The following is a 57,671-nucleotide window of genomic DNA, read 5'->3' as shown; positions in this document are numbered from 1 at the left end:
CGGAAGAGTATTCTCCTCCGCAGGTGCTGGTGGATACGGATAACTACCTGGTGATGAATCGCAATCGCTCGCTGGATGACGGCTTTATGCACGCGGTGTTTAACCCGTCATTTAACGCACTGGCTACGGCGATGGCGACCGCGCGTCACCGCGCCAGTAACGTGCTGGAGATTGCCCGTGACCGTCATGTCGAGCAGGCGCTGAACGATACACCTGAGAAACTGAATCGCGATCGCCGCCTTGTGCTGTTGAGCGATCCGGTGACTATGGCGCGTTTACATTATCGCGTCTGGAACTCGCCGGATAAGTATTCGTCGTGGGTTAATTATTATCAGGGGATAACCCTGAACCCGCTGGCACTCAGGAAGAAATAGAACACCTGAAATGTGAAAATACCGGCCTGGTGCCGGTATTTTTTTATGCGGATGACAATGTTGTTAATGAGGGTTCAGGTGCGAATACTTGCGGTTGGAATCATGGTCATCTTGCTGAGCGGGTGCGGCAGTATTATTAGCCGCACGATCCCGGGGCAAGGTCACGGAAATCAATACTATCCCGGCGTGCAGTGGGATGTCCGGGATTCAGCATGGCGCTATGTCACCCTGATCGATCTGCCTTTTTCACTGGTGTTTGATACGCTGCTGTTGCCCCTTGACATCCACCATGGTCCCTACGAGTAATTACCGCTCATCCCATTCGTCGGCTGCCGTCTGACCTTCCTCGGTATCCAGAGGTGGTTCAAGCTGGAATTCGCCTTCATCCCACTCGTGGAGGGTATTTTCCTCCAGCCACTCCTGGCGAATTTCAATCTCATCATAATCGCCATCAAAGACGCTTTGTGCCGCTTCACCGCTCAGCATCGGCAGACATTCGCCTTCCTCATCTTCGTCGGCGAAAAACTCAGCCTGCCACATGATGTCACCATCCTGTAGCACATACTTTTGTACGTTCAACTGCTGAACACTGGCGTCGTCCGCATCTAGGTCGGGGTTATCAGCCAGAAACTCTTCACGGGCAGCATCAATGGCTTCTTCCAGCGTGGCATACATGGTCATCAGCGTCTCCCTTTGATTTAATGAGGTATTCAGGGAAATAATAGTTGATTCTCCGCTAGTGCAAGTATGAATGCACAAAAATCATTGCGTGCGCTGGGTTTCGCGACGTCTGCGCAGGCTGTTCCAGGAGTAGAGCGCGTTAAATAAGACCACTCCCGCGGTCACGCAGAAGACCGCGCGAAAACCATAGTTGGCTGAAATAGCTGCGCCCATCAGTGGCCCCGTCACGTTGCCAATATCACGAAATGACTGGTTGTAGCTGAAAATACGCCCGGCTATTTGGTTGGTTGAGTTATAGACCAGCAGCGTTTGTACGGCAGGGAGCAGTGCGCCGTCGGCGGCTCCCAGCAAAAAGCGCAGGACGCCGAGCTGCCAGGGCGTCTGGACGAATGACATGGGGATGAGCAGCAATACGGAAATGACCAGGGCGACAATCAGGATCTTCTCAGGGCCTATGCGGTCGCCTAATTTGCCCAGCCTTGGCGCGCTGAGTAAAGCGGCCACGCCGGGAACGGAAGCGATCATGCCGCTGATAAAAGCGATATTGCCGACGTTACCCGCCAGTTCCCGCACATACAGCGTCAAGATAGGTGCGATGGATCCGGTTGCGACCTGAATGATCAGTGTGGTGACGAACAGACTCAGTACCAGCTTTGGATTTTTTAAGGATCCGACGACCTCCCGAATGTGCAACATCTCTTTTTTGCTGACCGATTGAAAATGCTCACGAATAAAAAATAACGTCAGCATAAAACAGAGCAGCAGCACGCTGGCGGTAATAAAAAAAACGGGGCGCAATCCGTATTGGTCGGCAAGCAAGCCTCCCGCCAGCGGGCCCAGCAGTGCGCCACTGACGCCGCCGGTTGAAAGTGTTCCCAGCGCCCAGCCGCTTTTATTGCGCGGCACCTGGGTGGCGATCAGCGCATTCGCATTGGGAATGAACCCACCAAGCAGTCCCAGCAGCGCACGCAGGATCAAAAACTGCCAGATATTTTGCGCCAGCCCCATTAGCAGCATCACGACAGCCATCCCCAGCGCTGAGCGCAGGAGCATGATTTTCCTGCCTTTGCGATCTGCAAGGCCGCCCCAGAAAGGTGAAGCGATAGCTGAAAAAAGAAACGTAATGCTGAACACCAGACCCGACCACATGTTCAGGGCACCGTGTCCCGTCACGCCGAGGCTTTCGACATACAGGGGTAAGAAAGGCATCACCAGGCTAAATGCTGCACCGGTTAAAAAGCAACCGAGCCAGGCAACCGTGAGATTACGCTTCCAGTTGATGGAGACATCTGAGGGTGACATAGCGATCCGCAGTGTGGCGCGCTGTTTGCGCTATCGTGTAAAAATAAGTAAGCAGACTAATTATGCGCCTGGTTGATAGTCGCTGCAATGCGCAGAGCAGTAAAACCTAAACGGAGGGGGAGATGTTGCAGCCCGCGGGCTGCAACAAAGGGTCAGTACAAGGAAGGTGCGCCTTCAGGGCGTGTTTTGAACCGGCGATGTAGCCACATATATTGCTCCGGCGCCATCATGATGCATTTCTCAATAATTTTGTTCATCCACGCGGCGGTGGTTTCAGCATCGTCCAGCGGCGGCGAACATTCCGGCGGCAGCATAATCAACTGATACCCTTTGCCGTCAGGTTTACGACGAGGGACAAACGGCACCAGACACGCATTGGACATCCGCGACAGCATCCATGTCCCAGAGGTGGTTGCAGCCTGCTCTACAGCAAACAGCGGCACAAAGACGCTGGAGCGTGGGCCGTAGTCGTGATCCGGGGCATACCAGACCACTTCACCTTTCTTCAGAGCCTTGACCATCCCTTTTAGATCTTTACGATCGAGCATTGATTTATTGGAGCGCATACGCCCCCAGGTTTGCAGCCAGTCGAGCAGCGGATTGTCGTTGGGGCGATACACCCCGATACCGGGTTCCTGTAAACCAAACTGACGCGCGCCTAATTCAAGCGTCAGAAAGTGCAGACCCACTAACAGGATCCCACGCTGCTGTGCCTGAACATCACGAATATGCTCCATGCCGATTACTTCGGTCCAGCGCGTAATACGACGGTCGGACCAAAACCAGGCCATGCCGGTTTCCACTACGCCCATGCCGACGGACTCAAAGTTTTTTACCACCATCCGCTGACGCTCTTGTTCGCTCATCTGCGGGAAGCACAGCTCCAGATTTCGCGAAACAATCTTTGCCCGGCGTCTCATCACATGTAACGCCAGACGACCTAATGTACAGCCCAGCTTATAGAGGAACGGATAGGGTAACTGCACGATCAACCAAAGGATACCAATACCTAGCCAGGTTAACCAATAACGTGGATGCAAAAGTGCAGCCGAGAACTTGGGTAAATTCGTCATGTCTATCCTGTCATTAAACGACCAATGCCCTGTATTGTCGCATTTTTTCGCGCGTATCAAAAATTTGTGACGGGAGAATGGCTGGTTTTTCGTCAATTGTTGTGACGCTTTTATCATGAAGTATGAAATGTAGCGTAAAATGTGTGGATGTAAATTGGCGATGTTTGCTTTATGATGCCGGCCGATTTTCATCTTTTTACTGACTGCAGGAAACGTACACCATGCCAGTGTTACACAACCGCATTTCGAATGACTCGCTCAAAGCTAAAATGTTGGCGGAATCTGAGCCGCGCACCACGATTTCATTTTATAAATATTTCAACCTCGTTAATCCTCAGGATACGCGTGATGCGCTGTACCAACTGTTCACCGAGCTGAACGTTTTCGGGCGCGTATATCTGGCGCACGAAGGCATTAACGCACAAATCAGCGTGCCGCAAAGCAAGGTTGAGGCATTCCGTCAGCAGCTGTACGCGTTTGATCCTGCGTTTGCCGGGCTGCGACTTAACATTGCGCTGGACGATGACGGAAAATCGTTCTGGGTACTGCGCATGAAAGTCCGTGAACGTATTGTGGCAGATGGCATCGATGATCCTGCTTTTGATGCCAGCAACGTTGGTGATTACCTGAAGGCGGCAGAAGTGAACGCCATGCTTGACGATCCTGACGCGGTGTTTATCGATATGCGCAACCACTATGAGTATGAGGTGGGGCACTTCGAGAACGCCATGGAGATCCCGGCAGATACGTTCCGCGATCAGTTGCCGAAAGCCGTTGAAATGATGCAGGAACATAAAGATAAAAAAATCGTAATGTACTGCACGGGCGGTATTCGCTGTGAGAAGGCCAGCGCCTGGATGAAATACAACGGGTTCAGTAAAGTCTGGCACATTGAGGGCGGCATTATTGAATATGCCCGTAAAGCTCGAGAACAGGGACTTCCGGTACGCTTCATCGGTAAAAACTTTGTTTTTGATGAGCGGATGGGGGAGCGGATCTCCGAAGATGTTATCGCACATTGTCACCAGTGTGGTGTGGCGTGCGACAGCCATACCAACTGCAAAAATGACGGCTGCCATCTGCTGTTTATCCAGTGCCCGGCCTGCGCCGAGAAGTACAAAGGGTGCTGCAGCGATCTGTGTTGTGAAGAGAGTACGTTGCCTGAAGAGGAACAACGTCGCCGTCGCGCAGGTCGTGAGAATGGCAATAAAATTTTTAATAAGTCCCGTGGCCGTCTGAATACTAAACTGGGTATTCCGGACCCTGCGCAATAAAATGATGCCGGATGAGGGCTACAGCCTCATCCGGCTTCCATTTTGGCAGCATTGAGATGCTATTTCTGCTGAACACCTTCTACCGAGATGATTAAGTCTACTTCCTGTGAAGCAGGCCCCAGGTCGGTGGTGATGTTAAAGTCCTTCAGCTTAATCTTCCCTTGCGCTTCAAAGCCTGCACGGGTGCCGCCCCACGGATCGCCACCCTGACCAATAAGCTTCGCGTCCAGCGTGACCGGTTTGGTGACGCCGTTCAGCGTCAGATCCCCGGTAATATCCAGGTCGTTACCCGCTTTCTTCACGCTGGTGGAGGTGAAGGTCGCCTGCGGGAATTTGGCGACGTTAAGGAAATCTGCGCTGCGCAGATGCTTGTCACGCTCGGCATGATTAGTGTCAACGCTGTTGGTGTTAATGGTGACGTTCACTTTATCGGCGGCTGGATTTTTTTCATCGAAGGTAAACGATCCGTCGAAGTCTTTAAAGGTGCCGTACAGCCAGCTGTATCCCAGATGCTGAATACGAAAATTAACAAAGGCATGTTGTCCTTCTTTGTCGATTTTGTAATCTGCCGCGATGGCCGAACCGGTGGTAAACAGTAAAGATGCGAGAGTCAGTCCCAGCAGGTTTTTTTTCATTTTAAGCTCCATAGTCAGATGACGATTTTCCCAACATGCGATTAAGGGTATCGTCGTTGTCGATAAAGTGGTGTTTCAGGGCCATCAGCCCATGTAAAAGAGAGAGGACCACAACGCTCCAGGCAAGCCACAGGTGCAGACTCCCGGCGAGATCGGCCTGCGCCCCGGCATTGGCGAGCGTGGCGGGGATCTCAAACCAGCCAAAGACGCTGATGGGTTTGCCGTCTGCGGTCGAAATTAAATACCCACTGATGACAATGGAGAACAGCAGCAGATATAAACTGAGGTGGCCCAGGGCCGCAGCCAGACGAGTTAAGCGAGAATAGCTTTTCAATGCCGCAGGAGGAGGAGAGAACAGCCGCCAGACCACGCGAATCACCAGCCCCATCATCAGCAATACGCCGATGCTTTTATGCAGTTCAGGTGCCTGGTGGTACCAGCCATCGTAATAGCTGAGTGTGACCATCCATAAACCCAACGCAAACATGCCATACACGGCAAGCGCGACCAGCCAGTGTAAAACGGCTGACACCACACCATAGCGCTGTGGACTATTATTGAATTGCATAAATACACCGATAGATATTTCAGAAGTGAATGAAAATGGCCTGTAAAAGACATTAATGCAACTAATAAATAACAATAGTGATGATATTTATTCTTAATTCAATAAATTTGATGTGATGATGAGTTGATCATCAGGTGTTTAGAGAGAGATGGGCGGGTAGAGCCTGATGTGCGGTACTTTGTAGGGTTTCTGATTATTCAATTAATCACAATAAAAATTAAAGAAATCTCAATTGCTGTCAATTATTGTCAGCAGGCTAAGATCAGAAAAACATAATATATATTACATCCATGATTGCCAGCAGAGACCATAAAATAATGTAGAGCATAAAATGCTCGCGTATATTATTCACCAGATAGTCAACGATGCGGCGCATCACTATTATTCCTTCAATAAAATGGCCCCAGTGGCGAGGCCATATCATGGTTATAGTTTAAAACGGCTCAGTTTGAACGGTGTCAGGTCGAAGGCCGACGGCTTGTCCTGGGCAAAATCAGCCGCAATTTCCCCCAGTACCGAGGCAAACTTAAAGCCGTGACCGCTTAGCCCGGTAATAATAAGCGTATTATCATGTCCGGGTAGCGTATCAATAATAAAGTCTTCATCCGGAGAGTTATCGTAGGTGCACGACGCACCGTGCAGACAACATCCCACGCCGGGCAGAACAGAACGCAGGAACGGGAAAGCCTCTGAACCATCGCTGGCGACAGCGGCAAACGCTTTGCGCTCTTCGGCTGAGTGAATAACCTGCCCGCCGTTATGTTTACCAATCTTCAGTTCGTCGTTCTCGGCCGGGAAACCGTAATACTGATCGCCATTAGGCAATTCGCCGGTGAAGGCCGGGAAATTGTTTTTAACGCTGTAGCGCCCGTCAGCCTGATACCACGCGAACACTTTGCGCACTGGCTGTATCGGCAGTTCCGGTACTAATGCCTGCACCCAGGTGCCGGCACTCACCAGCGCTTTTTTCGCGTGATAGTCGCCGTCTGCGGTCTCAACCGTTACGCCATCATCATGATGGTGAATCGCGGTAACCGGGCATTTAAACAGCTGAGCGCAGCCTGCTTCCTCAGCCAGGCGAATCCAGGTCTTAATGGCCAACTCACTGCGCAGAAAACCTGAATCGGCCTCAAACAGGCCGATATAGTTTTCCGGGACACGAATTTCGGGCCAGCGGGCCATGATGGCAGCGGCATCCAACTGTTCAACGTTGAGCTGCCACTGTTTTGCGCTTTGCGCCACGTTAGATAAGAACGTGGAATCTGCCGGGCCGAGGTTGACAGCGCCAGAACGGACAAACACAGGTTCTTCATTATGCTGGGCGAGTTCATCCCACAATGTCTGCGCACGCAGGACCAACGGAACGTATTTTTCACCTTCGCCATAGGCATGACGAATTAAGCGTGTATCGCCGTGATGGCTACCCTGTTGGTGCGGCGGCATATGTGCATCGATCATCAGTACATTCAGACCGGCGCGCGTGGCATAGTATCCGGCGGCGGCGCCTACGGAACCGCTGCCAATAATGATTAAGTCGTATTTCATCCGCTTCTCTCTGCAATCGCGATAGTAGCAGGGTAAATAACTGACCCGCATTATTCAACTATCAAATAAGAAAGGCACCGTTAAGGTGCCTTTTGAAGGTTGGGTGCATCAGATTTAATGACGCTGATACTCATTAGCGGGGAAATCACCTGATTCAATTTTGGCGATTCCGGCTTCTAATATCGAAATAAATTGCCTGGCAACATCAGTGGTTAACCAGAGCGTTTGACCAACTTCAGTCCCATTTGGGTCTGGACGATTCGGGGTCTGGTAGTGCAAACGCAGCATCAGCGCATCATAGCTATCAACGGTGCTGATGTCCCATCCTACAAGCGGATGAGTCTGAATGACTTCATTATTCTTTTCCATCATGCCCCCTAATTCGTGTTACTAGACAACGGTTTTCGAGGTTCAATGCGTTTTTTTCTGAAGCAAGTTCAGTATATCAATAAATAAGGGTATTCACTGAAAATTTAAAGAGGACAAGGCATAATTTTTTTGTTTTAAGTGTTATCTGAACGATAAACCGGCATGTCATTCATATTTTTTTAGCATGTTGTGCAGTTATTTTGTGGTTTTGACTAAAAGATAATCAGCATGTAAATAAACATTAACTGTTTTGTTGAGAGAGATTGCTCGAAATCTTTATGATACGGGAAAATAAAAAAGCCGGGGCGACCCGGCAAAAAAACATCACTGCATATCATTTTTTATTCATTAATGAACCAGTCATCCGCGCTTTCCCATGTCTCTTGCAGGATCTCGCTGATGCGTTCTTTGTCCTCTTTTGTCGCGCCAATGACCGACAGATTGTTTGTGCCGGCATAACGAACGGTGACGTTACCGTCGTTATTCGGAAAATGATGGTGAATACGACGGGAGAGTTCACCTGCCAACGCGTCAATGGCGCCAGCAGGCAAAGGTGAAGTTTTGGCAATAGTGACTTCAATACGCATAATAGCCCCCTGTTGAATATACTGGTTATTTATACAGTTAACTTCGCCAGTTGACAACAGGTTGCGACATTTTTTTAGCGTTTCACTGACCAGCGTACTGTTTCACCGCCGAGGAAGGGCACCAGCGTGTCTCCCTCCAGCGCGATACTTTCCGGTATCTGCTGCTCTTCTTTAACCAGTTCAATAAAGGTGTCGTTAACCGGCAGTCCGTAGAAGCGAGGACCGTTAAGCGAGCAGAAGGCCTCGAAATGGGCCAGGGCGTTCATCTCTTCGAAGACGGTGGCATAACTGGCGAGTGCGGTAGGGGCATTAAAACACCCCGCGCAGCCGCAGCTGGATTCTTTACGATGACGCACATGCGGCGCCGAGTCAGTGCCGAGGAACGCCCGGCTGAAACCACTGGCGACCAGTTCACGCAGCGCCTGCTGGTGGATGTTTCGCTTGAGAATAGGCAGGCAATAAAGATGCGGACGAATGCCCCCGACCAGCATATGGTTACGGTTAAACATCAAATGCTGCGGGGTAATGGTCGCTGCCAGCAGATCATTGCCGTCACGCACGTAGTCGGCGGCGTCTTTAGTGGTGATATGTTCAAACACCACTTTCAGCGCGGTCAGACGCGACCGCAATGGCTCCATCACCGTGTCAATAAAGCGTGCTTCGCGATCGAATATATCGATTTCCGCGTGCGTGACTTCACCGTGCACCAGCAAAGGCATGCCGAGTTTTTCCATCCGTTCCAGAACCGGCATGATGGCATCAATAGAGGTCACGCCGTGAGTAGAGTTGGTGGTGGCGTTAGCCGGGTAGAGTTTGGCGGCGGTGAAAACACCTTCGTTGAACCCGCGCTCCAGTTCGTTGGGATCCAGCGTGTCCGTCAGATAGCAGGTCATTAACGGGGTGAAATCGTGTCCGGCAGGTACGGCGTCCAGTATACGCTGACGGTAAGCGATGGCTGCGTCAACAGTAGTGACGGGCGGTGCCAGGTTCGGCATGACAATTGCGCGTCCATAAATTTCACTGGTATAGGGCACGACAGTTTTCAACATGTCGCCATCGCGAAAGTGAAGATGCCAGTCGTCTGGGCGGCGGATCTTTAATACCTGGGATGGTGCAGTCATCAATATGCTCCGGCTGAGGATAGTCTTTTTTGCCGGAAACAAAGGATAAGCGGAAACGTTTTCGTTTGCACGAAAAAAAAGGGCGCTGATGCGCCCTTTGGTGTGTTAATCGGTGAACGGGATGATGATTTCACCCGGTTTTACTTCAATTCCTTTTGCCAGCTTTTTCGCCAGCGCTTCGCCTTCACTGCTGTCTTCACGCAGGACGTATGCCGGTTGCTGGTTGAAATAATTGCGCAGCGACTGGTTTAAATATGGCATCAGGGTTTGCAAAACCGACTGCATTTTTTCTGGTGTGACGGTCGCATCAACCACTTCCATCTCTTGCAGATAAATCGCGCCTTTTTCTTTATTGAACACCGGTAATGCTTTTAACTTCAGCTTCATTGTCGCTTTCTGGCTGCCAAATAGTGAGTTCATGTCCAGGTTGGCATCACCGGTCAGGGTCACTTTATTGGGTTCTTCACGACCGATCTGGCTGGTCAGATTGCTCAGCACGATGTGGGCTTCAGCAACGCCGGGCAAACCGATATCTTTCGAAAAATTATTATGCTTTGCCAGCGCCTGGTTAATTTCTTGCTCGCTTACCGTGTATTGTGTGAGTTGATTACAACCAACCAACAGGCCGCTGACAATGAGTGCAGCAGCAAAAAAAAACTTTTTCATGGGGTTCCTCAACATGATGCTTATGGCGTAATCGTGACACAAAGCAGCATCCAGTACCAGCGCCCCGGACACCAGCAGAAAAAACTGAAAAGGTGTCCGGGCTGAGGGTTACGCGTCAGGCATCAGGCTCCAGCATTCCACGCGTCGTGCGTTTGTGGCTGAACTGCCAGCCCAGCGGCAGGAAGGTGATAATGCCGATAACACCCAGCATCATCCACGGTAACTCGGGCTGCGACAGTGCCTTACCCATATCAAACAGCCAGCCGCCGCCGATGTAGCCTATGGCGCCGCCGATGGCGAGTCCCAGCCGACTAAAGCCCATATAGCTCCCCCGGGCCCGTGCGCTCGCCAGCGAGGCGCTGAGCGTTTCACGTGCTGGCTCAGCAATAATGGAGCCGATATAGAACGTGCAGATCAGGGTGAAGAGCTGCTGTAGGTTTCCGACCAACCCAATAGGCATCATGCTGAGTGACATGATTAACAGACCGGCCATCAGGCGGTGTTCAAGGCGAAAACGTTTTTCGCTCCAGCGGGCAATCGGGTAGAGCAACGTTAACGAGAGGCACGCCTCGATGGCATACATCCATTTGACGGCCGCTGGGGATCCTGCAATGTCGTTAACCATAATCGGCAGCATCAGCATCACCTGGACTGCCAGCATGTAGTAACCTGCCAGCGTCAGCACGTAAGTGACAAATCGCTTGTCACGCATCACGTGGTTCATCCCTTCACGCACCGGAATTTTCACTGTCGATAGTTTCCACGCAGGAAGCAACCAGGCGTTAAAGGCGGCGCACAGGATGAAGATAATGGCCCCGGTGGCGCAGACCAGCCTGAAGTCATACTGTAACAGCCAGCTTCCCAGTAATGCCCCAATGACCGCCCCGGCGCTGTCCTGCATCATCAGGATGGAGAAGAAGCGTCCGCGCTTTTCCGGGCGGATCAGTTTGACCACCAGCGCCGAACGGGGGGGATCGAACAGCGTGCCGCCCAGCCCGGAGAGAAAACAGGAAAACCACAGAAGCCAGGGTTCATGGGCGATTCCCATCGTCGCAAACCCGGCGGCGCGCATCAGCATGCCGGTGACAATCATCGGTTTTGCGCCAAAACGGTCGGCAATGGCCCCGCCAAAAATTCCCAAACCCTGCTGAATAAATTGACGTAACCCGAGCGCGATGCCGACCATCACGGCGGCCCAACCCATTTGGTCGACGAAACGAATCGAGATCAGCGGGAAGACGACGAAGAAGCCCAGCACGACCAGCATATTATCGATAAGCAGGAAATATTTACCCAGGTTCCTCGCCTGCGAGACTTGCGACATTTCCCCTCCAGGGAAAAACTCGTCACTCTGTTTAGAGTTTTAACGGTAAGCCTGTCTATTCTGCGGGGTTGTCTGACCTTTTCCCACCCTCGGCGGGACAATATTTTTTTATCAAAAGTCGGTCTTGATAGAGAGTTTTCATCAAAATGTGTGAATAATTCAAGAAATGGTGTTTTGCTCTTTTCATCGGGCATATTTGTACAGGTATAGTATCGCGAATAGCGTATTGAAAACGGTGCGGGAAGGAGTAGGTATAGAATGTTTGGCTATCGCAGTAACGTGCCAAAAGTGCGCTTAACCACGGACCGCCTGGTCGTGCGTTTAGTGCATGAGCGTGATGCCTGGCGTCTGGCAGATTATTACGCAGAGAATCGTCATTTCTTAAAGCCATGGGAGCCTATTCGCGATGAAAGCCACTGCTATCCCTCTGGCTGGCAGGCGCGTCTGAGTATGATCACCGAGTTTCATAAACAAGGCTCTGCCTATTACTTTGCGCTGCTCGACCCGGAAGAGAAAGAGATTATCGGTGTTGCAAATTTCTCCAACGTTGTGCGTGGATCGTTTCACGCCTGCTATCTCGGCTATTCCATTGCGCAAAAGTGGCAAGGGCAGGGATTGATGTATGAGGCATTGGTTGCAGCCATTCGCTATATGCAGCGTACGCAGCATATTCATCGCATTATGGCGAACTATATGCCACACAATAAACGTAGCGGCGATTTGCTGGCGCGGCTTGGATTTGAAAAAGAAGGTTATGCCAAAGACTATTTGCTGATAGATGGGCAGTGGCGCGATCATGTGCTGACGGCGTTAACAACATCAGAATGGACCCCCGGTCGCTAAGTTTCAGCTGTATTGGCTGATGAATGGAGAAGACGATGAAATATGAATTAACCGCTACCGAAGCACGCGTGATTGGCTGTTTGCTGGAAAAACAGGTGACTACGCCGGAACAATATCCGCTCTCCGTGAATGGTGTGGTGACCGCCTGCAACCAAAAAACTAATCGTGAACCGGTGATGAACCTGTCGGAATCGGAGGTGCAGGATCAGCTCGATAATCTGGTGAAACGCCATTTCTTGCGTACGGTGAGCGGATTCGGCAATCGTGTGACCAAGTACGAACAGCGCTTCTGCAATTCAGAGTTTGGTAACCTTAAGCTCAGCGCCGGTGAGGTGGCTTTGATCACCACGCTGTTACTGCGCGGTGCGCAGACGCCGGGCGAACTGCGTAGTCGCGCATCCCGCATGTATGAATTCAGCGATGTGGCGGAAGTGGAGTCAACGCTGGAACAGCTGGCCACCCGCGAAGATGGTCCTTACGTGGTCCGTCTGGCGCGTGAACCGGGAAAACGCGAAAGCCGCTATATGCATCTGTTCTGTGGCGACGTCGATCTGACGATGGTGACAACCGCCGATGAGCCTCAGGCGGCATCCAGCGATTTGCAGGCGCGCGTTGAGGTGCTGGAAAGCGAAGTCGCTGAGTTAAAACAGCGGCTCGAATCCTTGCTGGCGCATCTGGGAGAGTAACGTGAAAAAACTTCGTATCGGTGTCGTCGGGTTGGGCGGCATCGCGCAAAAAGCCTGGCTACCCGTGTTGGGCGCCGCTGCGGACTGGACGTTACAGGGGGCCTGGTCACCTTCGCGTGAGAAAGCAGAACGGATTTGTGCAGCCTGGCGCATGCCGTATGTTGATTCATTACAAAACCTGGCGGCAACCTGTGATGCGGTTTTCGTACACTCCAGTACTGCGACGCACCATGCGGTAGTCAGCGAATTGCTTCATGCCGGGGTCCACGTTTGCGTGGATAAACCGCTGGCGGAAAACCTGCGTGATGCGGAACAACTGGTGGAGCTGGCGGCGCGAAAAAAACTGACGTTGATGGTCGGATTTAACCGCCGGTTTGCGCCGCTGTATCGCGAGTTAAAGTCGCAGTTAAGCCAGCCGGCCTCCATCCGCATGGATAAGCATCGCAGCGATAGCGTCGGGCCACACGATCTGCGTTTTACGCTGCTGGATGACTATCTGCATGTGGTGGACACCGCGCTGTGGCTGGCAGGGGGAAAGGCACAGCTAAATAGCGGCACGCTGTTAACCAACGAGTCCGGAGCAATGCTGTATGCAGAACACCATTTCTGCGTCGACCGGCTGCAGATAACGACCAGTATGCATCGCCGTGCGGGCAGTCAGCGCGAGAGCGTGCAGGCGGTTATCGACGGTGGGTTAATTGATGTCACGGATATGCGTGAATGGCGTGAGGAGCGCGGACACGGTGTCGTTCAGCAACCGATACCCGGCTGGCAAACGACGCTGGAGCAGCGAGGCTTTACCGGATGTGCGCGCCATTTTATTGAATGCGTGCAAAATCAGACAGTTCCTGAGACAGCGGGTGAGCAGGCTATTCTGGCGCAGCGCGTGGTGGAAAAGCTGTGGCGGGATGCGATGGACGAATAACCCCCTGTAACATCTGGCGGTAGTAATTCAGCATAATCCAGGTACTATACCCAAAATAATTCGAGTTGCAGGCAGGCGGCAAGGGAGTGAATCCCGTTAGCTTACTCAGGTAAGTGATTCGGGTGAGCGAGCGCAGCCAACGCACATGCAGCTTGAAGTATGACGGGTATATATGCCCACTCAAAATAACACCTCTTTTCAACCATAGGCTGGCTTGTAGGCCTGATAAGACGCTGCGGCGTCGCCATCAGGCACAGTGACATTGCCGGATGGCGATGTTGGTTATACGGGGTTTTGCCTCAGAGTCTGGAATACAACATAGATGAATTTATTAAAGTCACTGGCAGCCGTCAGCTCAATGACGATGTTCTCACGCGTGCTGGGTTTTGCGCGTGATGCGATCGTCGCCAGAATCTTTGGTGCAGGGATGGCGACCGATGCCTTTTTTGTGGCATTCAAACTTCCTAACCTGCTGCGTCGAATTTTTGCTGAAGGCGCATTTTCTCAGGCATTTGTCCCTATTCTGGCTGAATACAAAAGTAAGCAGGGCGAAGACGCCACCCGCGTGTTTGTTTCCTACGTGTCTGGCTTGCTGACGCTGGCGTTGGCCGTTGTGACGGTTGCCGGGATGCTTGCCGCGCCGTGGGTGATCATGGTCACCGCGCCAGGCTTTGCCGATACTGCTGACAAATTTACGCTGACTACCCAGCTGTTGCAGATAACCTTTCCTTATATTCTGTTGATTTCGCTGGCCTCGTTGGCGGGTGCGATTCTGAATACCTGGAACCGTTTCTCTATTCCGGCGTTTGCGCCGACGTTTCTCAACATCAGCATGATCGGTTTTGCGCTGTTTGCCGCTCCGTATTTTAATCCGCCGGTGCTGGCGCTGGCGTGGGCCGTGACCGTCGGTGGTGTGCTGCAACTGGTATATCAACTTCCGCACTTGAAGAAAATTGGCATGCTGGTGCTGCCGCGCGTGAATTTTCGTGATGCGGGCGCGATGCGCGTAGTGAAGCAGATGGGGCCGGCGATCCTCGGCGTTTCCGTCAGCCAGATTTCCCTGATTATCAACACGATTTTCGCGTCATTTCTGGCTTCAGGTTCGGTTTCCTGGATGTACTACGCTGACCGTTTGATGGAGTTCCCGTCAGGTGTTCTGGGCGTCGCGCTGGGCACTATTCTGCTGCCCTCGCTGTCAAAAAGTTTTTCCAGCGGTAACCATGATGAATATTGTCGCCTGATGGACTGGGGTTTACGCCTGTGCTTCCTGCTTGCTTTGCCCAGTGCGGTGGCATTGGGGATCCTGGCAAAGCCGCTGACGGTTTCATTGTTCCAGTACGGTAAGTTTACCGCTTTTGATGCATCCATGACCCAGCGCGCGCTGGTAGCGTATTCGGTCGGTCTGATTGGCCTGATCGTGGTGAAAGTATTGGCCCCCGGATTTTATTCCCGTCAGGACATTAAAACGCCGGTGAAAATTGCCATCGTGACGCTGATTATGACCCAGGTGATGAACCTGGCATTTATCGGTCCGTTGAAACATGCCGGGCTGTCGCTGTCGATCGGTCTGGCGGCCTGTCTGAACGCCTCGCTGCTGTACTGGCAGTTGCGTAAACAGAAAATATTCACCCCACAGCCGGGTTGGGCCTGGTTCCTGGCGCGTCTGGTGATCTCTGTGCTGGTGATGTCTGCGGCGCTGGTGGGGATGCTGTACATTATGCCGGAGTGGTCTCAGGGGACGATGCTGTGGCGTCTGCTGCGCTTAATGGCGGTGGTGTTGGTCGGCATTACTGCTTACTTTGCCGCGCTGGCCGTGCTGGGCTTTAAAGTGAAAGAGTTTGTGCGCCGAACGGCATAATGAACATACTGCCGGATGAGGGGAGCACCTTATCCGGCCTGCAAAACACGCAGGCCTGAAAGCTACGAGCCGTCAGGCATTCGTCAAATTGAGAACTTCTTTCCGCCGCGATGGGCTGAAGATGTTTGGCCGTTAGCGCCATACAGCGTGGGTTCCTGATGCGGTTTAAGCACCTCGAGCGCCTGTTGATTGCGCTCGATTTGTCCTTCCAACAGCCAACCATTATGCTGGTTGAGATCGCGTAAATGCTGCGTTTTAGTGGTAATCGTCTGCCAGCGTTGGGCAATATCATCATTAGCGCTGCGCGTCGCGTCGTGCTCAAGACGTCGCTGCTGCTCCAGGTAATCCAGGGTTGCCAGCAAAGAACTTTTTTCTTCTGTAATACGCTGTAGCTGGCTACCGTGAATGTGGCCTGCGGAAAGTTGCTGCTGCTCAGCATCCATCACCGTTTTCAGGTCATTCAGGACAGTCGTCATCTGATCAAGTATTTCTGACAAACGCGTCATACTTTATTTACTCTGTAAGTAGCTCTGCGCCTCGCGGATCAGCGAGTCGGCAATTTTTCCGGTATCCATTTTCAACTCACCGTTACGGATGGCGGTTTTCAGTGCTTCAACGCGCTCCATATTGATGTCGTTGGTGCCGGGTTGCATCAGCTTTGCCTGCGCGTCGCTCAACATGACGCTAGTGCTGTTGGTCGTGGACGTTTTTTCCTTACGCGTTTTTTGGACCAACGTGTCGCTGGCTTCGCGCGGCTGGACAGTACTAACTGGCTTCAATGGTGAGGTACGATCAATACTCATTTTTTTTATCCTCATCGAGGGGTTACGCTATAGCGGCCCGCTTTAATCATTGGTTGATTATCTATCGGCATCCGCAAAAAAATCTTTAACCTATTATAGGTTAATAAGAATATTCCCATCAGAATCGACGACGCCGCTGACGACCTGGCCTGAAAGCATCCGTACCCTGGCGTTCTGGGCAACCGCCGCATTATTCAGCGCCTTACCTTCCGCATTCACGCGAAAACCGTCTCCATTGGCGATAACCAGCACGCGCTGACCCGCTTTTATCCGCCATGCTTGACGCAGCATGGTGAGCTGGATCGGCTGGCCAGCGACCACATCACGCAGACTCACCGCTTCCTGCACCTGGTTAATGTCCAGCACGGTACGTGGCGGCAGTTGGTCCAGACGACCGCGTTTTAGCGTTACGCTGGCTGAGTTAAGCGCGCTTCCCCGGGCGATGGGGGCAGCGGCAACCACGTAGTCGCCCGTGGCCTGCACGTTCACCTGTAGGTAACGTTTTTCATTGCCGCATCTCGCCAGCACATTCACATTGCCCCATAACTTCGCGCTACCGGCCACGCTGAGTGCCGGTTGCTCACAGGCAGGCAGCAGGTTGGGTGGGGTCCGGAGGGTAACGACCACCTCGTCACTGAACCCTGCCAGTCGCTCGGAAAACCACGCCGTAAGCTGCGAATTCAGGTCTTGCGCCAGCGTCAGGGGGCTGAACAGCAGTGCGACCACCGCTATTCCGCGTTTGAACGTTTGCATCAATACCTCTCGCTTTTTCAGGCTGTGGCTGGATTTTACCTGTGTGACGCCGCCATCAACGCAACAAATAGCGACGCATTTTGCGCTTATTCCAGCGATAACGCGCGCGTAATGGGATTTAAGCTGTCGGCTGAATTTTGTCATTTGCGGAGGAGATATGCTCGATAAGCTCGACGCCGCCTTACGTTTTCAACAGGAAGCGCTGAATCTGCGCGCCCAACGCCAGGAAGTATTAGCGGCCAACATTGCCAACGCCGACACGCCGGGGTATCAGGCGCGCGACCTGGATTTCGCCAGTGAATTAAAAAAAGTCATGGTGCGTGGACGGGAAGAAACCGGCGGTGTCTCGTTGACGCTGACCTCTGCACAACATATTCCGGCCCAGACACTTTCTGCACCTTCGACTGAGTTGCTTTATCGCATTCCGGACCAACCGTCGCTGGATGGCAATACGGTGGATATGGACCGCGAGCGTACGCAGTTTGCCGATAACAGTCTGAAGTATCAGATGGGGCTCACCGCATTGGGTGGACAAATCAAGGGCATGATGACCGTGCTGCAAGGAGGGAACTAATTCGTGGCGTTGTTAAATATTTTTGATATCGCAGGTTCGGCGCTGACCGCGCAATCCCAGCGCCTGAACGTGGCGGCGAGCAATATGGCGAATGCGGACAGCGTGACGGGACCTGACGGTCAACCGTATCGCGCGAAGCAGGTTGTTTTTCAGGTTAACGCCGCGCCGGGTGCGGCTACCGGTGGCGTAAAAGTCGCTGATGTGATTGAGAGCCAGGCGCCGGACAAGCTGGTTTATGAACCGGGTAATCCGCTGGCCGATGCGAACGGTTACGTCAAAATGCCCAATGTGGATGTGGTCGGAGAGATGGTCAACACCATGTCAGCCTCACGCAGCTATCAGGCAAACGTCGAAGTGCTCAATACCGTAAAAAGTTTGATGCTTAAAACGCTGACGCTAGGCCAGTAAAGGAGCCGCACATGTCAATTTCGGTAAAAATGAATGACCCGAGCAGCACGGGCGTGAATGCAGCCAGTAACAACAGTTCACTGACGGGCAGCAATGCCGCCGATCTGCAAAGCAGCTTTCTGACGCTGTTAGTCGCGCAGCTGAAAAACCAGGATCCGACCAACCCCTTGCAAAACAACGAACTCACCACCCAGTTGGCGCAAATCAGTACCGTCAGCGGGATTGAGAAGCTGAATACTACGCTGGGGTCGATTTCTGGACAGATAGACAACAGTCAGTCGCTGCAGGCCAGTACCTTGATTGGTCATGGCGTGATGATTCCAGGTACCACGATCCTGACCGGGAAAGGGACGGAAGAGGGGGCGACCACCACCACGACACCGTTTGGCGTTGAGCTGCAGCAGCCAGCCGATAAGGTCACTGCCACCATTACCGATAAAGACGGCAAGGTCGTGCGCACGATCGATATTGGTGAGCTGAAGGCGGGGGTTCACACCTTCACCTGGGACGGCACCATGACGGATGGCACAGCGGCCCCAAGCGGTTCCTACAACGTGGCGATATCCGCCAGCAATGGGGGGACGCAGCTTGTGGCGCAGCCACTTCAGTTTGCGTTGGTGCAGGGGGTTATTCGCAGCAACGGCGGTAACACGCTGGACCTCGGCACCTATGGAACCACCACCCTCGACGAAGTACGGCAGATCATCTAAGCCTTCACACTTATCAGGAGTAAGTCATGGCCTTTTCTCAAGCGGTCAGCGGTCTGAACGCTGCAGCGACCAACCTCGATGTCATTGGTAACAACATCGCCAACTCCGCGACCTACGGGTTTAAATCCGGTACCGCTTCCTTTGCGGATATGTTTGCCGGTTCTAAAGTGGGCCTGGGCGTTAAAGTTGCGGGTATTACCCAGGACTTTACCGATGGCACTACCACCAACACCGGCCGTGGGCTGGACGTTGCCATTAGCCAGAACGGTTTCTTCCGTATGGTCGACAGCAATGGGTCTGTTTTCTTCAGCCGAAACGGTCAGTTCAAGCTCGATGAAAACCGTAATATCGTCAACATGCAGGGGCTGCAGTTGACGGGTTATCCGGCCACCGGCACACCGCCGACGGTACAGCAGGGCGCAAACCCGGCACCGATCACGATTCCGAATACGCTGATGGCGGCGAAATCCACGACCACCGCGTCTATGCAGATCAACCTGAACTCCACTGACAAGATTCCGGCGAATAAACCTTTTAGCGCAAGTGATGCGGACTCGTACAACAAAAAAGGCACCGTGACCGTATTTGATAGTCAGGGTAATGCCCATGACATGAATGTTTTTTATGTCAAAACGACGGATAACAAATGGGATGTTTACACCCAGGATGCCAGCGTGGCGGGCTCTCCCGCGACTAAAAATGCGGTGATGAACTTCAGCGCTAATGGCACGCTGGCCTCGGTGAATAACTATATTCCTGGGACCGTTCCGGTTGATCCGTTAAATCCTACAGGGCCAAAAATCCCTGTGGAAGGCCCCGCCAACGCCCAGCCGCAAATTCAGATAACCACCGGTGCTATCAATGGCGCGGTCCCTGCGGGTTTCTCTCTGAGTTTCCTCAATTCCATGCAGCAGAATACCGGCGCCAATAACATCGTTGCGACGAATCAGAACGGCTACAAACCGGGCGATCTGGTGAGCTACCAGATTAACGATGACGGCACGGTGGTGGGTAACTACTCCAACGAACAGAAGCAACTTCTGGGGCAGATCGTGCTGGCTAACTTTGCCAACAACGAAGGTCTGGCTTCTCAGGGCGATAACGTCTGGGCCGCGACACAGTCTTCTGGCGTCGCGCTGCTGGGCACCGCGGGCACCGGTAACTTCGGCAAGCTGACGAACGGCGCGCTGGAAGCATCGAACGTGGATTTGAGTAAAGAACTGGTGAACATGATCGTCGCCCAGCGTAACTATCAGTCGAACGCGCAGACCATCAAAACCCAGGATCAGATCCTCAACACGCTGGTCAACCTGCGCTAAGCGCTTGACGGGATGGCTTAATGGATCACGCAATTTATACCGCCATGGGCGCGGCCAGTCAGACGCTGAACCAACAGGCGGTGACGGCCAGCAACCTGGCAAACGCCTCAACGCCGGGTTTCCGCGCGCAGCTTAATGCGCTACGTGCGGTACCGGTTGAAGGGCTCTCTTTACCGACGCGTACGCTGGTGGTGGCCTCAACGCCAGGGGCTGATATGACGCCAGGTCAGATGGACTACACCTCCCGCCCGCTGGACGTTGCGCTGCAACAGGACGGTTGGCTGGCGGTGCAGACCGCTAACGGCAGTGAAGGGTACACCCGTAATGGCGCAATTCAGGTAAGCCCCACCGGTGAACTGACCATTCAGGGACACCCGGTGATTGGCGAAGCCGGGCCAATAGCGGTACCGGAAGGTTCAGAAATCACCATTGCTGCTGACGGGACGATTTCTGCGCTGAACCCAGGCGATCCGGCGAATACCGTGGCGCCTGTCGGGCGTCTGAAGCTGGTGAAGGCGACGGGAAGTGAAGTGCAGCGTGGTGATGACGGTATGTTCCGTCTGAGCGCGGCGGCACAGGCGACCCGTGGTCCGACGCTTCCGGCCGATCCCAGCATCCGCGTGATGTCGGGCGTGCTGGAGGGCAGTAACGTCAAACCGGTTGCCGCGATGAGCGACATGATCGCCAGCGCCCGTCGCTTCGAAATGCAGATGAAGATTATCAGTAGCGTGGATGATAACGCGGGTCGCGCCAACCAACTGCTGTCGATGAGTTAATACAGGACATTTTATGATCAGTTCATTATGGATCGCCAAAACCGGCTTGGATGCACAGCAAACCAACATGGATGTGATTGCCAACAACCTGGCAAACGTCAGCACCAATGGTTTCAAGCGTCAGCGTGCGGTGTTTGAAGATCTGTTGTACCAGACGATTCGTCAACCGGGCGCGCAGTCTTCTGAACAGACCGTACTGCCTTCGGGTTTGCAAATCGGTACCGGTGTGCGTCCGGTGGCGACCGAGCGTTTACACAGTCAGGGCAACCTGTCACAGACCAATAACAGCAAAGATGTGGCGATTAAAGGCCAGGGCTTTTTCCAGGTCATGTTGCCGGATGGTACTTCTGCTTATACGCGTGACGGCTCTTTCCAAGTGGATCAGAACGGCCAACTGGTGACGGCAGGCGGTTTTCAGGTTCAGCCAGCGATCACCATTCCAGCGAACTCGCTCAGCATCACTATCGGGCGTGATGGCATCGTCAGCGTAACCCAGCAAGGACAGGCGGCGCCGGTACAGGTAGGCCAGCTCAACCTGACCACCTTTATGAACGATACCGGCCTGGAAAGCATTGGTGAGAACCTGTACACCGAGACGCAATCTTCAGGTGCGCCGAACGAGAGCACGCCAGGGCTTAACGGTGCGGGTCTGCTGTATCAGGGCTATGTTGAAACCTCTAACGTCAATGTGGCGGAAGAGCTGGTGAATATGATCCAGGTTCAACGTGCTTACGAAATCAACAGCAAAGCGGTGTCGACTACCGATCAGATGCTGCAAAAACTGACGCAACTCTAACGTGTTGTCCGGTGGGGTGAAAACCTCACCGGCACACTGATGTAGAAGATGAAGGCAATGCGAAAAAACGCGCTTCACCCATACCCGATTACGGCCCTGCTGGTGGTGTCACTGACAGGATGTGCCTGGATCCCGGCCACGCCGCTGGTTCAGGGGGCGACCTCTGCCCAGCCGATACCTGGCCCAACGCCGGTGGCCAATGGATCAATTTTTCAGTCTGCGCAGCCAGTTAACTATGGCTACCAGCCGCTATTTGAAGACCGCCGTCCGCGCAATGTTGGCGATACGCTAACTATCGTATTGCAGGAAAACGTCAGTGCGAGCAAAAGCTCTTCTGCTAACGCCAGCCGTGATGGCAAAACAAACTTTGGTTTCGACACGGTGCCGCGCTACCTGCAGGGACTGTTTGGCAACGAGCGTGCTGACGTAGAAGCGTCCGGTGGGAACTCCTTTAACGGCAAAGGTGGCGCTAATGCCCGTAACACCTTTAGCGGTACGCTGACCGTGACCGTCGATCAGGTTCTGGTCAACGGCAATTTACACGTTGTGGGTGAAAAGCAGATCGCCATAAACCAGGGCACTGAATTTATCCGCTTCTCCGGGGTGGTTAACCCGCGCACCATCAGCGGCAGCAACTCTGTTCCGTCAACACAGGTGGCGGATGCACGTATTGAGTATGTCGGTAACGGCTATATCAACGAAGCGCAGAATATGGGCTGGTTGCAGCGTTTCTTCCTTAATTTGTCACCGATGTAAGCGAGGCTTTCTGTGTTTAAAACTCTTGTTGCAATGGTCCTGATGCTGGTAACTACATTGGCCCATGCCGATCGTATTCGCGATCTGACCAGCGTTCAGGGTGTGCGTGAAAACTCGCTGATTGGCTACGGGCTGGTGGTGGGGCTGGACGGCACGGGTGACCAGACCACCCAGACGCCGTTCACCACCCAAACGCTCAATAACATGCTCTCTCAACTGGGGATCACCGTGCCGACCGGCACCAATATGCAGTTGAAAAACGTGGCGGCGGTGATGGTGACTGCATCCTTTCCGGCGTTTGGACGTCAGGGACAAACCATTGACGTTGTGGTCTCTTCAATGGGTAATGCCAAAAGCCTGCGCGGCGGGACGCTGCTGATGACCCCGATGAAAGGGGTTGATAGCCAGGTGTATGCGCTGGCGCAGGGCAATATTTTAGTCGGCGGCGCCGGTGCTGCGGCGGGCGGCAGTAGCGTTCAGGTGAACCAACTCAATGGTGGGCGGATCACCAACGGGGCCACTATTGAACGCGAACTTCCTAGCCAGTTTGGTGGCGGAAACACCCTCAATCTGCAGCTGAATAATGAAGACTTCACCCTGGCACAGCAGATAACCGACACCATTAACCGTTCGCGTGGGTTTGGCAGCGCCACGGCGCTGGATGCGCGTACGATTCAGGTGCGTGTGCCGAGCGGCAATAGCTCGCAGGTGCGCTTCCTCGCTGATATCCAGAATATAGAAGTGAACGTAACGCCGCAGGATGCGAAGGTGATTATCAACTCCCGTACGGGATCGGTAGTGATGAACCGCGAAGTTACGTTGGACAGTTGCGCGGTCGCGCAGGGCAACTTGTCTATCACGGTGAATCGCCAGGCCAACGTCAGTCAGCCCGATACGCCGTTTGGCGGTGGGCAAACCGTGGTTACCCCGCAAACCCAAATCGATATGCGTCAAAGCGGCGGCTCATTGCAGAGCGTGCGCTCCAGCGCCAATCTGAACAATGTGGTTCGCGCCCTCAATGCGCTCGGTGCCACGCCAATGGATTTGATGTCAATTCTGCAATCCATGCAAAGTGCGGGTTGTTTACGCGCCAAACTGGAAATTATCTGATGATTGGCGACAGCAAACTGCTGACCAGCGCCGCCTGGGATGCGCAATCGCTGAACGAACTGAAAGCGAAGGCGGGTCAGGATCCGGCGGCAAATATCCGCCCGGTCGCCCGCCAGGTTGAAGGGATGTTTGTCCAGATGATGCTGAAAAGCATGCGTGAAGCGCTGCCAAAAGATGGCGTCTTTAGCAGCGACTCGACGCGCTTGTACACCAGCATGTATGACCAGCAGGTAGCCCAGCAGATGACAGTAGGCAAAGGTCTGGGGCTGGCTGAAATGATGGTTAAGCAGATGACCGAAGGCCAGGGGACGCCTGCGGATGATGCGCCGCAGGTACCGATGAAGTTTTCACTGGAAACGGTGACCAGCTATCAAAACCAGGCACTGACGCAGATGGTGCGTAAAGCGCTACCGAAAGCGACGGAAGGGAACGATGAACCGCTGTCGGGCGACAGTAAAGACTTCCTTGCTCAGCTATCGCTACCAGCAAAACTGGCGAGTCAACAAAGCGGGGTACCGCATCATCTGATCCTGGCACAGGCGGCGCTGGAATCCGGCTGGGGGCAACGCCAAATCCGCCGTGAGAACGGTGAGCCGAGCTTTAACATTTTCGGCGTGAAGGCTTCGGGGAGCTGGAAAGGGCCGACCACCGAAATCACCACTACCGAATATGAAAACGGTGAGGCGAAAAAAGTGAAAGCCCGATTCCGTGTCTATAGCTCGTACCTTGAGGCGCTGTCGGATTATGTCGGGCTGATATCGCGTAATCCGCGCTACGCCGCGGTAACCGGTGCGGCGACTGCCGAACAGGGTGCGCAGGCCTTGCAGAATGCAGGCTACGCCACCGATCCGCACTATGCGCGTAAATTAACCACCATGATCCAGCAGCTGAAGTCGATGAGCGAGAAAGTGAGTAAAACTTACAGTAGCAATCTCGACAATCTGTTTTAAATAACTCAAGTCTACCCATCCGCTGCCGATAATAACGAGTATTGAAGGATTACAAGGAACCTCCATGTCCAGCTTGATTAACAACGCCATGAGTGGTCTTAGCGCAGCGCAGGCCGCGTTGAACACAGCCAGTAATAACATCTCCAGCTATAACGTGGCAGGGTATACCCGCCAGACGACCATTATGGCGCAAGCAAACAGCACGCTGGGTGCGGGGGGCTGGGTTGGCAATGGCGTCTATGTTTCTGGCGTGCAGCGTGAGTATGATTCATTTATCAGTAATCAGTTACGCGCTGCGCAGAACCAAAGCAGCGGTCTGACAACGCGTTATGAGCAAATGTCGAAAATCGATAACCTGCTCGCCAGCAAGACCAGCTCTATTTCTACCTCGATGCAGGGCTTTTTCACCAGCTTACAAACGTTGGTCAGTAACGCAGAAGACCCGGCGGCGCGTCAGGCATTGATTGGCAAAGCAGACGGCTTAGTCAACCAGTTTAAAACCACCGATCAGTATCTGCGCGATCAGGATAAACAGGTTAATACCGCGATTTCCGCCAGTGTTGACCAGATCAATAACTACTCGAAGCAAATTGCCAGTCTCAACGATCAAATCTCTCGTCTGACCGGCGTCGGCGCGGGCGCTTCACCGAACGATCTGCTGGACCAGCGCGACCAGTTGGTGAGCGAATTAAACAAGATTGTCGGCGTTGAAGTCAGCGTTCAAGACGGCGGCACCTATAACGTCACCATGGCGAATGGCTATTCGCTGGTGCAGGGCAGTAGCGCACGTCAGCTTGCTGCCGTACCGTCCAGTGCCGATACCACCCGCACCACCGTGGCCTATGTCGATGGGGTTGCGGGTAATATTGAAATTCCAGAAAAACTGCTCAATACCGGCTCACTGGGTGGGTTGCTGACGTTTCGTTCTCAGGAACTGGACCAGACGCGTAATACGCTGGGCCAATTGGCACTGGCTTTTGCCGACGCCTTTAACACACAGCATAAAGCCGGTTTTGATACTGATGGTGTTGCGGGTAAGGATTTCTTTGCTATCGGCGATCCGTCGGTGACCAGTAATGCTAAAAACACCGGCAAAGCGGAGTTAACCGCTGAAGTTGATGATAGTTCGAAAGTGCAGGCGACTGACTATAAAGTTGTGTTTAACGGTGGCAAATGGCAAGTCACGCGCCTGGCGGATAATACGACGTTTGAAGCAAAACCGGATGCCAGCGGTAAACTGGATATTGATGGCCTGAAAGTGACGGTGACGAATAAACCAACCGGAGCTAACGATAATGACAGTTTTATTCTGAAGCCGGTTAGCGACGCCATCGTCAATATGAAAGTGATGGTGACCGACGAGTCAAAAATTGCCATGGCGTCAGAGAAAAAGACCGATCCTGCTGCGGAGACGGGCGCAAGCGACAACCGTAACGGTCAGAAACTGTTGGATCTACAAAATAAGGCCACCGTCGGGAATAAAACCTTCAACGATGCCTATGCCACGCTGGTAAGCGATGTCGGTAACAAAACCGCGACGCTGAAAACCAGCAGCACCACGCAAAACAACGTGGTCACGCAGCTCTCTAATCAGCAGCAGTCCATCTCCGGGGTGAATCTCGACGAAGAGTACGGCAATTTGCAGCGCTATCAGCAGTACTACCTGGCTAACGCCCAGGTGCTGCAAACCGCGAATGCGTTGTTTGATGCACTGATTAATATTCGCTAAGGGAGAGGGAATCAATGCGTATCAGTACCCAGATGATGTACCAGCAGAACATGCGTGGCATCACCAACTCTCAGGCGGAATGGATGAAATTCGGCGAGCAAATGTCGACGGGTAAACGGGTCATTAATCCGTCTGACGATCCGATTGCCGCCTCACAGGCCGTGGTGCTGTCTCAGGCTCAGGCACAAAACAGCCAGTACACGCTGGCGCGCTCTTTCGCCACGCAAAAAGTCTCACTGGAAGAAAACGTGTTGGGACAGGTAACGACGGCTATTCAGAGCGCGCAGGAAAAAATTGTCCATGCTGCTAACGGGACGTTAAGTGATGATGACCGTGCATCGTTGGCAACTGATTTACAGGGGATCCGCGATCAGCTGATGAACCTGGCGAACAGCACCGATGGCAACGGGCGCTATATTTTCGGTGGATATAAAACAGAAAGTGCACCATTTGCCCAGGCTGATGGTACCTATACTGGCGGAACCCAAAACGTGACCCAGCAGGTCGATGCTGCCCGTACCATGGTGATTGGCCATACCGGGGATAAAATATTTGCCGAATTGACCAGTAATGCGGTGCCGGAACCCGCGGGTGGAACCCAGGAAAAGAGCCTGTTCAAAATGCTGGATACCGCTATTGATGCCCTCAAAACGCCGGTTGCTGGGGATGATGTGGCAAAAGATAAAGCGGCAGCCGCTATTGATAAAACCAGCCGTGGCCTGAAGAACTCGCTTAATAACGTCCTGTCTGTGCGTGCTGAATTAGGCACACAGCTCAGTGAGTTGAGCTCGCTGGATTCACTGGGTACCGATCGCGCATTAGGGCAAACTCAGCAGATGAGTAACCTGGTGGATGTCGACTGGAACGCAGCGATTTCGTCCTATGTTATGCAGCAGGCTGCGCTGCAGGCATCCTATAAAGCGTTTACCGATATGCAGGGAATGTCGTTGTTCCAGTTAAATCGTTAACGCCTTTTTTTGAAACATATCATGAAACTGGATATGTTTGTCTGCCCGCGCCACTTACACCCCGGTGCGGGCATTTTTTTAGGCCGTTTTTGTCCGACTCACCACGGTGTTACCCGTCAGTCTGATCATCAGAGCAATCGCACCGCTGACGGTTGCCAACCCGACAACGCCTTGCCAGTTTGCCAGGGCGTAAACTTGGGTGCCGAGAACTGAACCCAGCGCCATGCCAATGAACACCAGGGTAAACAGCAGGGCGTTCAGGCGGCCCCGCGCCTGAGGCTCAAGGCTATAGACCAGATTCTGGTGAGCCACCAGGCTGGATTGTAGCCCAAGATCAAAGCCGACCGCAGAAAGGGCTATTAGCAGCCACTGTCCCTCAACCGGCAGGGCGGGCAGTAAAAACATCAGCGCGAAAGAAAGCGTCACTAATAATGCCCCCAGTTGCGTGACCTTTTCGCCGCCAACTCTGTCAGCAAGATGTCCAGCTAGCGGTGCGGCAAGCGCACCTGCTGCTCCTGCAATACCAAAACCCCCGGCTACTGCGCTGCCCATGTGATAATGCTCGGATAACATCACCGCCAGTGTTGACCAGAAGGCACTGAAGGCAATTGACAGGAATCCCTGTGCCAACGCCGCCCGGCGCAGTACAGGATACCGTTGCCAGAGTTTGGCCATTGAGAGCATTAACGACGGATAGCTCAGCGTGGAATTGGCCGCAAAGTGAGGCAGCATTTTCCACATCACCACAGTAATAATGGCAATACTGATGGCGGCGAGTTGATACATCTCGCGCCAGCCAAACGCTTCGCCCACCAGACCACTGACGGTGCGGGAGAGCAAAATGCCCAGCAACAGGCCGGTCATCACCGTACCGACCGTTTTTCCCTGTTTCCCCGCGGGGGCGAGTATAGCTGCTGCGGGAACGATGTCCTGCGCCATGGTTGCCGCCATTCCCATCAGCAAGCTAATCAACAGCAGTGAATGCAGTTGCCCGCTAAAGCTGCAGGCCAGAAGCAGCACGGCAAGTGAGATGCTTTTCAGCAAGATTAAAGTCCGGCGGTCATAGCGGTCGCCAAGCGGTAAGAGAAACAAAATCCCCAGCGCGTACCCGGCCTGGGTAAGCGTCGGCACCAGCCCCATACCGGTGAGACTTAAGGTCAGGTCCTGACCGATCAGCGGCAGAAGAGGCTGGGCATAGTAGATAGCCGCCACGCTGAAACCGGCGCCAAGTGCCAGTACAAAGATGACCCAACGGGAAAGTGCGGTAGATGTGTTCACAAATGATTCCTCAATCACAGGATGTACGGCTATTTTTATCTTTCGCTCATTGGCACGGTAGCGGGCGTGGTGGTAAAACAGTTATACGGTTGACGTATGATGAAAGTGGTTATCTTGAAAAATGAGCGTATAGACAGAGTGGAGCTGATGCGGACGTTTGTGCGCATCGTTGAGGCAGGATCGCTCTCTGCGGCGGCAAAACAGATGGGGACCACCCAGGCGACCGTCAGTCGGAGACTGCAATCCCTGGAAACGCTGCTGGGTGTGAAACTGATTTTACGCACCACCCACGCGATGAAATTGACCGATGACGGAGAGCGGGGATATCAGCATGCTAAGCATATTATCGATGCCTGGTTAGCGCTGGAAGATGGGCTGAATATCACGGAGGATGAACCCGTCGGTATGCTGCGGGTACGAGCGCCTCATGCGTTTGGTCAGCAACAACTGCTTGAACCGCTGCTGCAATTTCTGGCCCGTTATCCGCAGTTATCGGTGGAGTGGATGCTCAATGACAAAACGGTGGATTTCCTTAGCGACAATATTGATTGCGCGATCCGAGTGGGTGCGGAAGTTGATCCGGCAACGGTCTCCGTTCTGCTGGCCGAAGTGCCCCGAAGCATTGTGGCCAGCCCGGCATTGCTGGCGCAGTATGGCGATACTACGCATCCCGAACAGTTATCAACGCTGCCGTGGATTGCTGTAAACACGTTTTATCAGCATAGTGTGTCGCTGCGCCATCAACAGCGAAATGAACCCATCACGATAAATATCTCTCCCCGATTAAGCACGGACAGTATTTATGTTGCCAGAAATGCGGCTCTGGCAGGGCTGGGGGTAGCCATTGTGTCAAGCTGGATGGTGGAAGACGATATTGTTCACGGGCGTTTAGTCGAGCTATTCGCAGACTGGCCTGCGGCATCGCTGCCGGTGCATTTGGTGTATCCCTGGGCGCGTTATTATCCGGTCCGACTGCGTAAATTTCTGGCGCTGATGAAGGATGTGATGCCGCAGCTGACGGGAATGAAACAAATCGATAAGAAATAAAAAAGCCGACCCGAAGGTCGGCTTTGATGTTGATTACGGCTTACTCAACAGGCTGCGGGCGTGTGGCTGGGGCAGTAGCCTGATGCGTGGCGCTGTGACCGCCTGCGGCACCTTTGCCTTCGAAGTCGAAAGCAGGGCGCTGCCAGTCGCTCTGACGCGGCGCTTCTGGTTCGTAGTCCGGCGCAGGTGCGCGGGTCATCGGTGCGGTTGCGTGGCTGTGAACCGTTACGGGTACAGCGGCAACAGACGCAGGTTCTACCACAGCTTCAGCGACAACGACTGGTGCAACCGGTGCGACTTCTTCCTGCGTAACCGGGGCAATTGGCGCGGCCTCGATAACCGGTTCAGCAACGTCTGGCTGGGCGACAGCGACGTCAACCTGGACAGGTTCTTCGGTAATCGGTGCTTCTACCACGTTTGCTACGGGCTCAGCTTCAGCAACAACCTCTTCTGCAACCGGGACGTCAGCGTCAACGATGAACTGCGGTTGTTCCTCAACAGCCGTCTCGATAACCTCCGGATGTGTGGTTTCAACCGCCACAACCTGAGGTTCGACAACGACGGTTTCGGTGACTACCGGCGCTTCTGTGACCGCGACAGATGCCGCTACGGTTTCCACTGCTGGTGCAACGACCGCTGCAATGGTTTGCTGCTCGGCGATAACCGGCTGCACCTGGGCCACTTCCTGCTGATGCTGCTCTTCAACCTGCAGTTCCTGTGCACGGGCAACAGGGTAACGGATCCAGACTTTACCAGAGGCTAATTCTGGAGATGCACAGGCGACAGTAATCGGCATTGGCGACTGTGTCGGGTAACGTTCGTCACGATAGCGACGACGACGCTGTCCGCTTACGCGCAGATGGCGAGGCGAGCGGCGAGAACGACGCGGCATACCGTTGCTATCACGTGCATCGTTGTTATCACGCGCATCGTTGTTATCTTCATGCTCGGTAGTGACAACGGCAGGCAGGTCGACTTTCGCCAGTTCAGTTCGCTGGGCAACAGCGGCCTGAACCACAGGCTCAGCCACAACCGTTTCGGTAACCACGGCAGCGGTTACGGCTTCGGTTTCGACGGTTGCGCTATCGGTGTAACGAACCTTCTGGTTCAACTGACGCTGTTTACGGCGAGTCTGAGGCTGGCGAACGCGCTCTTCCTGATCCGTATCCTGTGCCGGTTGTTCAACCAGGTTCAGTTCTTTAACTTCCTGCGGTGCCTGACGCTTGTCGTCGTTACGACGGCGGTTGCGTTCACGACGCGGAGCCTGCTGCTCGTCACCTGACTTCGCTTTATCAGCAACATCGGTGGATTGCTGGCGGGTATCGCGCGCTTCGGCATTCTGCGGCTGGCGACGGTTACGGCGATTTTCATCGCGGTTTTCGCTGCTATCAGAACGTTCATTACGGTTGTCACGATCGCGGTTATCACGTTCGCCACGGTTATCGCGATTATCACGACGATCGTTACGATCGTTGCGGTCACGGCGATTGTTCTGACGAGGCTTACGACGATCCTGCTGGCGTTCAGAAGATTTCTCTTCCGCTTTCGGTGCTGGCTGCTCAACAGGCTTGGCTTCTTCATTGCCACCAAAGATGGACTTCAGTGCGCCGAGGAAACGACCAAACAAACCAGGCTGTTCGGATCCTGCTGCGACTGCGGCTGCTTTTGGTGCGGCAGCAACGGCTGTAACGGCAGGCTCCTGCAGAGCAGGTTCTGGCGGTACGTCTGGCATGGCGAAGGTCGCCAGCGCAGGCTGTTCCGGCTGTTTACGTTCGACGTACTCTTCTTCCGTCGGTAACGCCATCTCTTCTTCGTGCAGTTTCGGCAGCAGATAGCTCAGGGTCGATGTCTCTTCACCTTTGCGAACACGTAGAACAGAGTAGTGCGGTGTTTCCATTTGATCGTTGGGCACGATCACACAGCGTGCGCCGTTCTGTCGGGTTTCAATAGCATTGACCGCAGTACGTTTTTCGTTAAGCAGATAAGACGCAATCGGCACCGGGACAATCGCATGGACTTCCTGGGTGTTTTCCTTCAGCGCTTCTTCTTCAATCAGGCGCAGAATAGACAGCGACAGCGATTCGTTATCACGCACGGTACCTGTGCCGGAGCAACGCGGGCAGACGTGATGGCTGGATTCGCCCAATGACGGGCTCAGACGCTGACGGGACATCTCCAGCAAGCCGAAGCGAGAAATATGGCTAATCTGGATACGCGCACGGTCCTGACGAACGGCTTCACGCAGACGGTTCTCAACGGCACGTTGGTGACGAACCGGCGTCATGTCGATGAAGTCGATAACAATCAGGCCGCCGAGGTCACGAAGACGCAGCTGGCGAGCGATTTCATCGGCCGCTTCAAGGTTGGTATTAAATGCGGTCTCTTCGATATCGCCGCCGCGCGTGGCACGTGCGGAGTTGATATCAATTGCGGTCAGTGCTTCGGTGCTATCGATAACGATAGAACCCCCAGAAGGCAGGCGCACTTCACGCTGGAACGCAGACTCAATCTGAGACTCGATTTGATAGTGGCTGAACAGCGGGATTTCACCGGTGTAGAGCTTAATTTTGCTGCTGAAATCCGGACGACCCAACGCGGCGATGTGCTGACGCGCCATCTCCATGACTTTTGGGTTATCAATGAGGATTTCGCCGATATCCTGACGTAAATAGTCGCGGAATGCGCGAACGATGACATTACTTTCCTGATGGATCAGGAACGGAGCAGGGCGGCTGTCAGCGGCCTTTTTAATCGCTTCCCAGTGCTTCAGACGGAAACTCAGGTCCCACTGCAGCGCTTCTGCGGATTTACCAACACCCGCAGTGCGTACGATGAGCCCCATGCCATCAGGCAGTTCCAAGCTTGCCAGCGCTTCTTTGAGTTCTGTCCGGTCATCGCCTTCGATGCGACGAGAGATACCACCCGCACGCGGGTTGTTAGGCATCAGAACCAAATAACTACCCGCCAGGCTGATAAAGGTGGTCAGTGCAGCACCTTTGTTGCCGCGTTCTTCTTTATCAATCTGAACAATCACTTCCTGACCTTCGCGCAACACATCTTTAATGTTGGGACGGCCATGGGAGTTGTAGTTAGCGGGGAAGTATTCGCGGGCAATTTCTTTTAACGGGAGGAAACCGTGACGTTCAGCGCCATAATCAACAAAAGCGGCTTCCAGGCTCGGTTCAATACGGGTAATTTTACCTTTATAGATGTTGGCTTTTTTCTGCTCGTGTCCAGGACTTTCGATATCCAGATCGTACAGACGCTGCCCATCTACAAGGGCGACACGCAACTCTTCCTGCTGAGTCGCGTTAATTAACATTCTTTTCATCGTAACTTACTCATTATTCTTACATTGACGACTAAGCTGCGGGCAGAGTAATGCCTTTCCGGGTGTGAACCGATGGCCTCGTGTCTATTCGCGTCGCCAACCTCACGGTTATCGTCAGCTCAAAGAGGCGCAGAGTGTCGGTTGCCTGTATTTCATACGGAAACACAGCGCAATTATCAGGGGAACAGTCTGGGTGTTACTCTCCAGAAACGCTTCCATTATGCTCGTCGTCTTTCACGCTATCGGTGCGTTGGCTTCATCTACTCACCCCAGTCACTCACCGGAGTAAATTCTTGGGGGTTCCCAGACTTGCCGTCTTCCTACAACGCGAAATTCATAGAGCACTTACCGGTAAGGACTGCAACCCGCAGCCCGCTAACTGCCTGAAAGATCAATACGTCTTACGCCATTGCTGCGTTGATGATCGGTCGGGCAAAATTGGGTCATTCCGGAAAAGTTCTTGTTTTAACAAGATTCAACACGGAGACGACCTCATTATTCCACTGCTAACCTTGTTATAGCAAGATGACTTTTGCCATTTACCACCCGGTTACTCACAGTTTTTACACTTCCGTACAGTGATTGGTTTAATAACCACCAAATCGAAACTGTCAAACCTGTGTAATAGGGTATAGCAGTTAATATAAGCATAGAAAAATGTGTGGCGCGAATCTTGATGGCTATTTAAAATCGGCACCCATGAAAACAGAGACTCCAGCCGTAAAAATTGTTGCCATTACTGCCGACGAAGCAGGGCAACGCATCGACAACTTTCTGCGCACCCAGCTCAAAGGCGTGCCAAAAAGTATGATTTATCGCATTTTGCGTAAGGGCGAAGTGCGTGTGAATAAAAAACGCATCAAACCCGAGTACAAGCTCGAAGACGGAGATATTGTGCGTATTCCGCCAGTGCGTGTCGCTGAGCGCGAAGAAGAAGCTATTTCACCGCATCTGCAGAAGGTCGCCGCGCTGGCCGATGTTATTCTGTATGAAGATGACCATATTCTGGTGCTCAACAAACCGTCAGGCACGGCCGTGCATGGCGGCAGTGGATTAAGCTTTGGGGTAATTGAAGGTCTGCGAGCGTTACGCCCGGAGGCACGTTTCCTTGAATTGGTGCATCGCCTCGACCGTGACACGTCTGGCGTGCTGTTGGTTGCCAAAAAACGTTCCGCACTGCGTTCGCTGCATGAACAGTTGCGCGAAAAGGGAATGCAAAAAGATTACCTGGCGCTGGTAAGAGGTCAGTGGCAGTCGCATGTCAAAACCGTACAGGCGCCGCTGTTAAAGAATATTCTGCAAAGCGGTGAGCGAATCGTGCGGGTAAATCAGGAAGGTAAACCGTCGGAGACGCGATTTAAAGTAGAAGAGCGCTATGCGTTTTCCACGCTTGTGCGCTGTAGTCCGGTAACCGGGCGGACCCATCAGATTCGCGTGCATACCCAGTATGCTGGACATCCTATTGCTTTTGACGATCGCTATGGCGACCGTGAGTTCGACAAGCAGTTGGCCGGTACGGGGCTGAACCGACTGTTTCTGCACGCCGCAGCATTGAAGTTTACCCATCCGGGGACCGGTGAGGTCATGCGTGTTGAAGCCCCGATGGATAATCAGCTAAAACGCTGCCTTGAGGTATTACGCAGCAAAGCCTGATGCGCGTTGCTTATCAGGCCTACCATTGCGTTATGCGCCATAGGCCTGATAAGACGCACCGCGTCGCCATCAGGAAGATTAATCAGGCTTTCAGCGGATTCATCTCTTCCCTGCGTAGCATCTGACACAACGCAATCAGCGGCAGGCCAACCAACGTATTAGGATCGCGGCCCTCCAGACGCTCAAAGAGCGCAATACCTAATCCTTCGCTTTTAAAACTGCCGGCACAATGTAACGGACGTTCTTTGCGTACGTAATCGTCAATTTCCGTCTCGCTTAAATGACGGAAATGAACATCGAACGGTTCGACTTCGGTTTGTAAATGTCCGTTTGCAGAATTATACAGCGCCAGTCCGGTGTAAAACGTCACAATATTGCCGCTGGCTTTGGTTAATTGTTGTCTGGCCTTTTCTTCTGTTAACGGTTTTCCGGTTATTTCTCCATCAAGTACACAGATTTGATCGGATCCAATAATGAGGTGTGATGTGTAGCGGTGGGCAAGAGATTGCGCTTTTTCCTGGGCCAGACGTAACACCAAATGCCGAGGTGTTTCGCCAGGCTGCGGTGTTTCATCAACCTCAGGTGCTGCACATTCGAACGGGATGGCCAGTTTTTCAAGCAAGGCGCGACGCCAGGGAGAGGTAGACGCAAGAATGAGTTGAGGCATATTTTTTCCCTCGCATATAGCGTAATGATGAGAGCCATTTTAAACTAGGGCTCTCGACCTTCAAGTTGGCTGCTATGGCCAGACTTGAGTGATTTTAAGTCGATGACCCGCAATGTGTGCGAATTATTGGCAAAAGGCAACCTCAGGCTGCCTTTTTCTTTGACTCTATGACGTTACAAAGTTAATATGCGCGCCCTATGCAAAAGGTAAAATTACCCCTGACTCTTGATCCGGTTCGTACGGCTCAAAAACGCCTCGATTATGAAGGTATCTATACTTCTGATCTGTTAGAGCGCGTCACCGATTTTGTAGTCAGTGTGGACAGTGATGTGGAATGCTCCATGTCGTTCGCGATCGATAACCAACGTCTTGCCGTTATTACCGGTGATGCGAAGGTCTCGGTTACGCTCGCATGCCAGCGTTGCGGGAAACCGTTCCCACTCCATGTCCACACAACATATTGTTTTAGTCCTGTCCGTTCTGACGAGCAGGCTGAAGCACTGCCGGAAGCGTATGAACCGATTGAGGTTAACGAATTCGGTGAAATCGATCTGCTTGCAATGGTTGAAGATGAGATTATCCTCTCCTTGCCGGTAGTTCCGGTGCATGATTCTGAACACTGTGAAGTGTCCGAGGCGGACATGGTCTTTGGTGAATTGCCTGATGAAGCGCAAAAACCAAATCCATTTGCCGTATTAGCCAGCTTAAAGCGTAAGTAATTGAGGAGTAAGGTCCATGGCCGTACAACAGAATAAACCAACCCGTTCCAAACGTGGCATGCGTCGTTCTCATGACGCTCTGACCGCAGTCACCAGCCTGTCTGTAGACAAAACTTCTGGTGAACAACACCTGCGTCACCACATCACTGCCGATGGTTTCTACCGCGGCCGTAAGGTAATCGCTAAGTAATCACGCATGGCTCAATGAATTTCCCACCTCGGTGAGAAAGACAAAGAGAACCAGCGTGATGAAGCTTAGTGAGGCTTTCCCCGGGTAACTGGGGAAACACCTAGCCGAGCAGCGACGATACCTTGACACGTCTAACCCTGGCGTTAGATGTCATGGGGGGTGATTTTGGCCCTACCGTGACAGTGCCTGCAGCACTGCAGGCACTGAATTCTAATTCGCAACTCACACTTCTTTTAGTCGGGGATCCCGATACAATCACGCCATTACTTGCCAAAGCTGACTTCGAACAACGTTCACGTCTGCAGATTATCCCTGCTCAGTCAGTTATTGCCAGTGATGCCCGGCCCTCGCAGGCTATCCGCGCCAGTCGTGGTAGCTCTATGCGTGTTGCCCTGGAGCTCGTGAAAGAAGGTCGTGCAGAAGCCTGTGTGAGCGCCGGTAATACGGGCGCGCTAATGGGACTGGCGAAGTTATTACTCAAACCCCTTGAGGGGATTGAGCGACCTGCGTTGGTGACGGTGTTGCCGCATCAGCAGAAGGGCAAAACGGTGGTGCTGGATCTCGGCGCTAACGTTGATTGCGACAGTACGATGTTGGTGCAATTTGCCGTCATGGGTTCCGTGCTGGCAGAAGAGGTGGTTGGGATTGCCAGCCCTCGCGTTGCATTGCTTAATATCGGTGAAGAAGAAACTAAGGGTCTCGACAGTATTCGGGATGCTTCTGCTGTGCTAAAAACAATCCCTTCCATTAACTATATCGGCTATCTTGAAGCCAATGAGTTGTTGACTGGCAAAACCGATGTGTTGGTTTGTGACGGCTTTACAGGCAATGTCACATTAAAGACGATGGAAGGTGTTGTAAGAATGTTCCTTTCACTGCTGAAATCTCAGGGTGAGGGCAAAAAACGGTCGTGGTGGCTGCTGTTATTAAAACGTTGGTTACAAAAAAGCCTAACGAGGCGATTCAGTCACCTCAACCCCGACCAGTATAATGGCGCCTGTCTGTTAGGATTGCGCGGCACAGTGATAAAAAGTCATGGTGCGGCCAATCAGCGAGCATTTGAAGTCGCGATTGAACAGGCAGTGCAGGCGGTGCAGCGACAAGTTCCTCAGCGAATTGCCGCTCGCCTGGAATCTGTATACCCAGCTGGATTCGAACTGCTGGATGGTGGCGAAACGACACGCTCGCGGGCGCGCAGATGATAGTGCGGTCGAGAGCGTAGCCTACCTACCCGTGATTTGTTCGTAGCGGTATATAACCAAAAAGTGACTGAGCGTACATGTATACGAAGATTATTGGTACTGGCAGCTATCTGCCTGAACAAGTGCGTACTAACGCCGATTTGGAAAAAATGGTCGAGACATCTGATGAGTGGATTGTCACTCGTACAGGTATCCGTGAACGCCATATTGCCGCGCCCAATGAAACCGTTGCGACGATGGGCTTTGCCGCCGCAAACCGCGCACTTGAAATGGCTGGCATCGATAAAGATCAAATTGGTCTGATTGTGGTTGCGACCACATCATCAACGCACGCTTTTCCGAGTGCGGCGTGCCAGATCCAAAGTATGCTGGAAATTAAAGGCTGCCCGGCGTTTGACGTCGCGGCTGCCTGCGCCGGTTTTACTTATGCCCTGAGCGTGGCTGACCTGTACGTTAAGTCCGGCGCAGTGAAGCACGCGCTGGTGATCGGGTCTGATGTGCTGGCGCGTACTTGTGATCCGACCGATCGCGGGACGATCATTATTTTTGGTGATGGTGCTGGCGCGGTGGTACTGAGTGCCTCAGAAGAGCCAGGCATTCTCTCCACACATTTGCATGCTGATGGTCGCTATGGCGAACTGTTGACACTGCCGAATGCCGATCGTGTGAATCCGGAGAACCCGATTCATCTGACCATGGCGGGTAACGAAGTCTTTAAAGTGGCGGTTACCGAGCTTGCACACATCGTTGATGAAACGCTGGCAGCGAATAATCTCGACCGTTCTGCCCTGGACTGGTTGGTACCGCACCAGGCAAACTTGCGCATTATCAGCGCGACGGCGAAAAAGCTGGGCATGTCGATGGATAATGTCGTGGTTACGCTGGACAGACATGGCAATACGTCAGCCGCTTCCGTTCCATGTGCGTTGGACGAAGCCGTCCGCGACGGGCGAATTAAAGCCGGTCAGCTGATATTGCTTGAGGCCTTCGGGGGTGGATTCACCTGGGGCTCGGCGCTGGTTCGTTTCTAGTATAAGGATTTTAACATGACGCAATTTGCATTTGTGTTCCCGGGTCAGGGATCTCAAACCGTTGGGATGTTGTCTGAAATGGCTGCAGCCTACCCCATTGTTGAAGAAACTTTTGCTGAAGCTTCAGCTGCGCTGGGCTATGATCTGTGGGCACTTACCCAGCAGGGACCAGCAGAAGAACTGAATAAAACCTGGCAAACGCAGCCAGCGCTGTTAACGGCCTCTGTTGCATTGTACCGCGTGTGGCAGCAGCAGGGTGGCGCAACGCCTGCGCTGATGGCCGGGCATAGCTTGGGTGAATACTCTGCGTTGGTATGCGCGGGTGTCATCAACTTTGCTGATGCCGTACGCCTGGTTGAACTGCGTGGCAAATTCATGCAGGAAGCGGTGCCGGAAGGTACGGGCGGCATGTCTGCTATCATCGGCCTGGACGATGCGTCCATCGCGAAAGCCTGTGAAGAGTCAGCAGAAGGTCAGGTTGTATCACCGGTTAACTTTAACTCACCGGGCCAGGTGGTGATTGCCGGGCATAAAGAAGCCGTAGAACGTGCAGGTGCAGCATGTAAAGCTGCAGGTGCGAAACGTGCTCTGCCGCTGCCGGTTAGCGTGCCGTCTCACTGCGCGTTGATGAAACCAGCAGCAGAAAAACTGGCCGTTGAACTGCAGAAGATCACTTTTAATGCACCGACCGTTCCGGTTGTGAATAATGTCGATGTGAAGTGCGAAACCCACGCAGACGCGATCCGCGATGCGCTGGTTCGCCAACTGTACAGCCCGGTTCAGTGGACCAAAACCGTCGAGTTTATGGCGTCCCAGGGCGTAGAGCATCTGTATGAAGTGGGGCCGGGTAAAGTCCTCACGGGTCTGACAAAACGTATTGTTGATACCCTGACTGCTTCGGCATTGAATGAGCCGGCGGCGCTGACTGCGGCGCTTGCGCAATAAAAGAGGAAAACCATGAGTTTTGAAGGAAAGATCGCGCTGGTTACCGGTGCAAGCCGTGGCATTGGCCGCGCAATTGCTGAAACACTCGTTGCCCGTGGCGCGAAAGTGATCGGCACTGCAACCAGCGAAAGCGGTGCGCAGGCCATTAGCGATTACTTAGGTGCAAATGGTAAAGGTCTGGTGTTGAATGTGACCGATCCTGCATCTATCGAATCTGTTCTGGGAAATATTCGCGCAGAATTTGGGGAAGTCGATATTCTGGTTAATAATGCCGGGATTACTCGTGATAACCTGTTAATGCGCATGAAAGATGACGAGTGGAACGATATCATCGAAACCAACCTGTCATCTGTTTTCCGTCTGTCAAAAGCGGTAATGCGCGCTATGATGAAAAAGCGTCATGGTCGTATTATCACTATTGGTTCTGTGGTTGGTACCATGGGAAATGCGGGTCAGGCCAACTACGCTGCGGCGAAAGCGGGTTTGATCGGCTTCAGTAAATCACTGGCGCGTGAAGTTGCGTCTCGTGGCATTACTGTAAACGTTGTTGCTCCGGGCTTTATTGAAACGGACATGACGCGTGCGCTGACTGATGAGCAGCGTGCGGGTACGCTGGCGGCAGTTCCTGCGGGGCGCCTTGGCTCCCCAAATGAAATCGCCAATGCGGTTGCATTTTTAGCTTCTGACGAAGCAAGTTACATCACAGGTGAGACTTTGCATGTCAACGGCGGGATGTACATGGTTTAACCACGAGATAAAAAAATTTGCGTTATTAGGGTGAATGCCCTCAAAATAACGCAAAATCGTGGTAAGACCTGCCGGGATTTAGTTGCAAATTTTTCAACATTTTATACACTACGAAAACCATCGCGAAAGCGAGTTTTGATAGGAAATTTAAGAGTATGAGCACTATCGAAGAACGCGTTAAGAAAATTATCGGCGAACAGCTGGGCGTTAAGCAGGAAGAAGTAACCAACAATGCTTCCTTCGTTGAAGACCTGGGCGCAGATTCTCTTGACACCGTTGAGCTGGTAATGGCTCTGGAAGAAGAGTTTGATACTGAGATTCCGGACGAAGAAGCTGAGAAAATCACTACCGTTCAGGCTGCCATTGATTACATCAACGGTCACCAGGCGTAAGTGAACATCTCCAGGCGGTCATTCGACCGCCTGAGTTTTATCTTTTTATCCCACTTGAATTATTTTCCCTCCCTGGAGGACAACCGTGTCTAAGCGTCGTGTAGTTGTGACCGGACTGGGCATGTTGTCTCCTGTCGGCAATACCGTAGAGTCTACCTGGAAAGCTCTCCTTGCCGGTCAGAGTGGCATCAGCCTGATCGACCATTTCGATACTAGCGCCTATGCAACGAAATTTGCTGGCTTAGTAAAGGATTTTAACTGTGATGACATTATCTCGCGCAAAGAACAGCGCAAGATGGATGCCTTCATTCAATATGGAATTGTCGCTGGCGTTCAGGCCATGCAGGATTCTGGTCTCGAAATTACGGAAGAGAACGCTCACCGTGTTGGCGCCGCTATTGGCTCCGGTATTGGTGGTCTCGGTCTTATCGAAGAAAACCATACCTCGCTGGTAAACGGTGGACCACGTAAGATCAGTCCATTCTTCGTTCCGTCGACGATTGTTAACATGGTGGCCGGTCACTTGACCATCATGTACGGCCTGCAAGGGCCAAGCATCTCCATCGCTACCGCCTGCACTTCAGGCGTGCATAACATCGGTCATGCCGCGCGTATCATTGCATACGGCGACGCAGACGCGATGGTTGCGGGTGGTGCTGAAAAAGCCAGTACACCGCTGGGTGTGGGTGGTTTTGGCGCAGCACGTGCGCTGTCTACGCGTAATGATAACCCGCAAGCGGCAAGCCGTCCGTGGGACAAAGAGCGTGACGGTTTTGTGCTGGGCGACGGCGCTGGTATGGTGGTACTGGAAGAGTACGAGCATGCAAAAGCGCGTGGTGCAAAAATTTACGCTGAAGTGGTCGGTTTTGGGATGAGCAGCGATGCTTACCATATGACTTCGCCGCCGGAAAACGGCGCGGGTGCTGCACTGGCGATGGTCAACGCATTACGTGACGCGGCTATCGAACCCGGTCAGATTGCCTATGTCAACGCACATGGCACGTCTACACCAGCAGGCGATAAAGCGGAAACTCAGGCAGTGAAATCCGTCTTTGGTGATGCGGCACGTAGCGTGATGGTCAGTTCGACCAAATCCATGACCGGACACCTGTTGGGTGCGGCGGGCGCGGTAGAGTCTATTTTCTCTATTCTGGCGCTGCGCGATCAGGCGGTTCCACCAACCATCAACCTGGATAACCCGGATGAAGGTTGTGACCTGGACTTTGTTCCGCACGAAGCACGTCAGGTCAGCGGCATGGAATATGCTCTTTGTAACTCCTTCGGCTTTGGTGGTACTAACGGTTCGGTGATCTTTAAAAAGATCTAAGTCCCGCAGGTAACTTACCTGGCGTCATAAAAAAGGTCCGCTTGCGGGCCTTTTTTTATTCGATTTTTCGACCTTGTCCTGGCTTTGGCATCCTGCCAAACTAGCGGACCACGAATAAGGAGCCACCATGTTCTTAATTAATGGCCGTGAGCAGGGCGCGTTGGTTGCAAGCGATCGTGCGACGCAGTTTGGTGACGGATGTTTTACCACTGCGCGAATTGTCGATGGTAATGTGTGTTTTCTTTCGGCGCATCTCCAGCGTTTAGACGACGCATGCAAAAAATTGCTGATCCCCTTCGATAAGTGGTCAGAACTGCAAGATGAAATGCAAATGCTGGCGGTCGGGCATACACGTGGTGTACTGAAAGTGATCATCAGTCGTGGTAGCGGGGGCAGGGGCTATAGTGGCGCGAACTGTCATTCGCCTACGCGTATTCTCTCTACTTCTGCCTTTCCCACACATTACGCTTGTTGGCAGAACGATGGGATTGTTCTGGCTGTAAGTCCTGTGCGTCTGGGGCGCAATCCGATGCTTGCCGGAATTAAACACTTGAACCGACTGGAGCAGGTGCTGATTCGTTCTCATCTTGAGCAGACAGACGCCGATGAAGCGCTGGTTCTTGACAGTGAGGGATGGGTTACGGAATGCTGTGCGGCTAATGTGTTCTGGCGTAAAGACGATGTCGTTTATACTCCTCGACTGGATCAGGCTGGCGTGAACGGCATTATGCGACAATTCTGTATGCGGATGCTGGCACAATCACCGTTCAAGATTGTCGACGTGTATGCGCGGGAAGAGGACGTGATGCAGGCGGATGAGATGGTTGTCTGTAATGCATTAATGCCGGTGGTTCCTGTGCGTGCCTGTGGTGACAGGATGTTGTCTTCACGTTTGTTATTCGATTTTTTAGCCCCACTTTGTGAGCACCCAAATTAGTCATGAAAAAATTGTTACGCGTTGTTGTTTTATTGCTGGTTGTGCTGGGCATTGCCACGGGTGTGGGAATGTGGAAAGTTCGCCATCTGGCGGACAGTAAATTATTGATTAAAGATGAAACGATTTTTACGCTGAAAGCGGGCACGGGTCGTCTGGCTCTGGGTGAGCAGCTGTATGCAGATAAGGTGATTAATCGTCCACGCGTATTCCAGTGGTTACTGCGTATTGAACCCGACCTTTCGCATTTTAAAGCCGGGACCTACCGGTTGACGCCTGATATGACTGTACGGGAAATGTTGCAACTGCTGGAAAGCGGAAAAGAAGCACAGTTCCCATTACGTCTGGTTGAGGGCATGCGCCTGAGTGATTACCTTAAACAGCTGCGCGATGCGCCCTATATCAAGCACACATTGAGCGACGACAACTACGCTACCGTTGCCGAGGCGCTGAAGCTGGAGAACCCGGAATGGGTGGAAGGCTGGTTCTGGCCGGATACCTGGATGTATACCGCCAACACCTCGGATGTGGCGCTGCTGAAGCGTGCGCACCAGAAAATGGTCAAAGCTGTTGATACTGCCTGGGAAGGGCGTGCCGAAGGTCTACCGTATACCGACAAAAATCAGCTGGTGACCATGGCCTCTATTATTGAAAAAGAAACCGCTGTCGCCAGCGAGCGCGATCAGGTGGCCTCGGTGTTTATAAACCGTTTACGTATTGGCATGCGCTTACAGACCGATCCGACCGTGATTTACGGGATGGGCACACGGTATAATGGTAAATTGTCGCGCGCCGACCTGGAAACGCCGACTGCGTATAACACCTACACCATTACCGGGCTGCCGCCAGGCCCGATTGCTATGCCGGGCGAAGCCTCATTGCAGGCCGCCGCGCATCCGGCAAAAACACCGTATCTCTATTTCGTGGCTGACGGTAAAGGTGGTCACACGTTTAATACCAATCTTGCCAGCCACAACCGATCTGTGCAGGATTATCTGAAAGTGCTTAAGGAAAAAAATGGGCAGTAATTATATCGTCATCGAGGGCCTGGAAGGCGCCGGAAAAACTACCGCGCGGGATGTAGTGGTGGAGACACTTGAGCAACTCGGTATCCGCGACATGGTGTTTACCCGCGAGCCAGGTGGGACCCAGCTGGCAGAGAAATTAAGAAGCCTGGTGCTGGACATCAAGTCGGTCGGTGACGAAGTGATTACCGATAAAGCGGAAGTGCTGATGTTCTACGCCGCACGTGTTCAGCTGGTCGAAACCGTCATTAAGCCTGCGTTGGCAAAAGGTGCCTGGGTGATTGGCGACCGTCACGATCTGTCGACCCAGGCCTATCAGGGCGGTGGCCGTGGCATCGACCAAACGATGCTGGCCACTCTGCGTGATGCGGTACTCGGTGATTTTCGCCCGGACCTGACGCTCTATCTGGATGTGACGCCTGAAGTGGGTTTAAAGCGTGCCCGTGCTCGTGGTGAGCTGGACCGCATTGAACAGGAGTCTTTTGACTTCTTTAATCGCACCCGTGCCCGCTATCTGGAACTGGCGGCGATAGATCCCAGTATCCGTACCATAGATGCCACGCAGCCGCTTGAAGCTGTCATGAATGATATCCGTAGCACCATTACCCACTGGGTACAGGAGCAGGGCGCATGAAATGGTATCCATGGTTACGACCCGATTTTGAAAAACTTGTCGCCAGTTACCAGGCGGGTCGCGGTCACCATGCGTTACTGATTCAGGCGTTACCCGGTATGGGTGACGACGCGCTGATTTACGCCCTGAGTCGCTATCTGATGTGCCAGCAGCCGGAAGGGCATAAAAGCTGCGGACGTTGCCGTGGTTGCCAGTTGATGCAGGCAGGAACGCATCCTGACTATTATTCTCTGCTGCCGGAAAAAGGAAAGAACACGCTGGGTGTTGACGCGGTGCGTGAAGTCACTGAAAAGCTGTACGAACATTCGCGTCTGGGCGGTGCCAAAGTGGTGTGGATCCCCGATGCTGCCCAGTTAACGGATGCGGCAGCCAATGCCCTGCTAAAGACGTTAGAAGAGCCGCCGGCGCAAACGTGGTTTTTCCTGGCTACTACCGAGCCGGCACGCTTACTTGCCACATTACGCAGCCGTTGTCGATTGCATCACCTTGCTCCCCCGGAGGAATCGTATGCGGTTTCCTGGTTGGCCCGCGAAGTGACTGCCCCGCAGGATGCACTTCTTAGCGCACTACGCCTGAGCGCCGGGTCTCCTGGGGCGGCACTAATGTTGCTTCAGGCAGAAAGCTGGGCGCACCGTAGCGATTTTTGCGCGGCACTGGCGAACACCTTGCATTCCGGTGACTGGTATCAGCTGCTGGCGGCGCTCAACCATGAACAAGCTGCAGCCCGCTTACACTGGCTGGCAACGCTGTTTACGGATGCGCTCAAACGTCCGTATGGTGCTGCCCATTTAACTAACCCTGATGCACTGGCGTTGATTTCATCCATTGCTGAACGGTTCTCCGTGGCGCAGATTCAGGCGATGCTGGGTGATGTGTGCCACTGCCGTCAGCAACTGCTCAACGTGACGGGCGTCAATCGTGAACTGGTATTAACCGATCTTATCCTGCGTATTGAGCATTACCTGCAACCAGGCGCCGTACTGCCTGTTCCCCATCTTTGAGAGAGACATTATGTTTTTAGTCGACTCACACTGCCATCTTGATGGCCTGGATTATCAATCTCTGCATAAGGACGTGGATGACGTGCTGGCGAAAGCGGCAGCGCGTGATGTGAAGTTTTGTCTTGCCGTAGCGACCACCTTATCCGGATACCGCAATATGCGCGACCTGGTTGGCGAGCGCGATAATGTGGTGTTCTCCTGCGGTGTACATCCGTTAAATCAGGATGAAACCTATGATGTAGAAGACCTGCGTCGCTTTGCCGCGGAAGACGGCGTGGTGGCGATGGGGGAAACCGGGCTGGACTATTTCTACACCCCGGAAACCAAAGTGCGTCAGCAGGAGTCGTTCATTCATCACATTCAGATTGGCCGCGAACTGCAAAAACCAGTGATCGTCCATACCCGTGATGCGCGAGCCGATACGCTATCGATTCTGCGCGAAGAAAACGTGACGGATTGTGGCGGCGTACTACACTGTTTTACAGAGGACAGGGAAACTGCGGGCAAATTGCTGGATCTCGGATTCTATATCTCTTTTTCCGGCATTGTCACGTTCCGTAACGCCGAACAGTTACGCGACGCCGCGCGCTATGTTCCTTTGGATCGCTTGTTAGTTGAGACTGACTCTCCGTACCTTGCGCCGGTACCGCATCGTGGTAAAGAGAACCAGCCCGCCATGGTTCGTGATGTCGCAGAGTATATGGCCGTATTGAAAGGTGTTGCCGTTGAAGAACTGGCGCAAATCACCACTGATAACTTTGCCCGCCTGTTTCACATCAACGCTTCTCGCCTGCAATCTATCCGTTAATTGAGTTTTTTTAAAGCTCGTAATTAATAAGTAAACCGAGTAAAGTTCACCGCCATAAAATGGGCGGTAAATAACCAGTTAGACACATTCAGATACTCATTTTATCGGATTGTGCGAATTTTACGGCTATCCACAGCTGAATTGTGATAGCCGTCAAACAAAAATAAGCTGAATTATTTTACTCTGTGTAATAAATAAAGGGTACTTAGATGCCCTGTTCACGGCGAGGTTCTCCCCCCTCGCCAATGCGTGAGAACGTAGAATACGCAAAATCATTCAAGCAGCATCAAGGCGGCAAGTGAGTGAATTGCAGGAGCTTACTTAAGTAAGTGACTGGGATGAACGAGCGCAGCCAACACTGAGGCGGTTTGAAGGATGAAGTGTATAAGCACAAATACTCAGGAGCACTCCTAATTATGTTTAAGAATGCATTTGCTAACCTGCAAAAGGTCGGTAAATCGCTGATGCTGCCGGTATCCGTACTCCCGATCGCAGGTATCCTGCTGGGCGTCGGTTCCGCTAACTTCAGCTGGCTGCCAGCCGTTGTATCGCACGTTATGGCAGAAGCAGGCGGTTCTGTTTTTGCAAACATGCCGTTGATTTTTGCCATCGGTGTCGCGTTAGGCTTCACCAACAATGACGGTGTTTCCGCACTGGCTTCAGTGGTTGCCTACGGCATCATGGTCAAGACCATGGCTGTGGTTGCGCCGCTGGTTCTGCATTTACCTGCTGAAGAGATCGCAGCTAAACACCTTGCTGATACGGGTGTTCTCGGGGGGATTATCTCCGGTGCGATAGCAGCGTATATGTTCAACCGTTTCTACCGTATCAAACTGCCTGAGTATCTTGGCTTCTTTGCCGGTAAGCGCTTCGTTCCAATTATTTCTGGTCTGGCTGCCATCTTTACGGGTGTGGTGCTGTCCTTTATTTGGCCGCCGATCGGTACTGCTATCCAGACATTCTCCCAATGGGCTGCATACCAGAACCCGGTTGTGGCGTTCGGTATCTACGGCTTCATTGAACGCTGCCTGGTACCGTTTGGTCTGCACCATATCTGGAACGTTCCATTCCAGATGCAGATTGGCGAATACACCAACGCTGCGGGCCAGGTGTTCCACGGCGATATCCCTCGCTATATGGCGGGTGACCCGACTGCGGGCATGCTGTCTGGTGGCTTCCTGTTCAAAATGTACGGTCTGCCGGCTGCCGCTATTGCTATCTGGCATTCTGCAAAACCAGAAAACCGCGCGAAAGTGGGCGGTATCATGATCTCCGCGGCGCTGACCTCGTTCCTGACCGGTATTACCGAGCCGATCGAGTTCTCCTTCATGTTCGTGGCGCCGATCCTGTACATCATCCACGCGATTCTGGCAGGCCTGGCATTCCCGATCTGTATCCTGCTGGGTATGCGTGACGGTACGTCGTTCTCTCATGGTCTGATCGACTTTATCGTTCTGTCCGGTAACAGCAGCAAACTGTGGCTGTTCCCAATTGTCGGTGCTGGCTATGCTATCGCCTACTACACCATCTTCCGTGTGCTGATCAAAGCGCTGGACCTGAAAACACCGGGTCGTGAAGACGCGACTGAAGACAGCAAAGCGGGCGCAACGGGTGAAATGGCTCCGGCCTTGGTTGCTGCGTTCGGCGGAAAAGAAAACATCACTAACCTCGATGCGTGCATTACGCGTCTGCGTGTCAGCGTGGCTGACGTCGCCAAAGTGGATCAGGCTGGCCTGAAGAAACTGGGTGCAGCAGGCGTGGTGGTTGCGGGTTCTGGTGTTCAGGCTATTTTCGGCACCAAGTCCGATAACCTGAAAACTGAAATGGATGAATACATCCGTAACAGTTAAGCCGTAAGATGTTGGGGAGAACTAAGGCAGCCTGCGGGCTGCCTTTTTTAATGCATTAATTGGCCTGAACACGAATCGGCGCGGTGGCAGCAAATAGCCATGGACGAGCATCACTGTTTACGCGCGGTGACAAGGTTTCTCTGACTTGCTGATGGTAATCATCAATCCACTGCTTTTCGCTCTCGCTCAGCAGATGCAACTCAACCAGATTCAAATCAATAGGCACCAGCGTCAACGTGGAGAAGCGGCAAAAGCCAGGGCGACTGTCGATAATTTCCACCTGATTCTCAATGCGGATACCGTATTGTCCGGCCAGATAATATCCTGGTTCGATGGTGATAATGTTGCCCGCAACCAGAGGCCAGGGATTCACTTTCTTCGCAATGCGGTGCGGCTGCTCGTGGATCAACAACTGATGTCCGACACCGTGGCCGGTGCCATGATCGTAATCCAGGCCCAGCGCCCAAAGTGCCCGACGGCTAAACGCATCCAGTTGATGCCCCTGAGTACCGCTCGGGAATTGCAACGTGATCAGCGATAAAAAGCCTTTCAGCACTGCAGTGTAATGCAGTCGACGCTGTGGATCCTGCGGGCCAAAGGCGAGGGTGCGCGTTGTATCCGTAGTGCCGTTCTGATACTGACCACCAGAATCATTTAAATACATCGCCTGAGAGGTGATGGGGGTATTGGTTTTTTCGCTGGAATGATAATGACACATTGCCGCATTGCTGGCTGATGCTGAGATCGTACCAAAACTTTGTTCAATAAACCCAGGCTGCTGCTGGCGAAACGCCAACTGTTTTTCCTGGGCTTCCAGTTCGGTTACCGGATTACCCGCAGCCTCACGTAAGGGGACTTCATGCGCCAGCCAGGCGAGGAAGTTCACCCAAGCGGCACCATCCTGCTCATGACATTCGCGATAACCCGCTAGTTCTGTGTCATTTTTATGTGCTTTGATAAGCGTTATGGGATCGGGTGCCCAGAGGAGTTCGCCGCCGTGCTGTTCAATGGCGAATCGCAGTGCAACTGGTGCATAGTCTTTATCGACCAGGAAGCGTTTCCCGTGGGCAAGTTGCTGGCAGCGAGACAGAAAATCCTCTTGTGGCGAAATCGTTAATGCGTTCAGTAGCGCTTCGGGTAACTGCTGCGTTTTGTTGGCATCCACGAACCACTCCAGTTCACCACTGCGATGTAGCAAGGCAAACGAAAAAGGCACCGGAACCATATTGAGATCTGAACCGCGCACATTGAGCAGCCAGGCGATGTTATCGGGCAGGGTGATTGCCAGAAAGTCAGCCTGATGCTGAGCAAGTTGCTCGACGATCCGTGCGCGTTTCTGCGCACTGCTTTCGCCGCTGATCTCAATGGGCATTTCGCGGATGATGCCGCAGGGGGCAGCCGGACGGTCGAGCCAAACTGTATCGAAGGGGTCGGTTTCCAGCGCGACCAGTTCGCAATGAGTGGCCAAAAGCGCCTCAAACTGGCTGTTGACCATCAGCAGAGGCTCAAAGCCAATGCGGGTACCTGCTGGCACATGCGTCTGCAAATAATCGGCTAGCGGCTCGTCGTGTAAATGATGAATCTCGAAATCGTCCAGGGAGACTTCGTTACGGACCTGGACCTGGTAACGTCCATCGACAAACATCAATGCGCGATCGCGAAGCACCAGTGCCAGACCGGCTGAGCCGCTAAAGCCGGTAAGCCAGGCCAGTTTATTGTCGTGTGGTGTGCAATCCTCACTCTGATGAGCGTCGGCGCGTGGAACAATCATACCATCCAGCCCCTGTGCTAACAGGAGATTGCGCAGGGCGGAAAGGGGCGTTGAGTTATGCATAGTTACCTTCAGGCCTTAACGGAACGGCGGTTCGTTGAACGTACGTAGTTTGCGGGAATGCAGGCGATCGCCTTCGGCGCGAAGCCGATCGATTGCCCGAATACCGATTTGCAGATGCTCGGAAATTGCACCTTCATAAAAACGGTTGGCCTGGCCTGGCAGTTTAATCTCACCGTGCAGCGGTTTATCGGAGACGCAAAGCAGGGTGCCGTAAGGTACGCGGAAACGGTAACCCTGCGCGGCAATCGTGGCGCTCTCCATATCGATAGCGACGGCACGACTGAGGTTAAAACGCAGCGCAGAGGCAGAATAGCGTAGCTCCCAGTTACGGTCGTCAGTGGTGACGACGGTGCCGGTACGCAGTCGCTGTTTGACCTCTTCACCGGGCATGCCGCTGACCTCTTTGGTCGCGTCATACAGCGCGCGCTGGACTTCGGCGATGCTCGGAATCGGAATATCTGGCGGCAGTACGGCATCCAGCACGTGGTCGTCGCGTAGGTAGGCGTGGGCGAGAACGTAATCACCTATGGCCTGGCTCTCACGCAGGCCGCCACAGTGCCCAATCATTAGCCAGACGTCAGGACGCAGGACCGCCAGGTGATCGCAAATGGTTTTGGCGTTTGACGGGCCAACGCCGATATTCACCAGTGTGATCCCCTGACCGTCGGCGGTGATTAAATGCCAGGCGGGCATCTGGTGCTTCTTCCAGGCAAGATCGGAAATAGCCTCTTCCGGTGCCTCAGTTTCTGCGGTAATCCAAATTCCACCTGCGCATGACAGCGCAATATACGGACTGTCCGGGTCGAGGATCTGGCTACAGCCCCAGCGCACAAACTCATCGACATAGCGAGTGTAGTTGGTGAACAGTACGAAAGGCTGAAAATGTTCTACCGGTGTGCCGGTGTAATGGCGCAGGCGTGCAAGTGAAAAATCAACGCGTCGGGCGTCGAAGTGCGACAGGGGAGAAAATTCTGCCGGGTGAAATGTTCCATCCGCGGTTTCATCGCCAATCTGCGACAGTTCGGTAGTGGGGAAATGGCGCGTTAATCCGGCGCTCATGGAGCGGTCGAGCGTCAACTCAGAACCGTCTATCACGTAGGGGTAGGGGATCTCGTGCTGGGACGGTTCGACAGAGATATGCGCATCGTAATCCTGGTACAGCAGGGTGAGCTGTTCTTCAAGATAAGGTCGGAACAGAGACGGGCGAGTAATGGTCGTGGTATAGCAGCCAGCATGGGTAAAACGGCCATAGGCGCGTGTTTTTGGAGGATTCGTTGCGCTGCCATCCCAGGTCACAGAAAGCGAAGGGTAAACAAAAAGACCTTTATCTCGGGCGATGATGTCAGGAAGCGTCCCGGTTTCAATGTACTTGCCAATGGCGCTACGCAGAGCCTTAACTGATTGCTCATACAATGCGTCCAGTTTATCCAGTGCCTGAGCCGGGGTCAGGCTGGAGCCCTTATTGTTCATGTCTGTCTCCTTGTTCCACAGATGTGCTGCTCTCCCGATAGTATGTCACAGGAATGTGAAACAAAAGTCAGACGTTAAGGAAGAATCTGCGAAGGCCGAACGGCCTTCGCAGAACGGCTTAGCCGTGTGGTTTATCTTTCATCAGAATTGCGGTCGCGGCAGAAATAAGACACCCCGCCATCAGGTATATGGCTACGCTGTGCCAGTTTCCGCCCGAGAAGGTCACCAGTGCCGCGGCAATAAACGGGGTAAAGCCGCCGCCAACGACGCTGGCTACCTGATAGCCAACGCCAGCACCGCTGTAACGGTAACTGGCGCCAAACAACCCGGTAAACATTGGCTGTTGCACGCAGACCACCATGTCGTGGGCGATGTTTGCCAGCATAATGGCGAAGAATACAATCCAAAAGATAGACTGTGCCTCAAGGGCCATAAAGAACGGAAAGGCACAGAGCGTGCCGACCAGAGCGCCGGTAATGTAGACCCGTCGGCGGCCGAAGCGGTCAGCAAGCCAGGCGAAACAGGGGATGGTCAGACAGCTCAACCCACCAACTAACAGACCGATATTCAGAAATAGCTCGCGCGGTAGACCCAGATTTTGCGTGGAATAGTTGAGTGCAAACGCGGTGACGATATACATGGTCAGCAGCTCACACAGGCGCAGGGCGATTATCTTTAAAAATGCGCCCGGATGGCGGATTAACGCCTCAACGACCGGCAGCCGCTTTTTCTCGGGCAGAGGTTCCTGTTTTTGCTGCTCGAACTCAGCTGATTCATCCATGCGGTTACGCATCCATAATGCACCAAGTACCAGCACGATGCTGAACAGGAATGGGATGCGCCAGCCCCAACTCAGGAACTGCGCATCGGTTGTTTGTGAACTGATCAGCGAAACCAATCCGGTCGAGAGCAATAGGCCAACGCCATAACCCACCTGCACGCCGCTGCTGTAGAAGGCTTTTTTATTTTTTGGCGCGCTTTCGACAGAGAGTAACGCCGCCCCGCCCCATTCGCCGCCGACGGCAAAACCCTGAATGGCGCGTAGTGTTACCAGCAGTACTGGAGCCCACCAACCGATAGTGTCAAAAGAGGGGATGATGCCAATCAACGCCGTGGCAATACCCATCACCCAGACGGTAAGCATCAGCATACGTTTGCGGCCAAGACGATCGCCGAAGTGACCGAAGATAACTCCGCCTAATGGGCGGAATAAAAATCCGACACCAAAGGTGGCAAAGGCCGCGAGCGTGCCCATCGCCGGGCTGACTTGCGGGAAAAACTCGCGGTTAAAGACTAACGCGGCGGTGATGCCATACAGCAGAAAATCATACCAATCGACCACGGCACCGGCGAAGCTGCCCAGTGCGGCACGTCGAGCGCGATCGCGATGATGTAAAGAGGAGTCCTCCTGAGGACTCGCGGAGATGAGGGTGGAATCCATAGCTATCCTGTCTGTACTGATTTTTTGTTATTAGTATTGGAATAAGGTTACGCACATTGCAGTCGATATATTAGCGACTGTGATGAGACTACCGCGACAGGCGGGAAGAGAAAACGATTTTATCTGTTACAACGGAGTAAGATGACAAATAGGACGAAAGAGAAAGTAGAAAAACAAAAAGCCTGCTTAGTTTTCTAAGCAGGCTTCTTAAATTTGGCTCCTCTGACTGGACTCGAACCAGTGACATACGGATTAACAGTCCGCCGTTCTACCGACTGAACTACAGAGGAATCGTGTGAACGAGGCGCATATTAGCGAGGGGCGCGGGTGTTGTCAAAGGGGTAAATGCAATTGCGAGTTTGTTTGCTGACAAAATCAACAAAGCGGCGATCTTTCCCGCTTTTTAGATTGTTGCCCTATTCTGGTGCGCCACAGCATGTGGTGGGGCAGAGGAAAAGACGGCTGCCAGGGTAAAGAATATTTATCATTGACCTCCAGGCCTTGTTTTACGGGCACTGAGCGCTGTGGCCCGTACTCACTCGAAACTGGCAAGCATTTTGCAAACCTGATGAACATGACTGCCAGCACGGGTTCTGGTATTCCGACAGGAGGCAAAATGAACTTCAGACGGCTGAAATATTTCGTAAAAATCGTCGATATTGGTAGCCTGACCCAGGCAGCGGAAGTGTTGCATATTGCGCAACCCGCGTTGAGCCAACAGGTTGCTACGCTGGAAGGCGAACTGGATCAACAGTTGCTGATTCGTACTAAGCGCGGAGTGACACCGACTGACGCTGGAAAGGTGCTTTATACCCACGCCCGCACGATTTTGCGGCAGTGCGAGCAGGCGCAGCTTGCCGTCAGTAATATCGGACAGACCTTGAGCGGCCAGGTGTCTATTGGCCTTGCCCCCGGGACGGCAGCGTCATCTATCACCATGCCGTTATTACAGACCGTGCGCGCCGAACTGCCAGAGGTGTTGATCTACCTGCATGAGAACAGTGGAGCGGCGCTAAACGAAAAGTTGCTCAGTGGTCAGCTCGACATGGCCGTACTCTACGAACGTTCTCCGATCGCAGGTATTACTAGCCAGCCATTGCTAAAAGAGGATCTTTTCCTTGTCGGCACACGAGATTGTCCAGGGCAAAGTGTTGATTTAGCCGCTGTAGCCCAGATGAATCTGTTTCTTCCCCGGGATTACAGCGCGGTGCGTTTACGTGTAGATGAAGCATTTTCATTACGCCGTTTAACGGCCAAAGTGATTGGGGAAATTGAGTCTATTTCCACCTTAACCGCAGCGATTGCCAGTGGCATGGGGGTGACTGTTTTACCGGAGTCCGCTGCTCGTTCACTCTGCAATGCGGCAAATGGCTGGATGGCGCGTATTACCACCCCATCGATGAGTTTGCCGTTATCGTTGAACGTGTCGGCCAGGGGGAGTTTATCGCCTCAGGCTCAGGCGGTGAAAGAGATCCTGTTGTCGCTTGTCGGTAGCCCGGCACTGGAAAACCGTGAACTGCAGTTAGTGAGTTAAACCTTATTCCGTGCAGGAATAAGATGCAGGTTTTTATTATTTGTTATGCCGGTCATCAGACTTTAACAATAGCGTAATGTCTGATGTATCCGGAGTGTAGAGTGAATTTCCAGCAACTTAAAATCATCCGTGAAGCGGCACGTCAGGATTACAACCTGACGGAGGTCGCGAATATCCTTTATACCTCGCAATCGGGGGTAAGCCGCCATATTCGCGAGCTTGAAGATGAACTGGGTATCGAAATATTTATCCGCCGTGGTAAACGCCTACTTGGTATGACCGAACCGGGTAAAGCCCTGCTGGTTATCGCTGAACGTATTCTCAATGAAGCCAGCAATGTTCGCCGACTTGCCGATCTGTTTACCAATGACACTTCCGGAGTGCTGACGATTGCCACTACCCATACGCAGGCACGTTATAGCCTGCCTGCGGTGATTAAAGCGTTTCGCGAACTCTTCCCTGAAGTTCGCCTGGAGTTAATTCAGGGCACGCCGCAGGAAATCGACGCACTATTGCAAAATGGTGGGGCAGATATCGGTATTGCCAGCGAGCGGTTAAGCAGCGATCCCCTATTGGTGGCTTTTCCATGGTTTCGTTGGCATCACAGCCTGCTCGTACCTCACGATCATCCGCTAGTCCTGACGTCCCCGCTGACGCTGGAGGCCATTGCTCGCTGGCCGCTTATTACTTACCGCCAGGGCATCACCGGGCGTTCACGTATTGATGAGGCATTTGCCCGCAAAGGATTACTGCCAGATATTATCCTCAGCGCGCAGGACTCTGATGTGATCAAGACCTATGTGGCGCTGGGACTGGGCATTGGGCTGGTGGCGGAGCAATCCAGCGGTGAACAGGAAGAGGGGACGCTCACCCGTCTTGATACCCGGCATTTATTCGATGCCAATACTGTCTGGCTTGGCTTGAAACGCGGTCAATTACAACGTAATTACGTTTGGCGATTCATCGAGTTATGCAATGCAGGGTTATCCGTGGAGGAGATCAAGCGACAAGCGATGGAGCCAGATGATGAAGTAATGATTGATTATCAGATATAAAAAAAGCCCGCTTAGAGCCTATTCCATTAGGACTATTTTGCTTGCCATTTCGAACCTGGGCAGTGCTCAGAATCCTCACGTACTACGTGTACGCTCCGGTTCTTCCGCGCTTGAGTCAGTAAAATCAGCCCGGGTAATTTGGAATTGATTAAGTAATAATGTTCTATGGAATAAGACAACAGTTGGTTTTATGGAAAAAACACACTCTGACTCGTCTGTCACAAAGTGCAAGATTATCGCGACAGGAATTGCCTTACCGTCAACGTGCGTCACCTCTGCCGAACTGGATAGCAGATTCGGCAAAGCGGTGGGTTATGTGGAAAAACGTTGTGGTATTGTTCATCGTTATCACGCCTCTTTGCACGACAGCCAGGCGGGACTGGCGGCACAGGCGCTACAACTGGCGCAGGTCGGTGCGCATTTTATCCCGCTGGATCTGACGCAAGCCCGTCAAAATGGCAGTATCGGTTAATGACTGGCTGTCACGCGGTGTGGCACTGCGCCGCCGAATCCTCGCCCTGGGGCAAACAGGCGGAATTTTTCCTCGCCAATGTGCTGGCAACCCGCGTGTTGGCGCAGGCCGCCGGACATGCCCAGATACCGCGCTTTATCCATATTTCGACCCCTGCGGTCTACTTTGATTTTCAGCATTATTACGTTCTGCCGGAAAGCTACCGTGCGCGCGCTTTTTCCAGCCATTACGCCAACAGCAAATTTCAGGCGGAGCAGGAAATTAGCGGTGCCGTCACCCGTTTCCCCGCCACTACCTTTGTGCTACTGCGCCCTCGTGGTTTGTTTGGTCCGCACGATAACACCATCGTTCCACGCATATTGCAGCAACTGCAGCGCGGTGGTGGGGTGTTGCGTTTGCCGCGTGGCGGCGATCTGCATACGGTCATGGTCATGCAGCCCATCCTCAGCGGCGATCCTGCACTGGAAAGTGTACTGGCCTCGACGGTGGGGCAGTTGCGTGGTGCGGCATTTCTTTGGCTGATTGACGATGACGATGCGGAAGCTGCGCGGGTCACGCAGCGTTTGCAAGTACGCTATCCCCAGCAGCATATTACTGTTCTCTCCTTTCCTCAGGCGCCAGAGGGCGTTAATCCCAAGCTGTTTAAGCTGGAACAGGCGAGGGTGCAGGTAACGCGTGATGTGATTCTGATGCTGGACGATGATGCAGTATTGAGCGCGGAGTCATTGTGCAACATGCTGGATGCTCTGACGGAGAGCACGCTGGTGACAGCGCTTCCCTGGTATCGTGCGGCGGATAACCTGCCTTCCCGTTTGCTGGCGTAGTTTGTTAACGACAACTCAGCCCTGACCTATTTGCCGCTGTTACCGTTTTCGCCGCCACTGACGCTGAACGGTATGTGTTACGCCATTCACGGTAAAACGCTGGCGAGTGTTGGTGGTTTTGCGCCGGTGTTACGTCATCTGACGGACGATCTGGCGATGGCGACACTGTTAACTCGCCATGGCGTGCGTATTGTGCAGTCTGCTGCGGCGGTGCGCGTGCAGACCAGCGTTGCCGATGCTAAACGCTATTTCCGCCAAATGCATCGCTGGTTCCTGTTTGCCACGCTACTGATGCATGAAAAAAGTGCGGCAATCAATCTGGCTATTTTTCTGTTGCAGGGGCTACACCCTTTGTTGCTGTGGGCACTGGTGATTCTGGCCTTTGGTGGGGTGACCCAAACGGCTCTGCTTCTGGGGGTATTAGCAATACACCATCTGGCGCTGCGTTACGTTCAGCGTGCGGTCGCGGTGGAGATCCCCTCGCATCCATTGTTGTCGTTGCTCTCTGAGTTACTTCAGCCTTTCCATTTGCTGAATGCGCTGGTGAATCGCACTATTTACTGGCGCTCGCGGCGGTATCGTATTTTCAGCAATGATTGGTTTACGTCGCTATGATAAAGCCGGATTTGCAGATTGCCTTTATTACTGGCCGTAGCCGTGCGGATAACTGCTCGCTCAGTCCCGCACAGGCAACGTTTATACAGCAGGTCGTCGGCCACCATCAGCACGTGGATGTGAATTTTCCGTGGACCGTACAGTCCGTGCCATGGCTGGCAA

Annotated in this window: 57 protein-coding genes, 1 tRNA gene and 2 pseudogenes (1 of these 60 running past the window's edge); 38 read left to right on the top strand and 22 right to left on the bottom strand. The window is 53.1% G+C overall.

The window, feature by feature from the left end:
• Together mdoH and FDW95_RS20325 are read left to right on the top strand one after the other, a co-directional pair.
• Positions 1–374 carry the end of a glucans biosynthesis glucosyltransferase MdoH gene (gene mdoH, locus FDW95_RS20330; protein ID WP_115258879.1) on the top strand. The gene continues 2,155 nt to the left of window position 1, outside the view, so the window shows 374 of its 2,529 coding nt (coding positions 2,156–2,529); the start codon falls outside the window, past its left edge; the stop codon is at positions 372–374.
• A 78-nt stretch (positions 375–452) separates the two neighbouring features.
• Positions 453–680 (top strand): YceK/YidQ family lipoprotein, encoded by a 228-nt coding sequence (locus FDW95_RS20325; RefSeq protein ID WP_096759434.1) that lies wholly within the window; start codon positions 453–455, stop codon positions 678–680.
• Here the strand turns inward: FDW95_RS20325 and FDW95_RS20320 are convergent, their stop codons facing one another.
• From FDW95_RS20320 to FDW95_RS20310, 3 genes are all read right to left on the bottom strand, one after another.
• Positions 681–1,055, bottom strand: a complete 375-nt coding sequence (locus tag FDW95_RS20320) for a MysB family protein (protein WP_096757583.1) — start codon at positions 1,053–1,055, stop codon at positions 681–683.
• 81 nt (positions 1,056–1,136) lie between these two features.
• A complete protein-coding gene (gene mdtG / locus FDW95_RS20315) occupies positions 1,137–2,357 on the bottom strand; it encodes a multidrug efflux MFS transporter MdtG (protein WP_135912261.1) in 1,221 nt (406 codons plus the stop codon).
• 152 nt (positions 2,358–2,509) lie between these two features.
• Positions 2,510–3,430 carry a Kdo(2)-lipid IV(A) acyltransferase gene (locus FDW95_RS20310; protein ID WP_096757581.1) on the bottom strand — a complete coding sequence of 307 codons (921 nt, stop codon included), beginning with the start codon at positions 3,428–3,430 and terminating at the stop codon, positions 2,510–2,512.
• A 221-nt stretch (positions 3,431–3,651) separates the two neighbouring features.
• Between FDW95_RS20310 and FDW95_RS20305 the strand changes: the two genes are divergently transcribed.
• Positions 3,652–4,704, top strand: coding sequence for a rhodanese-related sulfurtransferase (locus tag FDW95_RS20305; RefSeq protein ID WP_115258877.1), 1,053 nt, complete (start codon positions 3,652–3,654; stop codon positions 4,702–4,704).
• A gap of 59 nt (positions 4,705–4,763) precedes the next feature.
• Here FDW95_RS20305 and FDW95_RS20300 read toward each other — a convergent pair whose 3' ends face one another.
• The 9 genes from FDW95_RS20300 to mdtH all read right to left on the bottom strand — a co-directional run bounded on the left by FDW95_RS20300 (position 4,764) and on the right by mdtH (position 11,519).
• On the bottom strand, positions 4,764–5,339 hold the full coding sequence (locus tag FDW95_RS20300; protein WP_096757579.1) for a YceI family protein: 576 nt from the start codon (positions 5,337–5,339) through the stop codon (positions 4,764–4,766).
• 1 nt (position 5,340) lies between these two features.
• Positions 5,341–5,907, bottom strand: coding sequence for a cytochrome b (locus FDW95_RS20295; RefSeq protein WP_115258876.1), 567 nt, complete (start codon positions 5,905–5,907; stop codon positions 5,341–5,343).
• Positions 5,908–6,169: 262 nt separating this feature from the next.
• Entirely contained in the window at positions 6,170–6,283 is a 114-nt protein-coding gene (locus FDW95_RS20290) for a YceO family protein (protein WP_096757577.1), read from the bottom strand.
• Positions 6,284–6,333: 50 nt separating this feature from the next.
• Complete coding sequence (gene solA, locus FDW95_RS20285; protein WP_115258875.1) at positions 6,334–7,452, bottom strand: N-methyl-L-tryptophan oxidase; 1,119 nt, start codon at positions 7,450–7,452, stop codon at positions 6,334–6,336.
• 114 nt (positions 7,453–7,566) lie between these two features.
• A complete protein-coding gene (bssS, locus tag FDW95_RS20280; protein WP_096757575.1) occupies positions 7,567–7,821 on the bottom strand; it encodes a biofilm formation regulator BssS in 255 nt (84 codons plus the stop codon).
• Between the two features lie 341 nt (positions 7,822–8,162).
• Positions 8,163–8,408, bottom strand: coding sequence for a DNA damage-inducible protein I (dinI, locus tag FDW95_RS20275; RefSeq protein WP_115258874.1), 246 nt, complete (start codon positions 8,406–8,408; stop codon positions 8,163–8,165).
• Between the two features lie 74 nt (positions 8,409–8,482).
• Positions 8,483–9,529 carry a dihydroorotase gene (gene pyrC / locus FDW95_RS20270; RefSeq protein WP_115258873.1) on the bottom strand — a complete coding sequence of 349 codons (1,047 nt, stop codon included), beginning with the start codon at positions 9,527–9,529 and terminating at the stop codon, positions 8,483–8,485.
• Between the two features lie 105 nt (positions 9,530–9,634).
• Complete coding sequence (locus FDW95_RS20265) at positions 9,635–10,195, bottom strand: lipoprotein (RefSeq protein ID WP_096757571.1); 561 nt, start codon at positions 10,193–10,195, stop codon at positions 9,635–9,637.
• A 115-nt stretch (positions 10,196–10,310) separates the two neighbouring features.
• Positions 10,311–11,519, bottom strand: coding sequence for a multidrug efflux MFS transporter MdtH (gene mdtH / locus FDW95_RS20260; protein ID WP_115258872.1), 1,209 nt, complete (start codon positions 11,517–11,519; stop codon positions 10,311–10,313).
• Between the two features lie 258 nt (positions 11,520–11,777).
• On the opposite strand from mdtH, the gene rimJ reads away from it, so the two are divergent.
• From rimJ to murJ, 4 genes are all read left to right on the top strand, one after another.
• On the top strand, positions 11,778–12,362 hold the full coding sequence (rimJ, locus tag FDW95_RS20255) for a ribosomal protein S5-alanine N-acetyltransferase (RefSeq protein WP_115258871.1): 585 nt from the start codon (positions 11,778–11,780) through the stop codon (positions 12,360–12,362).
• Between the two features lie 35 nt (positions 12,363–12,397).
• A complete protein-coding gene (locus FDW95_RS20250; protein ID WP_096757568.1) occupies positions 12,398–13,048 on the top strand; it encodes a YceH family protein in 651 nt (216 codons plus the stop codon).
• Position 13,049: 1 nt separating this feature from the next.
• Entirely contained in the window at positions 13,050–13,973 is a 924-nt protein-coding gene (locus FDW95_RS20245) for a Gfo/Idh/MocA family oxidoreductase (protein ID WP_096757567.1), read from the top strand.
• Between the two features lie 322 nt (positions 13,974–14,295).
• Positions 14,296–15,831, top strand: a complete 1,536-nt coding sequence (gene murJ / locus FDW95_RS20235; protein ID WP_096757566.1) for a murein biosynthesis integral membrane protein MurJ — start codon at positions 14,296–14,298, stop codon at positions 15,829–15,831.
• 83 nt (positions 15,832–15,914) lie between these two features.
• Here the strand turns inward: murJ and flgN are convergent, their stop codons facing one another.
• From flgN to flgA, 3 genes are all read right to left on the bottom strand, one after another.
• Positions 15,915–16,337, bottom strand: coding sequence for a flagella biosynthesis chaperone FlgN (gene flgN, locus FDW95_RS20230; protein WP_115258870.1), 423 nt, complete (start codon positions 16,335–16,337; stop codon positions 15,915–15,917).
• 3 nt (positions 16,338–16,340) lie between these two features.
• Complete coding sequence (gene flgM / locus FDW95_RS20225; protein WP_096757564.1) at positions 16,341–16,634, bottom strand: flagellar biosynthesis anti-sigma factor FlgM; 294 nt, start codon at positions 16,632–16,634, stop codon at positions 16,341–16,343.
• Positions 16,635–16,727: 93 nt separating this feature from the next.
• Positions 16,728–17,387, bottom strand: coding sequence for a flagellar basal body P-ring formation chaperone FlgA (gene flgA, locus FDW95_RS20220; protein ID WP_115258869.1), 660 nt, complete (start codon positions 17,385–17,387; stop codon positions 16,728–16,730).
• A 157-nt stretch (positions 17,388–17,544) separates the two neighbouring features.
• Between flgA and flgB the strand changes: the two genes are divergently transcribed.
• The 11 genes from flgB to flgL all read left to right on the top strand — a co-directional run bounded on the left by flgB (position 17,545) and on the right by flgL (position 27,483).
• A complete protein-coding gene (flgB, locus tag FDW95_RS20215) occupies positions 17,545–17,961 on the top strand; it encodes a flagellar basal body rod protein FlgB (protein ID WP_096757563.1) in 417 nt (138 codons plus the stop codon).
• Between the two features lie 3 nt (positions 17,962–17,964).
• On the top strand, positions 17,965–18,369 hold the full coding sequence (gene flgC, locus FDW95_RS20210; RefSeq protein ID WP_096757562.1) for a flagellar basal body rod protein FlgC: 405 nt from the start codon (positions 17,965–17,967) through the stop codon (positions 18,367–18,369).
• Positions 18,370–18,380: 11 nt separating this feature from the next.
• On the top strand, positions 18,381–19,079 hold the full coding sequence (gene flgD, locus FDW95_RS20205) for a flagellar hook assembly protein FlgD (RefSeq protein WP_115258868.1): 699 nt from the start codon (positions 18,381–18,383) through the stop codon (positions 19,077–19,079).
• A 26-nt stretch (positions 19,080–19,105) separates the two neighbouring features.
• Complete coding sequence (gene flgE, locus FDW95_RS20200; protein ID WP_115258867.1) at positions 19,106–20,398, top strand: flagellar hook protein FlgE; 1,293 nt, start codon at positions 19,106–19,108, stop codon at positions 20,396–20,398.
• A gap of 20 nt (positions 20,399–20,418) precedes the next feature.
• On the top strand, positions 20,419–21,174 hold the full coding sequence (locus FDW95_RS20195; RefSeq protein WP_096757559.1) for a flagellar basal body rod protein FlgF: 756 nt from the start codon (positions 20,419–20,421) through the stop codon (positions 21,172–21,174).
• Between the two features lie 13 nt (positions 21,175–21,187).
• Positions 21,188–21,970, top strand: a complete 783-nt coding sequence (flgG, locus tag FDW95_RS20190) for a flagellar basal-body rod protein FlgG (protein WP_045441663.1) — start codon at positions 21,188–21,190, stop codon at positions 21,968–21,970.
• 57 nt (positions 21,971–22,027) lie between these two features.
• Entirely contained in the window at positions 22,028–22,726 is a 699-nt protein-coding gene (locus tag FDW95_RS20185; protein ID WP_096757558.1) for a flagellar basal body L-ring protein FlgH, read from the top strand.
• A 12-nt stretch (positions 22,727–22,738) separates the two neighbouring features.
• Entirely contained in the window at positions 22,739–23,836 is a 1,098-nt protein-coding gene (locus FDW95_RS20180) for a flagellar basal body P-ring protein FlgI (protein WP_115258866.1), read from the top strand.
• The gene (gene flgJ, locus FDW95_RS20175; protein ID WP_115258865.1) at positions 23,836–24,786 is read left to right on the top strand and encodes a flagellar assembly peptidoglycan hydrolase FlgJ; all 951 of its coding nucleotides are present in this window, start codon (positions 23,836–23,838) and stop codon (positions 24,784–24,786) included. The genes FDW95_RS20180 and flgJ overlap by 1 nt, the downstream gene beginning before the upstream one ends.
• 64 nt (positions 24,787–24,850) lie before the next feature.
• Positions 24,851–26,515: a flagellar hook-associated protein FlgK gene (gene flgK / locus FDW95_RS20170; RefSeq protein WP_115258864.1), complete on the top strand. Its 1,665-nt coding sequence runs from the start codon at positions 24,851–24,853 to the stop codon at positions 26,513–26,515.
• A 14-nt stretch (positions 26,516–26,529) separates the two neighbouring features.
• Complete coding sequence (flgL, locus tag FDW95_RS20165; protein ID WP_115258863.1) at positions 26,530–27,483, top strand: flagellar hook-associated protein FlgL; 954 nt, start codon at positions 26,530–26,532, stop codon at positions 27,481–27,483.
• Positions 27,484–27,561: 78 nt separating this feature from the next.
• On the opposite strand, the gene FDW95_RS20160 is transcribed toward flgL, so the two are convergent.
• Entirely contained in the window at positions 27,562–28,761 is a 1,200-nt protein-coding gene (locus tag FDW95_RS20160) for an MFS transporter (RefSeq protein WP_115258862.1), read from the bottom strand.
• 111 nt (positions 28,762–28,872) lie between these two features.
• Between FDW95_RS20160 and FDW95_RS20155 the strand changes: the two genes are divergently transcribed.
• Positions 28,873–29,808: a LysR family transcriptional regulator gene (locus FDW95_RS20155; protein WP_170973034.1), complete on the top strand. Its 936-nt coding sequence runs from the start codon at positions 28,873–28,875 to the stop codon at positions 29,806–29,808.
• A 40-nt stretch (positions 29,809–29,848) separates the two neighbouring features.
• Here FDW95_RS20155 and rne read toward each other — a convergent pair whose 3' ends face one another.
• A complete protein-coding gene (gene rne, locus FDW95_RS20150; RefSeq protein ID WP_137363594.1) occupies positions 29,849–33,139 on the bottom strand; it encodes a ribonuclease E in 3,291 nt (1,096 codons plus the stop codon).
• 699 nt (positions 33,140–33,838) lie between these two features.
• Between rne and rluC the strand changes: the two genes are divergently transcribed.
• Complete coding sequence (rluC, locus tag FDW95_RS20145) at positions 33,839–34,792, top strand: 23S rRNA pseudouridine(955/2504/2580) synthase RluC (RefSeq protein WP_167456044.1); 954 nt, start codon at positions 33,839–33,841, stop codon at positions 34,790–34,792.
• Between the two features lie 82 nt (positions 34,793–34,874).
• On the opposite strand, the gene FDW95_RS20140 is transcribed toward rluC, so the two are convergent.
• Positions 34,875–35,459, bottom strand: a complete 585-nt coding sequence (locus tag FDW95_RS20140) for a nucleoside triphosphate pyrophosphatase (protein WP_096757549.1) — start codon at positions 35,457–35,459, stop codon at positions 34,875–34,877.
• A 197-nt stretch (positions 35,460–35,656) separates the two neighbouring features.
• On the opposite strand from FDW95_RS20140, the gene yceD reads away from it, so the two are divergent.
• From yceD to ptsG, 14 genes are all read left to right on the top strand, one after another.
• Positions 35,657–36,178, top strand: a complete 522-nt coding sequence (gene yceD / locus FDW95_RS20135; protein WP_115258860.1) for a 23S rRNA accumulation protein YceD — start codon at positions 35,657–35,659, stop codon at positions 36,176–36,178.
• Between the two features lie 16 nt (positions 36,179–36,194).
• Positions 36,195–36,368: a 50S ribosomal protein L32 gene (rpmF, locus tag FDW95_RS20130; protein WP_003036242.1), complete on the top strand. Its 174-nt coding sequence runs from the start codon at positions 36,195–36,197 to the stop codon at positions 36,366–36,368.
• Positions 36,369–36,490: 122 nt separating this feature from the next.
• On the top strand, positions 36,491–37,570 hold the full coding sequence (gene plsX / locus FDW95_RS20125; protein ID WP_096759432.1) for a phosphate acyltransferase PlsX: 1,080 nt from the start codon (positions 36,491–36,493) through the stop codon (positions 37,568–37,570).
• Between the two features lie 77 nt (positions 37,571–37,647).
• Complete coding sequence (fabH, locus tag FDW95_RS20120) at positions 37,648–38,601, top strand: beta-ketoacyl-ACP synthase III (protein WP_096757547.1); 954 nt, start codon at positions 37,648–37,650, stop codon at positions 38,599–38,601.
• 15 nt (positions 38,602–38,616) lie between these two features.
• A complete protein-coding gene (gene fabD, locus FDW95_RS20115; RefSeq protein ID WP_096757546.1) occupies positions 38,617–39,546 on the top strand; it encodes an ACP S-malonyltransferase in 930 nt (309 codons plus the stop codon).
• A 12-nt stretch (positions 39,547–39,558) separates the two neighbouring features.
• Positions 39,559–40,293, top strand: coding sequence for a 3-oxoacyl-ACP reductase FabG (gene fabG / locus FDW95_RS20110; RefSeq protein ID WP_096757545.1), 735 nt, complete (start codon positions 39,559–39,561; stop codon positions 40,291–40,293).
• A 155-nt stretch (positions 40,294–40,448) separates the two neighbouring features.
• A complete protein-coding gene (gene acpP / locus FDW95_RS20105; protein ID WP_000103754.1) occupies positions 40,449–40,685 on the top strand; it encodes an acyl carrier protein in 237 nt (78 codons plus the stop codon).
• Positions 40,686–40,770: 85 nt separating this feature from the next.
• Positions 40,771–42,012: a beta-ketoacyl-ACP synthase II gene (gene fabF / locus FDW95_RS20100; RefSeq protein ID WP_115258859.1), complete on the top strand. Its 1,242-nt coding sequence runs from the start codon at positions 40,771–40,773 to the stop codon at positions 42,010–42,012.
• A 127-nt stretch (positions 42,013–42,139) separates the two neighbouring features.
• Complete coding sequence (gene pabC, locus FDW95_RS20095; protein WP_115258858.1) at positions 42,140–42,949, top strand: aminodeoxychorismate lyase; 810 nt, start codon at positions 42,140–42,142, stop codon at positions 42,947–42,949.
• Positions 42,950–42,951: 2 nt separating this feature from the next.
• Positions 42,952–43,974 carry a cell division protein YceG gene (yceG, locus tag FDW95_RS20090; RefSeq protein ID WP_115258857.1) on the top strand — a complete coding sequence of 341 codons (1,023 nt, stop codon included), beginning with the start codon at positions 42,952–42,954 and terminating at the stop codon, positions 43,972–43,974.
• Positions 43,964–44,605 carry a dTMP kinase gene (gene tmk / locus FDW95_RS20085; RefSeq protein ID WP_115258856.1) on the top strand — a complete coding sequence of 214 codons (642 nt, stop codon included), beginning with the start codon at positions 43,964–43,966 and terminating at the stop codon, positions 44,603–44,605. Before yceG ends, tmk begins: the two co-directional genes overlap by 11 nt.
• The gene (gene holB, locus FDW95_RS20080) at positions 44,602–45,606 is read left to right on the top strand and encodes a DNA polymerase III subunit delta' (RefSeq protein ID WP_115258855.1); all 1,005 of its coding nucleotides are present in this window, start codon (positions 44,602–44,604) and stop codon (positions 45,604–45,606) included. Before tmk ends, holB begins: the two co-directional genes overlap by 4 nt.
• A 10-nt stretch (positions 45,607–45,616) precedes the next feature.
• Positions 45,617–46,414 carry a metal-dependent hydrolase gene (locus tag FDW95_RS20075; RefSeq protein ID WP_115258854.1) on the top strand — a complete coding sequence of 266 codons (798 nt, stop codon included), beginning with the start codon at positions 45,617–45,619 and terminating at the stop codon, positions 46,412–46,414.
• Positions 46,415–46,830: 416 nt separating this feature from the next.
• Positions 46,831–48,264, top strand: a complete 1,434-nt coding sequence (ptsG, locus tag FDW95_RS20070; RefSeq protein WP_096757538.1) for a PTS glucose transporter subunit IIBC — start codon at positions 46,831–46,833, stop codon at positions 48,262–48,264.
• Positions 48,265–48,319: 55 nt separating this feature from the next.
• Here ptsG and FDW95_RS20065 read toward each other — a convergent pair whose 3' ends face one another.
• The 4 genes from FDW95_RS20065 to FDW95_RS20050 form a co-directional block, all read right to left on the bottom strand.
• Positions 48,320–50,098 (bottom strand): aminopeptidase P family protein, encoded by a 1,779-nt coding sequence (locus tag FDW95_RS20065; RefSeq protein ID WP_115258853.1) that lies wholly within the window; start codon positions 50,096–50,098, stop codon positions 48,320–48,322.
• Positions 50,099–50,113: 15 nt separating this feature from the next.
• Positions 50,114–51,568 (bottom strand): AMP nucleosidase, encoded by a 1,455-nt coding sequence (locus FDW95_RS20060; RefSeq protein WP_115258852.1) that lies wholly within the window; start codon positions 51,566–51,568, stop codon positions 50,114–50,116.
• 118 nt (positions 51,569–51,686) lie between these two features.
• A complete protein-coding gene (shiA, locus tag FDW95_RS20055; protein ID WP_115258851.1) occupies positions 51,687–53,009 on the bottom strand; it encodes a shikimate transporter in 1,323 nt (440 codons plus the stop codon).
• A 214-nt stretch (positions 53,010–53,223) separates the two neighbouring features.
• A tRNA-Asn gene (locus tag FDW95_RS20050) sits at positions 53,224–53,299 on the bottom strand.
• A 326-nt stretch (positions 53,300–53,625) separates the two neighbouring features.
• On the opposite strand from FDW95_RS20050, the gene nac reads away from it, so the two are divergent.
• The 4 genes and pseudogenes from nac to FDW95_RS20030 all read left to right on the top strand — a co-directional run.
• Complete coding sequence (gene nac / locus FDW95_RS20045) at positions 53,626–54,543, top strand: nitrogen assimilation transcriptional regulator NAC (protein WP_115258850.1); 918 nt, start codon at positions 53,626–53,628, stop codon at positions 54,541–54,543.
• Positions 54,544–54,644: 101 nt separating this feature from the next.
• The gene (gene cbl, locus FDW95_RS20040) at positions 54,645–55,598 is read left to right on the top strand and encodes an HTH-type transcriptional regulator Cbl (RefSeq protein WP_115258849.1); all 954 of its coding nucleotides are present in this window, start codon (positions 54,645–54,647) and stop codon (positions 55,596–55,598) included.
• A gap of 190 nt (positions 55,599–55,788) precedes the next feature.
• Positions 55,789–56,483 (top strand): annotated as a pseudogene (locus FDW95_RS23335) (NAD-dependent epimerase/dehydratase family protein); the annotation flags it as partial.
• 15 nt (positions 56,484–56,498) lie between these two features.
• Positions 56,499–57,509, top strand: a pseudogene (locus FDW95_RS20030) (glycosyltransferase); the annotation flags it as partial.
• Between the last annotated feature and the right edge of the window lie 162 nt (positions 57,510–57,671).

It is taken from the genome of Citrobacter sp. wls718, assembly GCF_005280945.1.
Classification (GTDB): domain Bacteria; phylum Pseudomonadota; class Gammaproteobacteria; order Enterobacterales; family Enterobacteriaceae; genus Citrobacter; species Citrobacter gillenii.
Note: the sequence above shows the minus strand (reverse complement) of the source record. Positions and strands in the feature narration are given on the sequence as shown.

Coding starts and splice junctions, on each gene's coding strand:
- holB (WP_115258855.1), top strand. CDS start 44,602: ATGAAATGGTATCCATGGTTACGACCCGATTTTGAAAAACTTGTCGCC.
- mdtH (WP_115258872.1), bottom strand. CDS start 11,519: ATGTCGCAAGTCTCGCAGGCGAGGAACCTGGGTAAATATTTCCTGCTT.
- pabC (WP_115258858.1), top strand. CDS start 42,140: ATGTTCTTAATTAATGGCCGTGAGCAGGGCGCGTTGGTTGCAAGCGAT.
- nac (WP_115258850.1), top strand. CDS start 53,626: ATGAACTTCAGACGGCTGAAATATTTCGTAAAAATCGTCGATATTGGT.
- FDW95_RS20295 (WP_115258876.1), bottom strand. CDS start 5,907: ATGCAATTCAATAATAGTCCACAGCGCTATGGTGTGGTGTCAGCCGTT.
- FDW95_RS20140 (WP_096757549.1), bottom strand. CDS start 35,459: ATGCCTCAACTCATTCTTGCGTCTACCTCTCCCTGGCGTCGCGCCTTG.
- FDW95_RS20185 (WP_096757558.1), top strand. CDS start 22,028: ATGCGAAAAAACGCGCTTCACCCATACCCGATTACGGCCCTGCTGGTG.
- flgL (WP_115258863.1), top strand. CDS start 26,530: ATGCGTATCAGTACCCAGATGATGTACCAGCAGAACATGCGTGGCATC.
- solA (WP_115258875.1), bottom strand. CDS start 7,452: ATGAAATACGACTTAATCATTATTGGCAGCGGTTCCGTAGGCGCCGCC.
- fabG (WP_096757545.1), top strand. CDS start 39,559: ATGAGTTTTGAAGGAAAGATCGCGCTGGTTACCGGTGCAAGCCGTGGC.
- ptsG (WP_096757538.1), top strand. CDS start 46,831: ATGTTTAAGAATGCATTTGCTAACCTGCAAAAGGTCGGTAAATCGCTG.
- acpP (WP_000103754.1), top strand. CDS start 40,449: ATGAGCACTATCGAAGAACGCGTTAAGAAAATTATCGGCGAACAGCTG.
- FDW95_RS20265 (WP_096757571.1), bottom strand. CDS start 10,195: ATGAAAAAGTTTTTTTTTGCTGCTGCACTCATTGTCAGCGGCCTGTTG.
- shiA (WP_115258851.1), bottom strand. CDS start 53,009: ATGGATTCCACCCTCATCTCCGCGAGTCCTCAGGAGGACTCCTCTTTA.
- FDW95_RS20300 (WP_096757579.1), bottom strand. CDS start 5,339: ATGAAAAAAAACCTGCTGGGACTGACTCTCGCATCTTTACTGTTTACC.
- yceG (WP_115258857.1), top strand. CDS start 42,952: ATGAAAAAATTGTTACGCGTTGTTGTTTTATTGCTGGTTGTGCTGGGC.
- rluC (WP_167456044.1), top strand. CDS start 33,839: ATGAAAACAGAGACTCCAGCCGTAAAAATTGTTGCCATTACTGCCGAC.
- pyrC (WP_115258873.1), bottom strand. CDS start 9,529: ATGACTGCACCATCCCAGGTATTAAAGATCCGCCGCCCAGACGACTGG.
- rimJ (WP_115258871.1), top strand. CDS start 11,778: ATGTTTGGCTATCGCAGTAACGTGCCAAAAGTGCGCTTAACCACGGAC.
- FDW95_RS20195 (WP_096757559.1), top strand. CDS start 20,419: ATGGATCACGCAATTTATACCGCCATGGGCGCGGCCAGTCAGACGCTG.
- flgB (WP_096757563.1), top strand. CDS start 17,545: ATGCTCGATAAGCTCGACGCCGCCTTACGTTTTCAACAGGAAGCGCTG.
- flgN (WP_115258870.1), bottom strand. CDS start 16,337: ATGACGCGTTTGTCAGAAATACTTGATCAGATGACGACTGTCCTGAAT.
- mdtG (WP_135912261.1), bottom strand. CDS start 2,357: ATGTCACCCTCAGATGTCTCCATCAACTGGAAGCGTAATCTCACGGTT.
- flgG (WP_045441663.1), top strand. CDS start 21,188: ATGATCAGTTCATTATGGATCGCCAAAACCGGCTTGGATGCACAGCAA.
- FDW95_RS20290 (WP_096757577.1), bottom strand. CDS start 6,283: ATGCGCCGCATCGTTGACTATCTGGTGAATAATATACGCGAGCATTTT.
- FDW95_RS20310 (WP_096757581.1), bottom strand. CDS start 3,430: ATGACGAATTTACCCAAGTTCTCGGCTGCACTTTTGCATCCACGTTAT.
- FDW95_RS20065 (WP_115258853.1), bottom strand. CDS start 50,098: ATGCATAACTCAACGCCCCTTTCCGCCCTGCGCAATCTCCTGTTAGCA.
- FDW95_RS20305 (WP_115258877.1), top strand. CDS start 3,652: ATGCCAGTGTTACACAACCGCATTTCGAATGACTCGCTCAAAGCTAAA.
- flgD (WP_115258868.1), top strand. CDS start 18,381: ATGTCAATTTCGGTAAAAATGAATGACCCGAGCAGCACGGGCGTGAAT.
- bssS (WP_096757575.1), bottom strand. CDS start 7,821: ATGGAAAAGAATAATGAAGTCATTCAGACTCATCCGCTTGTAGGATGG.
- fabD (WP_096757546.1), top strand. CDS start 38,617: ATGACGCAATTTGCATTTGTGTTCCCGGGTCAGGGATCTCAAACCGTT.
- flgK (WP_115258864.1), top strand. CDS start 24,851: ATGTCCAGCTTGATTAACAACGCCATGAGTGGTCTTAGCGCAGCGCAG.
- flgE (WP_115258867.1), top strand. CDS start 19,106: ATGGCCTTTTCTCAAGCGGTCAGCGGTCTGAACGCTGCAGCGACCAAC.
- rpmF (WP_003036242.1), top strand. CDS start 36,195: ATGGCCGTACAACAGAATAAACCAACCCGTTCCAAACGTGGCATGCGT.
- yceD (WP_115258860.1), top strand. CDS start 35,657: ATGCAAAAGGTAAAATTACCCCTGACTCTTGATCCGGTTCGTACGGCT.
- dinI (WP_115258874.1), bottom strand. CDS start 8,408: ATGCGTATTGAAGTCACTATTGCCAAAACTTCACCTTTGCCTGCTGGC.
- FDW95_RS20320 (WP_096757583.1), bottom strand. CDS start 1,055: ATGACCATGTATGCCACGCTGGAAGAAGCCATTGATGCTGCCCGTGAA.
- murJ (WP_096757566.1), top strand. CDS start 14,296: ATGAATTTATTAAAGTCACTGGCAGCCGTCAGCTCAATGACGATGTTC.
- tmk (WP_115258856.1), top strand. CDS start 43,964: ATGGGCAGTAATTATATCGTCATCGAGGGCCTGGAAGGCGCCGGAAAA.
- flgM (WP_096757564.1), bottom strand. CDS start 16,634: ATGAGTATTGATCGTACCTCACCATTGAAGCCAGTTAGTACTGTCCAG.
- flgJ (WP_115258865.1), top strand. CDS start 23,836: ATGATTGGCGACAGCAAACTGCTGACCAGCGCCGCCTGGGATGCGCAA.
- FDW95_RS20060 (WP_115258852.1), bottom strand. CDS start 51,568: ATGAACAATAAGGGCTCCAGCCTGACCCCGGCTCAGGCACTGGATAAA.
- fabH (WP_096757547.1), top strand. CDS start 37,648: ATGTATACGAAGATTATTGGTACTGGCAGCTATCTGCCTGAACAAGTG.
- FDW95_RS20250 (WP_096757568.1), top strand. CDS start 12,398: ATGAAATATGAATTAACCGCTACCGAAGCACGCGTGATTGGCTGTTTG.
- rne (WP_137363594.1), bottom strand. CDS start 33,139: ATGAAAAGAATGTTAATTAACGCGACTCAGCAGGAAGAGTTGCGTGTC.
- FDW95_RS20075 (WP_115258854.1), top strand. CDS start 45,617: ATGTTTTTAGTCGACTCACACTGCCATCTTGATGGCCTGGATTATCAA.
- flgA (WP_115258869.1), bottom strand. CDS start 17,387: ATGCAAACGTTCAAACGCGGAATAGCGGTGGTCGCACTGCTGTTCAGC.